At 47.1% G+C, this 57,671-nt stretch carries 50 protein-coding genes; 39 read left to right on the top strand and 11 right to left on the bottom strand.

The features are described 5' to 3' along the window. Positions 1–18: 18 nt before the first annotated feature. From QL234_RS26260 to lpxC, 23 genes are all read left to right on the top strand, one after another. Positions 19–723, top strand: coding sequence for an SCO family protein (locus QL234_RS26260; RefSeq protein WP_281560722.1), 705 nt, complete (start codon positions 19–21; stop codon positions 721–723). A 77-nt stretch (positions 724–800) separates the two neighbouring features. Then, entirely contained in the window at positions 801–1,271 is a 471-nt protein-coding gene (locus QL234_RS26255; RefSeq protein ID WP_281560721.1) for a hypothetical protein, read from the top strand. A gap of 284 nt (positions 1,272–1,555) precedes the next feature. Beyond that, positions 1,556–2,287, top strand: a complete 732-nt coding sequence (locus QL234_RS26250) for a PEP_CTERM-anchored TLD domain-containing protein (RefSeq protein ID WP_281560720.1) — start codon at positions 1,556–1,558, stop codon at positions 2,285–2,287. 228 nt (positions 2,288–2,515) lie between these two features. Continuing rightward, a complete protein-coding gene (locus tag QL234_RS26245; protein WP_281560719.1) occupies positions 2,516–3,022 on the top strand; it encodes a YcxB family protein in 507 nt (168 codons plus the stop codon). 182 nt (positions 3,023–3,204) lie between these two features. Beyond that, positions 3,205–4,167, top strand: coding sequence for a Fe(3+) ABC transporter substrate-binding protein (locus QL234_RS26240; RefSeq protein WP_281560804.1), 963 nt, complete (start codon positions 3,205–3,207; stop codon positions 4,165–4,167). After that, complete coding sequence (locus QL234_RS26235) at positions 4,164–5,789, top strand: iron ABC transporter permease (protein WP_281560718.1); 1,626 nt, start codon at positions 4,164–4,166, stop codon at positions 5,787–5,789. Before QL234_RS26240 ends, QL234_RS26235 begins: the two co-directional genes overlap by 4 nt. Before the next feature lie 21 nt (positions 5,790–5,810). Beyond that, the gene (locus QL234_RS26230) at positions 5,811–6,875 is read left to right on the top strand and encodes an ABC transporter ATP-binding protein (protein WP_281560717.1); all 1,065 of its coding nucleotides are present in this window, start codon (positions 5,811–5,813) and stop codon (positions 6,873–6,875) included. Positions 6,876–7,203: 328 nt separating this feature from the next. Further along, complete coding sequence (gene mraZ / locus QL234_RS26225) at positions 7,204–7,662, top strand: division/cell wall cluster transcriptional repressor MraZ (RefSeq protein ID WP_281560716.1); 459 nt, start codon at positions 7,204–7,206, stop codon at positions 7,660–7,662. 12 nt (positions 7,663–7,674) lie between these two features. Continuing rightward, entirely contained in the window at positions 7,675–8,613 is a 939-nt protein-coding gene (gene rsmH, locus QL234_RS26220; protein WP_281560715.1) for a 16S rRNA (cytosine(1402)-N(4))-methyltransferase RsmH, read from the top strand. Beyond that, positions 8,613–8,927, top strand: coding sequence for a cell division protein FtsL (ftsL, locus tag QL234_RS26215; RefSeq protein ID WP_281560714.1), 315 nt, complete (start codon positions 8,613–8,615; stop codon positions 8,925–8,927). Before rsmH ends, ftsL begins: the two co-directional genes overlap by 1 nt. 43 nt (positions 8,928–8,970) lie before the next feature. Further along, positions 8,971–10,746 carry a penicillin-binding transpeptidase domain-containing protein gene (locus tag QL234_RS26210; protein WP_281560713.1) on the top strand — a complete coding sequence of 592 codons (1,776 nt, stop codon included), beginning with the start codon at positions 8,971–8,973 and terminating at the stop codon, positions 10,744–10,746. Then, positions 10,739–12,277 (top strand): UDP-N-acetylmuramoyl-L-alanyl-D-glutamate--2,6-diaminopimelate ligase, encoded by a 1,539-nt coding sequence (locus QL234_RS26205; protein ID WP_281560712.1) that lies wholly within the window; start codon positions 10,739–10,741, stop codon positions 12,275–12,277. Before QL234_RS26210 ends, QL234_RS26205 begins: the two co-directional genes overlap by 8 nt. A gap of 187 nt (positions 12,278–12,464) precedes the next feature. Next, positions 12,465–13,850, top strand: coding sequence for a UDP-N-acetylmuramoyl-tripeptide--D-alanyl-D-alanine ligase (murF, locus tag QL234_RS26200; RefSeq protein WP_281560711.1), 1,386 nt, complete (start codon positions 12,465–12,467; stop codon positions 13,848–13,850). Next, positions 13,850–14,932 carry a phospho-N-acetylmuramoyl-pentapeptide-transferase gene (gene mraY / locus QL234_RS26195; protein WP_044835923.1) on the top strand — a complete coding sequence of 361 codons (1,083 nt, stop codon included), beginning with the start codon at positions 13,850–13,852 and terminating at the stop codon, positions 14,930–14,932. The genes murF and mraY overlap by 1 nt, the downstream gene beginning before the upstream one ends. Before the next feature lie 24 nt (positions 14,933–14,956). Further along, positions 14,957–16,363, top strand: coding sequence for a UDP-N-acetylmuramoyl-L-alanine--D-glutamate ligase (murD, locus tag QL234_RS26190; protein ID WP_281560710.1), 1,407 nt, complete (start codon positions 14,957–14,959; stop codon positions 16,361–16,363). Then, positions 16,360–17,583, top strand: a complete 1,224-nt coding sequence (gene ftsW, locus QL234_RS26185) for a cell division protein FtsW (protein WP_281560709.1) — start codon at positions 16,360–16,362, stop codon at positions 17,581–17,583. Before murD ends, ftsW begins: the two co-directional genes overlap by 4 nt. 26 nt (positions 17,584–17,609) lie before the next feature. Then, on the top strand, positions 17,610–18,743 hold the full coding sequence (gene murG, locus QL234_RS26180) for an undecaprenyldiphospho-muramoylpentapeptide beta-N-acetylglucosaminyltransferase (RefSeq protein ID WP_281560803.1): 1,134 nt from the start codon (positions 17,610–17,612) through the stop codon (positions 18,741–18,743). 8 nt (positions 18,744–18,751) lie between these two features. Then, positions 18,752–20,200 (top strand): UDP-N-acetylmuramate--L-alanine ligase, encoded by a 1,449-nt coding sequence (murC, locus tag QL234_RS26175; RefSeq protein ID WP_281560708.1) that lies wholly within the window; start codon positions 18,752–18,754, stop codon positions 20,198–20,200. After that, on the top strand, positions 20,197–21,141 hold the full coding sequence (locus tag QL234_RS26170; protein WP_281560707.1) for a D-alanine--D-alanine ligase: 945 nt from the start codon (positions 20,197–20,199) through the stop codon (positions 21,139–21,141). Before murC ends, QL234_RS26170 begins: the two co-directional genes overlap by 4 nt. Positions 21,142–21,144: 3 nt before the next feature. Beyond that, positions 21,145–21,903, top strand: a complete 759-nt coding sequence (locus QL234_RS26165) for a cell division protein FtsQ/DivIB (protein ID WP_281560706.1) — start codon at positions 21,145–21,147, stop codon at positions 21,901–21,903. 5 nt (positions 21,904–21,908) lie between these two features. Continuing rightward, the gene (gene ftsA / locus QL234_RS26160) at positions 21,909–23,147 is read left to right on the top strand and encodes a cell division protein FtsA (RefSeq protein WP_044835928.1); all 1,239 of its coding nucleotides are present in this window, start codon (positions 21,909–21,911) and stop codon (positions 23,145–23,147) included. A 76-nt stretch (positions 23,148–23,223) separates the two neighbouring features. Next, on the top strand, positions 23,224–24,393 hold the full coding sequence (gene ftsZ / locus QL234_RS26155) for a cell division protein FtsZ (protein WP_044835929.1): 1,170 nt from the start codon (positions 23,224–23,226) through the stop codon (positions 24,391–24,393). Between the two features lie 143 nt (positions 24,394–24,536). Continuing rightward, on the top strand, positions 24,537–25,454 hold the full coding sequence (gene lpxC, locus QL234_RS26150; protein ID WP_044835930.1) for a UDP-3-O-acyl-N-acetylglucosamine deacetylase: 918 nt from the start codon (positions 24,537–24,539) through the stop codon (positions 25,452–25,454). A gap of 135 nt (positions 25,455–25,589) precedes the next feature. On the opposite strand, the gene QL234_RS26145 is transcribed toward lpxC, so the two are convergent. Next, the gene (locus QL234_RS26145) at positions 25,590–27,455 is read right to left on the bottom strand and encodes a DUF4365 domain-containing protein (protein ID WP_281560705.1); all 1,866 of its coding nucleotides are present in this window, start codon (positions 27,453–27,455) and stop codon (positions 25,590–25,592) included. A gap of 356 nt (positions 27,456–27,811) precedes the next feature. Here QL234_RS26145 and QL234_RS26140 point away from each other — a divergent pair, with 356 nt between their 5' ends. The 5 genes from QL234_RS26140 (at position 27,812) to dapF (ending at position 31,180) form a co-directional block, all read left to right on the top strand. After that, positions 27,812–28,066, top strand: coding sequence for a SymE family type I addiction module toxin (locus tag QL234_RS26140; RefSeq protein ID WP_281560704.1), 255 nt, complete (start codon positions 27,812–27,814; stop codon positions 28,064–28,066). A 119-nt stretch (positions 28,067–28,185) separates the two neighbouring features. Then, positions 28,186–28,578, top strand: coding sequence for a Rap1a/Tai family immunity protein (locus tag QL234_RS26135; RefSeq protein WP_281560703.1), 393 nt, complete (start codon positions 28,186–28,188; stop codon positions 28,576–28,578). A gap of 141 nt (positions 28,579–28,719) precedes the next feature. Further along, positions 28,720–29,772, top strand: coding sequence for a hypothetical protein (locus tag QL234_RS26130; protein WP_281560702.1), 1,053 nt, complete (start codon positions 28,720–28,722; stop codon positions 29,770–29,772). 214 nt (positions 29,773–29,986) lie between these two features. Further along, entirely contained in the window at positions 29,987–30,355 is a 369-nt protein-coding gene (locus QL234_RS26125; protein ID WP_281560701.1) for a RidA family protein, read from the top strand. Between the two features lie 3 nt (positions 30,356–30,358). Further along, complete coding sequence (gene dapF / locus QL234_RS26120) at positions 30,359–31,180, top strand: diaminopimelate epimerase (protein WP_281560700.1); 822 nt, start codon at positions 30,359–30,361, stop codon at positions 31,178–31,180. 207 nt (positions 31,181–31,387) lie between these two features. On the opposite strand, the gene QL234_RS26115 is transcribed toward dapF, so the two are convergent. Then, positions 31,388–31,825, bottom strand: coding sequence for a DciA family protein (locus QL234_RS26115; RefSeq protein ID WP_281560699.1), 438 nt, complete (start codon positions 31,823–31,825; stop codon positions 31,388–31,390). A gap of 103 nt (positions 31,826–31,928) precedes the next feature. On the opposite strand from QL234_RS26115, the gene QL234_RS26110 reads away from it, so the two are divergent. The 3 genes from QL234_RS26110 to mutT all read left to right on the top strand — a co-directional run bounded on the left by QL234_RS26110 (position 31,929) and on the right by mutT (position 36,149). Continuing rightward, a complete protein-coding gene (locus QL234_RS26110) occupies positions 31,929–32,789 on the top strand; it encodes a M23 family metallopeptidase (RefSeq protein ID WP_281560698.1) in 861 nt (286 codons plus the stop codon). Between the two features lie 90 nt (positions 32,790–32,879). Beyond that, positions 32,880–35,564 (top strand): preprotein translocase subunit SecA, encoded by a 2,685-nt coding sequence (gene secA, locus QL234_RS26105; RefSeq protein ID WP_281560697.1) that lies wholly within the window; start codon positions 32,880–32,882, stop codon positions 35,562–35,564. A 186-nt stretch (positions 35,565–35,750) separates the two neighbouring features. Next, the gene (gene mutT / locus QL234_RS26100; RefSeq protein WP_281560696.1) at positions 35,751–36,149 is read left to right on the top strand and encodes an 8-oxo-dGTP diphosphatase MutT; all 399 of its coding nucleotides are present in this window, start codon (positions 35,751–35,753) and stop codon (positions 36,147–36,149) included. Positions 36,150–36,182: 33 nt separating this feature from the next. Here mutT and yacG read toward each other — a convergent pair whose 3' ends face one another. The 9 genes from yacG to QL234_RS26055 all read right to left on the bottom strand — a co-directional run bounded on the left by yacG (position 36,183) and on the right by QL234_RS26055 (position 44,633). After that, entirely contained in the window at positions 36,183–36,419 is a 237-nt protein-coding gene (gene yacG / locus QL234_RS26095) for a DNA gyrase inhibitor YacG (protein WP_281560695.1), read from the bottom strand. 90 nt (positions 36,420–36,509) lie between these two features. Then, positions 36,510–37,259 (bottom strand): cell division protein ZapD, encoded by a 750-nt coding sequence (zapD, locus tag QL234_RS26090; protein ID WP_281560694.1) that lies wholly within the window; start codon positions 37,257–37,259, stop codon positions 36,510–36,512. Positions 37,260–37,489: 230 nt separating this feature from the next. Beyond that, positions 37,490–38,101 carry a dephospho-CoA kinase gene (coaE, locus tag QL234_RS26085; protein ID WP_281560693.1) on the bottom strand — a complete coding sequence of 204 codons (612 nt, stop codon included), beginning with the start codon at positions 38,099–38,101 and terminating at the stop codon, positions 37,490–37,492. 73 nt (positions 38,102–38,174) lie between these two features. Next, positions 38,175–39,059, bottom strand: a complete 885-nt coding sequence (locus QL234_RS26080) for an A24 family peptidase (RefSeq protein WP_281560692.1) — start codon at positions 39,057–39,059, stop codon at positions 38,175–38,177. A gap of 51 nt (positions 39,060–39,110) precedes the next feature. Continuing rightward, the gene (locus QL234_RS26075) at positions 39,111–40,352 is read right to left on the bottom strand and encodes a type II secretion system F family protein (RefSeq protein ID WP_281560691.1); all 1,242 of its coding nucleotides are present in this window, start codon (positions 40,350–40,352) and stop codon (positions 39,111–39,113) included. Positions 40,353–40,422: 70 nt separating this feature from the next. Then, entirely contained in the window at positions 40,423–42,123 is a 1,701-nt protein-coding gene (gene pilB / locus QL234_RS26070) for a type IV-A pilus assembly ATPase PilB (RefSeq protein ID WP_281560690.1), read from the bottom strand. A 175-nt stretch (positions 42,124–42,298) separates the two neighbouring features. Continuing rightward, positions 42,299–42,727, bottom strand: a complete 429-nt coding sequence (locus QL234_RS26065) for a prepilin-type N-terminal cleavage/methylation domain-containing protein (RefSeq protein WP_044835944.1) — start codon at positions 42,725–42,727, stop codon at positions 42,299–42,301. A gap of 493 nt (positions 42,728–43,220) precedes the next feature. Beyond that, positions 43,221–44,111, bottom strand: coding sequence for a carboxylating nicotinate-nucleotide diphosphorylase (gene nadC / locus QL234_RS26060; RefSeq protein ID WP_281560689.1), 891 nt, complete (start codon positions 44,109–44,111; stop codon positions 43,221–43,223). 3 nt (positions 44,112–44,114) lie between these two features. Beyond that, complete coding sequence (locus tag QL234_RS26055; RefSeq protein WP_281560688.1) at positions 44,115–44,633, bottom strand: TIGR02281 family clan AA aspartic protease; 519 nt, start codon at positions 44,631–44,633, stop codon at positions 44,115–44,117. Between the two features lie 38 nt (positions 44,634–44,671). Here QL234_RS26055 and ampD point away from each other — a divergent pair, with 38 nt between their 5' ends. From ampD to acnB, 8 genes are all read left to right on the top strand, one after another. After that, positions 44,672–45,259, top strand: a complete 588-nt coding sequence (ampD, locus tag QL234_RS26050; protein WP_281560687.1) for a 1,6-anhydro-N-acetylmuramyl-L-alanine amidase AmpD — start codon at positions 44,672–44,674, stop codon at positions 45,257–45,259. 46 nt (positions 45,260–45,305) lie between these two features. Further along, complete coding sequence (ampE, locus tag QL234_RS26045) at positions 45,306–46,304, top strand: beta-lactamase regulator AmpE (protein ID WP_281560686.1); 999 nt, start codon at positions 45,306–45,308, stop codon at positions 46,302–46,304. Positions 46,305–46,610: 306 nt separating this feature from the next. After that, positions 46,611–47,387, top strand: a complete 777-nt coding sequence (gene pdhR / locus QL234_RS26040; protein ID WP_281560685.1) for a pyruvate dehydrogenase complex transcriptional repressor PdhR — start codon at positions 46,611–46,613, stop codon at positions 47,385–47,387. A 125-nt stretch (positions 47,388–47,512) separates the two neighbouring features. Next, entirely contained in the window at positions 47,513–50,188 is a 2,676-nt protein-coding gene (gene aceE / locus QL234_RS26035) for a pyruvate dehydrogenase (acetyl-transferring), homodimeric type (protein WP_281560684.1), read from the top strand. A 26-nt stretch (positions 50,189–50,214) separates the two neighbouring features. Further along, positions 50,215–51,891: a dihydrolipoyllysine-residue acetyltransferase gene (aceF, locus tag QL234_RS26030; RefSeq protein WP_281560683.1), complete on the top strand. Its 1,677-nt coding sequence runs from the start codon at positions 50,215–50,217 to the stop codon at positions 51,889–51,891. Between the two features lie 230 nt (positions 51,892–52,121). Next, positions 52,122–53,552 (top strand): dihydrolipoyl dehydrogenase, encoded by a 1,431-nt coding sequence (gene lpdA, locus QL234_RS26025; protein ID WP_281560682.1) that lies wholly within the window; start codon positions 52,122–52,124, stop codon positions 53,550–53,552. 361 nt (positions 53,553–53,913) lie between these two features. Beyond that, positions 53,914–54,249 carry a hypothetical protein gene (locus QL234_RS26020; RefSeq protein WP_281560681.1) on the top strand — a complete coding sequence of 112 codons (336 nt, stop codon included), beginning with the start codon at positions 53,914–53,916 and terminating at the stop codon, positions 54,247–54,249. A 216-nt stretch (positions 54,250–54,465) separates the two neighbouring features. Next, positions 54,466–57,063 (top strand): bifunctional aconitate hydratase 2/2-methylisocitrate dehydratase, encoded by a 2,598-nt coding sequence (gene acnB / locus QL234_RS26015; RefSeq protein ID WP_281560680.1) that lies wholly within the window; start codon positions 54,466–54,468, stop codon positions 57,061–57,063. Positions 57,064–57,671 lie beyond the last annotated feature (608 nt).

The raw sequence follows: 57,671 nt of genomic DNA, 5'->3' as shown, positions 1-57,671 counted from the left end.
GTCAGGACTAAACTGAACATGAGTTTGGCGATAGTGTGCGGCTTTTTATTTGCCCTGATCTGGTTGTTGTTTTATCTGCCTGAGAGTATCTCTTCTCTTAGCCACTCCTTGCTAAATTATACCCGGCCGCTTGATGACAAGCTGGCAAGTTCGCCGTTGAGTAAGGCCCGGCTCAGCAGAGGCACTAAGTTAACTTCTGGTCTTAACCTTGCCTCTTTTCAATTAAGGGATCACCATAACCGGGTCTTTAACAACCAGGCATTAAAGGGAAGGTGGCATTTGATTTCCTATGGTTATACCTCCTGCCCGGATATTTGTCCCAATACCTTGCTGCTGTTAACCCAGCTGGAAAATAAACTCAAATCAGGCAATAAGCGCCCGGATTTGCATTTTTTGTTTTATACCATAGATCCTGCCCGGGACAGTGCGGAGAAACTGGCGTTATATGTTGCCTATTTCAGTGAAAACTTAACGGGGATAAGGGCAGAAGAAAAAGATAAGGCAAGGGCTTTTGAACAGGACTTAGGTATTAAGGCACAGGTGAATAATAACAGCGACAACGGCGATTATCAGGTCAGTCATGGCGGCGCTTTATATCTGATTAATCCTGACGGGCAATTACAGGCGGTATTTCAGCCGCTCAAGGATCCTTTCGGCAATCTGGCATTTGATATTGATGTCCTGTATCGGGACTATCTCTGGATCCGCGAAAACCTCGGCTAATATTCTTTTACAAAGCGGCTCATCAAAAACCGTCACTTCATGCTATTCTAGCGCTTTATTTTTGTTGGGGTTTTAAGATGACAGAGCCTAGGTTAAGTCGTTGGCAGTTATTACGAGATATAGGCATTTTTCAGGTGAAACTGGCATTTGATGCCATACGGGATCTCTTACTTAGCCCTGTGTCTATCGTCAGCGCCGTGATTGATGTGATAAGAGGGCATCAATATCCACAAAGTTATTTCTACAAGGTGATGAGGCTGGGGAGAAAAACCGATCACTGGCTAAACTTGTTTGGTGCTGCCGATTGGCAAAGTAAAGCCGCAGCAGGGGAGTCGGCAGAAGAAGACAAAGATCCCGGTTTAAAGCAAATACCTGAACAAGGACGAAATCTGGATGATTTATTTTCCCAGGTGGAAACTTTGCTTAAAGAACAGCATGACAAGGGCGGATTAACGGCAACGGCGAAAGCTTCTATCGACCGTTATTTAGATAAAATAATCTCCAGTCAGGAACAAAAACTGACGCCAGATAATAAGCAGGGCGAATGACATTTTTATGACGTTTATTCTATTGCTGTCGACTTAGTTCAGATTTACTGAGGTGTTTTCTCAAGCACCTTGACTCATTTACTTGCTGATTTCTTATTTCGTTAATTTATTTTTAATCACTCCAGCTTAGCACTCTTCCTGTTATTGACGCTGTAGCCCTGTGCTTAACACCCTGACTTATAGTGAAGTGGTGTGACTTTTGCTTTAGGTAAAACAGCGTATAAAAACGCCTTGTATTACATCTTGTTTTATCTCGAGTGAGAATAGATTGAAAGGAATATTATATGAAATTGAAATTTTTAACCCCGGTTGTGGCCGGTATGGCATTGATGGTTAGTAGTTTGGCAAATATTGCCAATGCCGGCTTGGTTGATTCAGGCAGTCATTTATTGGATCAATCCGGGGCTAGCCTGTTAGAGAGCTGGATGGGGCAAGGGGAGTTGGATTGGAACAGTATCTGGTATGGAGAAGCCGGCGCGACCGCTAGCAGCTGGCATAATGCTGTTGATGGCCAGGGCCCTACGGTCTCAATATATAACGTTACCTATAATAATGTAGATTACCTTATCGGTGGTTATACCGATCTTGACTGGAATAAAAGCGGCAGTTACTCCCATGACAGGGACGGTACAGTAGATAGTTTTATTTTTAATCTTTCTTCTGCGGTTATGCATGATACCAGTGCTAACCATTTTGATAATGAAGGTGCCAATATTATCTTGGGTTACCAGGATTACTTTGCAACCTTTGGTGGTGGTCATGATATCTTCGGAGGCAGTTTTACTTTAGGCGGTAGCGGCTACAGCAATGATGTTGGTACTTATAACGGAAAGTTGCCGAATTCTAAAGGCAATATTGTTACAGGTAGCACAGAAAGAGTTAGTTTCACCGTGAATGCCTTGGAAACCTTTAGTGTTGCTAGTGTGCAATCGCCATCAGTCCCTGAACCTTCTACTCTGGCTATTTTCGCTCTGGCTATGCTGGGGTTAGGGGGACGTAGATTTATTAAATCATAGGCAGAGTTGACCGAAAGCATCATTTGATGCTTTCGGTTTTTTGTAACTCTCGTTATTGTAATGCATCAATAGTTTTTGATATTTAGCGAACAGGCAAGCATTACATTTGTCTGCCTGACAACTGGCTTGATAAAAACTTAGGGGGTTTGGTCATTAACCTCTTTTGAAAGATTGCCTTGTCGGCAATATCCGCTACACTAGCGCCACTGTTTATAAATGAATATAGTTATGACCGATTCTTTTTCTTATTCCACCACCTTTAAATTAGATAAAAGCCACTTTAGCGAGTGTTATCAGGAATCCGTTGTGCCTGATTATTCGCTGCGGGCATACAGTAAAGCGATTTTGCTGGTGCTGATGGGATTGGGATTATCACTTTTTACCGAGATAGACCAATATGCTGCCTGGTTTCTGATTGGCCTTGGTGTGGTTGAAGCGCTCAGTGTGAAATATCAAAAGCCCTGGTGGCTGGCGCGGCAGATGCTCAGCCGCAGTGCCAATAGTCAGGTTACGCTAACCATAGGCGGGCAAGGTATAAGATCTAAATCGGTTTATGTCGATGCCCTGATCAGCTGGGGGGATATTAATCAGGTGACCCCTACCGAGCAGGGGTTATTGGTGGTACATAAAGGCGGCCGGAGTTATATTTCCAGCCGCTGTCTGTCTGAAGAGGCAAGCAGCTTTATTCACAGCCAGCTGGATGCCATCGGGCAAAATGATGATACAGATCAGTAAAGTGAGTGAAAGTTTCACTTAAATGAGAATGGTTCTCAAAAACCTTGACAGCTTAGTGGTACTTCATTAGGCTGGCGACTATTATTAAAATCGTTTTATGTACACGATTTTTAACTTTTTTATACAGGTTCCTTATGTTCACAAACACCTTAAAAAAAATAAGTTTATTAGTGGCGGTGGCAATGCCGTTTTTTGCCGGTGCTGCCGACGAAGTCAATGTTTACTCTTACCGCCAGCCATTTTTAGTGAAACCCCTGTTTGATAAATTTACCGAGCAAACCGGGGTTAAAGTGAATGTCGTGTTTGCCAAAAAAGGCATGGCGGAACGCCTGTCCCGTGAAGGCAAACACAGCCCGGCGGATGTACTGCTGACCACAGATATCAGCCGCTTGATTGAACTGCAGGACAAACAACTGCTGCAGCCGGTTGAGTCAAAAGCCCTGGTTGATGCGATTCCTGCCCGCTACCGTGCATCCGATAATACCTGGTACGGGTTAACCACCCGGGTGAGAAACATTTATAGTGCCAAACGTTTAGGTGATACTGACTTTACCTATGAAGAACTGGCGGATCCTAAATGGAAAGGGCGGATTTGTACCCGCAGCGGTAAACATCCTTACAATGTTGCCTTAGTCGCCGCCATGGTGGCCGAGCATGGCGAAGCCGAAACCTTAACCTGGCTTGAAGGGGTCAAATCTAACCTGGCACGTAAACCCCAGGGCAGCGACCGTGCCCAGGTGCAGGCCATCCACCAGGGTTTATGCGATCTTTCTTTAGGTAACAGCTATTACTTTGGCAAGATGCTGAAAGACGACAAGCAAAAAGTCTGGGCCGATGCCGTTAATATCAATTTCCCCAACCAGAAAACCCGCGGCGCCCATGTCAATATCTCGGGTGTTGCTATGGCTAAATATGCGCCTCACACTAAAAATGCCAAGGCATTGATGGAATTTTTGGCCTCCAAGCAAGCCCAGGCCATGTATGCCGAAACCAATATGGAATATCCGGTACGCGTTGGCGTCAAAGTTTCCAAGCTGGTTGCCTCCTGGGGTGACTTTAAAGCAGATCATCTGCCGCTGGAAACCATAGCCGCCAACCGTAAAACCGCTTTGGTGTTATTGGATAAAGTCCAGTTTGATTTGTGATTTCGGGCAATAACAGTAAACCCTGGTTAACCACAACCTGGTTGTCGGCACTGGCGCTTCTGGCGCCGGTGCTGGTGATGTTGCTGGCGGGCATAGGCGCGCCGGCCGATCTGTTTGTCCATCTGTGGCAAACGGTATTACCTGACTATATTATCAATACCTTGCTGCTCGGTGCCCTGGTGGTAGTGCTGTCCCTGTGCTTTGGCGTACCGGCGGCGATTTTTATCGCCCAGACCAATGTTCTGGGGAAAAAATACCTGCGCTGGCTGCTGTTATTACCTCTGGCAATGCCCGCCTACCTGGTGGCTTATCTTTATACCGACTTATTTGATTATGCCGGACCGGTGCAGCGCTTTTTAAGGGCAAGCTTTGGCTGGAGCAGCCCGGCGGACTATTGGTTTTTTGATCTGCGTACCTTACCCGGTGCGGCGGTGATCCTTTCCCTGGTATTGTTTCCTTATGTTTATATGCTGGCACGCACCGCGTTTGAACAGCAAGATCAAAATTTATTGCGCGCCGGCCGCCTGTTGGGACTTTCTACCCGGCAGAGCTTTTTCAAAATAGCCCTGCCGCTGGCGCGGCCTGCGGTTGCCGTGGCTGCCAGTTTAGTCTTGATGGAAACCCTGGCGGACTTTGCCACGGTGCAGTATTTTGCCGTCAATACCCTGACCACGGCCATTTATGATACCTGGCTTGGTTACGGGGACTTAACCTCCGCCAATGCCCTGGCCAGTGTGTTGATGCTGTTTATCCTCTTTACTGTGGTGGCGGAGCAAAAGAGCCGCGCCGGTCAGCGCCATCAGAGCAACCGTCCCAATAAACAAACCGAAGTGATAGTATTAACTCCCTGGCAGCAAGCCGGTGCCGGAATTTTTTGCTGGTTCCTGGTGCTGGCGGGGTTTGTCTTGCCCTTGGGGTTATTGCTGCAGATGGCGTTTGAATACAGTGATGCCGAGCAATTGTCGCAATTAATGAACACCGGCAAAAACAGTTTGGAAGTGGCGGTGTATGCCGCGACCCTGACGGTACTGCTGGCCTTGTTATTTGGCTTATATCGTCGCCTGCACCGGGATAGGTTTGCCCATGTGCCGCAAGTGATTTCCGGTTTTGGCTATGCCATTCCCGGTACCGTGATCGCTATGGCGATGCTGGCGACTTTCGGCCCGCTGGATCACTGGATTAACGATCTGGCGGAAATGCTGGGCTGGCAAAGCCCGGGACTGGTGCTTTCCGGCTCTATTTTTGTCATCGTGTTTGCCTTTATTGTCCGCTTTGCCGCCATTGCCAACGGCACTATTGCCAGCGGTATCGGGCAGATCCCCCATTCCCTGGATCTGGCGCCGGCCAGCCTGGGGGTCGGGCTGAAAAAGATGCTGCTTAAGGTGCATTTACCTTTATTGAAACCTTCGCTCTTGGTGGCCTGGCTGTTGGTGTTTGTTGAAGCCATGAAGGAATTACCCGCGGTATTGCTGCTCAGACCCTTTAATTTTGAAACCCTGAGCACCCAGGTATACCAGCTGATCTCGGATGAAATGTTAGAGCAGGGCGCCTTAGGGGCAATATTAATCGTGTTATTTGGTTTGTTGCCGATTATCTGGCTGAACCGCACTAATTCGCACTGATGTGCACTAAGGGGATATCACGTGAGTGAGATATTAAATTTACAGCAAGTGGCGGTGAACTTTGACGATAAAAGTATTTTAGCCGACATCAGTTTACGGCTTGCTTGTGGGGAAATCCTGGGGTTATTGGGTCCCAGCGGCTGCGGTAAAACCACCTTGCTGAATACCCTGGCAGGTTTTGTCACTTTGGCGGGGGGAGAAATCCAAATTGACGGCGATATGCTGATCAGCCCTGGGCATGATATAGCCCCTGAGCACAGGCACATCGGTATGATCTTCCAGGATTATGCCTTATTTCCGCATCTGACGGTGGCCGAGAATATTGCTTTCGGTATTACGAAATTAAGCAAAAGCGAGCAAAACCTCAGGGTCAACGAACTCCTGGCTTTGTTGAAATTAGCAGAGCATAGCGGGCGTTATCCGCACCAGTTATCCGGCGGCCAGCAGCAAAGGGTAGCGATCGCCCGGGCATTGGCGCCACGGCCTAAGTTATTATTGCTGGACGAGCCGTTCTCCAATATCGATGCCAGGTTGCGTAATGAACTGATGCTGGAAATTCGCCAGCTGTTGAAAAAACTGCAAATGACGGCCATTTTTGTCACCCATAACAAGGATGAGGTGTTTACCTTTGCCGATAAGGTAGCGGTCATGCACGAAGGGAAATTATTACAGCTTGGCAAACCCGCTGAGGTTTGCCTGCAACCCAATTGCTACCAGGTGGCGGATTTCTTACAGTTAGGCAGCTGGATCCCGTATGCTTTATCCGGCAATGAACTCACCACAGCCATAGGCAGACTGACGGATGTTTCAGGTGCCCTGGAAAATGGTGAAAGCAGGTTCTTATTAATAAAACCTCAGGATGTGGAAATCTGTGAAGGGGAGACGGAAGGGCACAATGTGATCGTCAATCATATCAGTGTCACCGAACAGGGTTATCATTACCATCTGGCCAGCAGCAGCGCCCCGGCGCCGCTGGCTTTTGACCAGTTAAGCTTATATTCACCCCAGATACTGGCGTTAGGGCAGAATCTCAAGGTGCAAATAAAGCCCCATAACCTGCTGGTGTTTACAAAAGATCGGCACTAATTCTTTGATAATTCATCCGGCAATAATCTGATAATGGGGGATAGCTGCTTTTTTATCCCCTTTTTTGTGTTTTTTTGCCCCTTTATCAGCGATCAAATCTGACAAGGCTGTCACTATTTTGCCCTAATTCGTCATAATTTGGGACTGAGATCCACAAAGTCCCACAATTTCATCAACTTCGCTAAACCCCTTAATTTTATTGACCTTCAGCGGGATCATTTTCACAAACATTGCTTGACATAGGTTTGCTTTACTCACTAAACTGTAGCAATGTGGGGAAAAGTGGGAAATAGTGGATCTTAAAAGATCACATAATAAAAAAAGGGTTATGTTCAGAGGCGCCAGCGCAATTACGCTAGATACTAAAAATCGCATCACGATGCCAACCAGGTATCGCGAGGAGCTTATTGCCGATTGCGATGGCCAGATGATCTGCACCGTGGACATACAACATCCTTGTTTATTGCTTTATCCCCTGCCCGAATGGGAAGAAATAGAACTTAAATTATGCGAGCTGTCCAGCATGAATCCGCAGGAGCGGTTACTGCAGCAAGTGTTATTAGGCAATGCCTCCGACTGCAGCCTGGATAAAAACGGCCGGATCTTGATCAACGGTCCGCTGCGCCAGCATGCCAATTTAGATAAAAATATCATGTTGGTGGGACAGCTGAAAAAATTTGAGATTTGGAGCGAAGCGGCCTGGCAGGTGCAGATGCAACAAGGCATCAGCCAGATCCAGTCCGGCGAGATTGAATTAACGGAAAGATTAATGGATCTTTCCCTCTAAAAAAAGAAGACAATGGATAATACACATATTTCAGTGCTGTTAGAAGAAGCGGTCTCCGGTTTAGAAATAAACCCGGATGGTTGTTATATCGATTGTACTTTTGGCCGTGGCGGCCATTCCGGGTTGATCCTTTCCAAGCTTTCCGAGAAAGGGCGCTTAATCGCCATCGACCGGGATGTCACCGCGATTGCGGCGGCAGAAAAGTTTGCCGACGATGCCCGCTTTACCATAGAACATGAAGGTTTTGCCGCGCTCGAACAGATAGCGCAAAAGCATGACCTGATCGGAAAAGTAGACGGCGTTTTACTTGATCTTGGCGTGTCTTCACCCCAGCTCGATGATGCCGAGCGTGGTTTCAGCTTTATGCAGGACGGTCCGCTGGACATGCGTATGGATACCACCCGGGGTAAAACGGCGGCACAGTGGCTGGCAGAAGCCGATGTTGAAGATATCAGCTGGGTGTTAAAAACCTTTGGTGAAGAAAAACATGCCTGGCGTATCGCCAATGCCATAGTGGACAGCCGGGAAGAAAACCCCCTGACCCGTACCGGACAACTGGCGAAATTGATCAAAACCACGGCGCCGCAGCGGGAGATTAAAAAACATCCGGCAACCCGGAGTTTCCAGGCGATCCGCATGTATATCAACAGCGAACTGGATCAAATTGAGCAGGCGTTAAATGCTTCGTTATCAGTTTTGAGCCAAGGCGGTCGCTTAGTAGTGATCAGCTTCCATTCCCTTGAGGATCGGCTGGTAAAACAGTTTATGAAAAAACACTCTCAGGGCAAAAAAGTACCGCGGGGTCTGCCTGTGAGTGAAGAAGAATTACAGAAGGGTAAAAAGCTGGCCCTGGTGGGACGTAAGCTAAAACCCAGTAAGCAGGAAGTAGAGGATAATGTCCGCTCCAGAAGCTCAGTGATGCGTGTGGCCGAGAGGTTAGCGGATCAGTAATGGCCAAGCCGGGTAATGTGCTTATTTTTGATATCTGGCAGGATATCAGGCGGCACTTAGTGATTTATTTGCTGTTGTTGTTGGTGGTAATTTCGGCGTTTTCGGTGATTTATTTTACCCATTTAAATCGCCAGACCACCAGCGAGCTTGAACTCTTGCTGACCGACCGGGATGAATTGGATATCGAATGGCGCAACCTGTTGCTCGAGCAAAATGCACTGGCGGAGCACAGCCGGATAGAAACCCAGGCACAAAAGTTATTGGAGATGAGCCGGCCGGATGCCGAAAGCGAAGTGGTAATACGTTTGCCGTAAAAAACGGGCATAAGCTGATATTAAAAACGAACATACGATTGGCATGATAGACAGCGTAAAAAGAAAATCAGAGCAAAACAAGGTGACAGCAATAGCATGGCGTTTTTACGTTGTGCTGGCTGTGATCGTGCTGATTTATCTCGGATTGCTGGCCAGGGCCGCCTATATCCAGGTGGTGGAGCCGGATATGCTGAAAAAGCAGGGTGATCTGCGCTCATTGCGTACCCTGGCCAATACCGTGCAGCGGGGTTCAATTATCGACCGTAACGGCGATCAGTTGGCGGTAAGCGTGCCGGTGGAAACCGTGTGGGCGGATCCTAAGATGATCATGCAAAACAATGCCCTGACCATGACAGAGCACTGGCAGGCACTGGCGGATGTACTCGGCCAGGATGTCGAGCGCCTGACCCGACGGATCTCAAAAAACCCGAAAAAACGTTTTGTCTATGTCGAGCGTAAAGTCTCGCCGGCGATGGCCAATTACATTAAAGAGCTGAAAATTCCCGGCATATTTTTACGCAAAGAGTCAAAACGTTTTTATCCGGCAGGGGAAATAAGCGCCCATGTTGTCGGGGTGACCGATGTTGACGATAAAGGCATTGAGGGCATAGAGCGGGTTTACGATCAGCTGTTAACCGGTGTCGGCGGACAAAAGCGTTTCCGAAAAGATGCCAAAGGCAGAAAAATTGAGATCCTTTCGGTGGAAGAGTCAAGGCCGCCGCAAGATCTGACCTTGAGTATTGACCAGCGCATTCAGGCGCTGGCCTATAAAGAATTAAAAGGGGCGGTCGCGGCCTTTAAAGCCAGATCCGGCTCTGTGGTGGTAACCAATGTCCATACCGGCGAGATCCTGGCCATGGTTAATAACCCCTCCTATAACCCGAATAACCTTGCCAATACCGCCACCCACAGGTTGAGAAACCGGGCCATTACCGATGTTTTTGAACCCGGCTCCACCATGAAGCCGCTGACTGTGCTGACCGCACTTGAATTTGGTGCTGCCGAGCCGGATACCGTGATCGACACCAATCCCGGCTGGATGCGTTTAGGGGGTCGCCGGGTCTCGGATCCGAGAAACCGCGGAGAGCTCAGCCTGACGGATATCCTGGTTACTTCTTCGAATATGGGCACCACCAAACTGGCGCTGTCGGTGCCGAAAGAGTTCCTGCTGGATAAGTTTTTTGAAATGGGTTTTGCCGAAGATACCGGTACCGGTTTGATCGGTGAAAGCCCGGGTATGTTGTCGGACCGCAGCCGCTGGTCGAAATTCGAACTGGCGACCTTATCCTGGGGTCATGGTCTGGCGATCAGTCCGGCGCAGCTGGCAAGATTTTACAGCACACTGGCAAACGGCGGTATCAAGCGGCCGTTAAGCATATTGAAAACCGATAAAATTCCTGAAGGAGAGCGGGTGTTATCAAAACACTATACCGCCGAAGTACTGGATATGCTTGAGCACGTGGTTAATGAAAAGGTGAATAATGCCAAGGTTGACGGCTATCGCGTCGGCGGCAAAACCGGCACCACCATCAAGGCGGTTGCCGGCGGTTATGGTAATGACTATGTCGGTACTTTTGCCGGTATCGCACCGCTGTCACGCCCCGAACTTGCGGTGGTGGTGATGATTAACGAACCCGGCGGCGATCTTTATCACGGCGGTGAAATTGCCGCGCCGGTATTTTCCCGGGTGATGAAAGGGGCATTGCAATTACTTAATATTGCCCCGGATGCCACCACAAGTGCTGCTTTGTCAGACGCTGACGGCGAAAAACAAGTGGCAGCGGGCAGCGGTGTTAGCAGGGGGCAAAGCAATGTCTGATGCTAAATTCGCCATAGACCAGGCCCTGGGCCTGTTTGATATCAGTATTGAGCCCCTGGCGACAGGCAACCTGGTTAACGACAGCCGGGAAATTCAGCCGGGCGATATCTTTTGTGCGGTGCTGGGGACAAACCAGGACGGCCGACAGCATATAGAAAAAGCGGTATTGGCGGGAGCCAATCTGGTGATCGCCCAGTGCCAGCATCACTTACAGCACGGCAATATTATCAAGCGCAGCTTTGGCGAGAAATCTGTGAACTTAGTACAGTTCTATCAGCTCGACAGCAAGCTTTATGATTTGGCCAGGGCCTATTACCGGGAGCCGCAAGCGGCAATGACGATAACAGGTATTACCGGCACTAACGGTAAAACCAGCACCAGCCAGATCATTGCCAAGTTACTGTCGGCATACCGGCAAGAGTGCGCCATTATCGGTACCGTAGGGGCTGGTGCATTAGATGCCTTAAAGCCTATTGCCAATACCACGCCGGGACCAACCCAGCTGCACCAGTTGCTGGCGGAATTTTCCGGGCAAGGCATCAGCGATGTTGCCATGGAAGTCTCTTCGCACGCATTAACCCAGAAGCGGGTTTGCCCCAGTTTGCTGGATATTGCGGTTTTTACCAACCTTAGCCGCGATCATCTTGATTACCATCAAACCATGGAAAATTATGCCGAGGCAAAATTTTCCATCTTTACCGGTGAAGCCGGGCAAATTGCCATCTTAAATGGCGATGATAACTGGGCCCGGGAAAAACTGGCGAACTGGCCACAGGCGCAGCCGGTGATAGTTTTTGGTCGCAACGAGCAGGTGAAAAGTTTTTCGCAATACCTGTATGCGGGCAATATCAAGGCGACCGCTGATGGTACAAGTTTTACCCTGGACACGCATTTGGGCCGCTTTGAAATAAACAGTCCGCTGATGGGAGACTTTAATGTCGATAACCTGCTGGCGGCAATTGCGGTGCTGCTCGCCAAAGATTTGCCCTTGGATGCTTTAGCTGCTGCGGTTAAAACCATTACGCCGATTTTGGGTCGCATGGAAAATATCAGCGCACCGGGAAAAGCTACCGCTGTGGTGGATTATGCCCATACCCCAGATGCCCTGGAAAAAGCCTTGCTGGCATGCCGCCGCCACTGTCAGGGACAGTTATGGCTGGTCTTTGGCTGCGGCGGTGACCGGGATAAAGGCAAACGCCCACAGATGGGAAAAATAGCCGAGCAGTTGGCGGATCATGTGGTGATCACCAATGACAACCCCAGGTTTGAGGCGGCGGAATTGATTGTCGGCGATATTCTCGCCGGCTGTGAAAAAACAGAGAAAATGACGGTGATCCTCGACCGCTCCCAGGCGGTGCTGTCGGCATTATCCCGGGCCAAAGCCGGGGATATGGTGCTGTTGGCGGGCAAAGGCCACGAAGACTATATCATTATCAAAGATGAAAAAATTGAATATAACGAACGTGAACTGGTGCTTGGCTTTTTCCGGCAGCAAAGCGAAAAAGCGCATCAAAGCGAAAGCCGTTCATGAATGAATTAGTGTTACCTTTCCGGTTAAACGGCAAGGGGGATTTAAGGTCGGTATTAATGACCGGCGATAAAGGAAGTACTGTTATTACAAAGCATTACAGTTTAATGAACAATGAAAAAGCAGATGTTAGTATGCGTTATCTGGTACGTGATTACTTTCAACGACTTAGTCTAAGCGAGAGTGAACGATGATCAGTTTACCTTTATCTGAAATAGCAAAGGCAACCGGGGGAACCCTGGTGGGTGCAGATATCAGCGTTGAGCAAATCGGCACCGACAGCCGGGCGCTTAATGCCGGGGATGTTTTCCTGGCATTAAAAGGCCCTAATTTTGACGGCCACCGCTTTATTGAGCAGGTGGTTGCTTTGGGCTGCAGTGCGGTGATTGTCGATCACCGGGTAGACTGTGACATACCGCAGGTGGTGGTGGAAGATACCCGTATTGCCCTGGGCAAGATCGGGGCTTATATCAAAGCCAAGGTCGCACCGAAAACCGTCGGTATTACCGGTAGCAGCGGCAAAACCACGGTAAAAGAAATGGTGGCGGCGATCTTGTCCCGTTTGGGCAAGGTATTGGCCACCAAAGGAAATTTTAACAATGACATCGGTGTGCCGTTAACCTTGCTGCGTCTTGAACCGCAGCATGAATATGCGGTGATTGAAATGGGCGCCAACCATATCGGGGAAATCGCCTATACCACCGCCCTGGTTGCGCCGGATGTGGCGATGATCAACAACATTGCCGCCGCCCATCTGGAAGGTTTTGGCGATTTATGCGGTGTTGCCCGGGCAAAAGGGGAGATCTTTGAAGGTCTGCCGGAGGGCGGTGTCGCCATATATAACCAGGATTGCAAATATGCCCATAAATGGCAGTGGCGTCTGACGGATAAAACCGTGCGCCGTTTTTCCTGTGCCGGTGAGGCCAGCTGTTATAGCTCGGATGTGCGTTTAGATGCCAGCGGTTGTGCCCGGTTTACCCTGAATACCCGGGAAGGTCAGGTGGATATCCAGCTGACGGTGCCGGGTAAGCATAATGTCTGTAATGCGGTGGCAGCAGCTACCGTGACCTTGGAATTGGGGGCAAGCCTGGAAGATATCCGTTTGGGGCTGGCGCAGATGACGCCGGTTAACGGTCGTTTGAATTTGCTTGAGCTTAACGGTAACTGCCGGTTAATCGATGATACCTATAACGCCAATGTTGAATCCATTAAGGCGGGCATCGAATTGCTCTCCGCTTATCCCGGGGTCAGGGTACTGGTACTGGGAGATATGGGAGAGCTGGGCTCTGAAGCACGCAGCTACCATCAGGAAGTCGGGGAATATGCCAAATCCTTGGGGATTGATATTTTATTTACCCTGGGGGTGTTAAGCCAGAGCACCGCGGATGCCTTTAAAGAAAACGGCCGTCATTTCAGTTCGCGCGAGCAGCTGGTGACGACCCTGGCACAAACTTTAGATAACGAATCCCAGCCGATTTCAATTTTGGTGAAAGGTTCACGCAGTGCGCATATGGAACATGTTGTGCAGGAAATAATAGCCTGGCGGAACGGCCAGCCACAACAGGAACATGTCTGATGCTACTTTGGTTAGGGGAGTTTTTAACCCAATATTACTCCGGGTTTAACGTTTTTTCTTATCTGACTTTCAGGGCGATTGTCAGTACCTTGACCGCGTTGGCGATTTCGCTGTATTTCGGTCCCAAATTGATCCGCGCCCTGCAAAAAATGCAAATTGGCCAGACGGTACGCGACGACGGGCCAGAGAGCCATTTATCCAAGTCGGGTACCCCGACCATGGGCGGTATTTTAATTTTAGGGTCGATCATTTTCAGCGTATTGCTGTGGGGAGACTTAAGTAACGCCTATGTTTGGGTGGTGCTGTTTGTGGTGGCCAGCTTCGGCCTGATAGGTTTTGTCGACGATTACCGTAAGGTGATCCGTAAAGACTCGAACGGCTTGATCGCCCGCTGGAAGTATTTCTGGCAGACGGTGATTGGTTTAAGCACGGCGCTTTTCCTGTATTGGTTTGCCCAGGGGCCGGAAGAAACCGCTTTGCTGATCCCTTTTATTAAAGATGTGCTGCCGCAATTGGGGATCTTTTATGTGGTGCTCAGTTATTTTGTTATTGTCGGCACCAGTAATGCGGTCAATCTGACCGATGGCCTTGATGGCCTGGCAATCGTGCCCACGATTATGGTGGCGGGGGCTTTTGCCATTTTTGCCTATATGACGGGGAATGTGAATTTCTCATCATATCTGCATATTCCGCATATCGCCCTGGCCAGTGAACTGGTGGTGGTATGTACCGCCATCGTCGGTGCAGGCTTAGGTTTCCTCTGGTTTAACACCTATCCGGCGCAGGTGTTTATGGGAGATGTTGGCTCCCTGGCTTTAGGGGCGGCGTTAGGTGTGATTGCCGTTTTGGTCCGCCAGGAGCTGGTATTGTTTATTATGGGAGGCGTGTTTGTGATGGAAACCGTTTCCGTGATCCTCCAGGTAGGTTCATATAAATTGCGGGGTGAGCGGATTTTCCGTATGGCACCGATACACCATCATTATGAGTTAAAAGGCTGGCCTGAGCCCAGGGTGATCGTTCGTTTCTGGATCATGTCCCTGGTGTTGGTATTGGTTGGCCTGGCGACGCTTAAGTTAAGATAAGAATTAAGATAAAAACTGATATTCATGACTGACGTTACCGCAAACATTATGCCTGAGCTGTTAAAGCAACTGACAGGCAAGCGTATCCTGATACTGGGTCTGGGACAAACAGGGTTATCCTGTGCCCGTTTCCTGGCATCCCGGGGGCTTGAGTTTGCGGTCAACGATAGCCGGGAACAGGCGATCGATGAAGCTGTTTTTCAGCGGGATTACCCTGGCTGTGAACTGGTGCAAGGCAAATGGGATGCTGATCTTATCGCCTCGGCACAGGTTATCCTGGCAAGTCCGGGTATTGATATGGCAGAAGCGGTTATTGCCGGTGCTATTTCGCCCGGTTGCCAGGTGTGGGGGGATGTTGAACTCTTTTGCCGCTTAACTGATGTACCTGTCATTGCCGTGACCGGCTCTAACGGTAAATCCACTGTAGTTTCTTTGCTGGCACACCTGGCGCAAAGCCTGGGATTAAATGCCGAATTAGGCGGTAATGTCGGGGTGCCGATATTAGATCTTATCGACAAAGCCCCTGAGTTATTAATATTGGAGTTGTCCAGTTTTCAGCTGGAAACCATCTCCAGTATGAAACCGCTGGCGGCCTCGGTATTAAACCTCAGCGATGATCACCTGGATCGCCATCTGACCATGGAAAATTACCGCGACATTAAGCAGAAGATTTATCAACAAGCCGGTGTGGCCGTGGTTAACCGTGACGACAGTGCTACCTGGGTTGATGAAAAAGTCTTTAACGGTAAAGTGCTTTCTTTTGGCAGCGATGCGCCGCAAGATGGCCATTTAGGCTTGACGACTATCAATAATGAGTTGAACTTGATGTACGGGCAGCAGGCGCTGCTCCCGGTACGTGAATTGCCGCTCTCGGGTGTGCATAATGCCCTCAATTGTCTGGCGGTGCTGGCTTTAGGCTTAAGCGCCGGTTGGCCGCTGGAGCAAATGCTGAGCCATTTAAGCAGTTTTACCGGTTTAGCGCACAGGTGCCAGCCGCTGAAAACCAATGACGGCATCTTGTGGATCAATGACTCAAAAGCCACCAATGTCGGCGCTACCATAGCGGCGATTTCCGGTCTGGCGCAAACTAAAAATGCCGGGCAGCAATTAATTTTAATCGCCGGTGGTGATGGCAAAGGGGCAGACTTTGCGCCTTTAAAAGACTTGTTAACCGATGAAGTGAGTTTATTGATCACCCTGGGGAAAGACGGCGAACAGCTGGCTGCATTAGCTGCAAACAGCCACAAGGTTGATAGCCTGGAACAGGCGGTTGCCCTTGCCGGAAAAAGTGCTAAAGCAGGTGATACCGTATTGTTATCTCCTGCCTGTTCTAGCCTGGATATGTTTAAAAACTTTGCCGTACGCGGCCAAGTTTTTGCCGAAGCGGTACAGGCCTTTGTCGGCAAAGCAGCGCCGGGGGCAAGTGCATGATGGCTTCTCTCTCGCAGATGAATTTATTTAAAGGGCTTGGCGGCATGCTGGGAGCATTGAAAATGCCCGACTGGTTAAGTCAAAGTTCGACGCCGACCACCACCTTTGATCGCAGCTATCTGATCCTGGCAATTGCCATGTATATGGTGGGGCTGATTATGGTGGCCAGCTCTTCGATGCCGGTGGCGGAGCGCTTGTTTGATAACCCGTTCCATTTTGTGATCCGCCACATGATTTATATCGTCTTGAGTATCGGTATTGCCGTGGCAAGCTTGCAACTGCCGATGAGCTGGTGGCAAAAATCCAGCGGCGGCTTGTTGCTGCTGGCGATGGTGTTGCTGCTGGTGGTGCTTGTGGTTGGTCGCTCGGTCAACGGCGCTACCCGCTGGATAGTTGTGGGTCCCATTACCATACAGGCGGCAGAGCCCGCCAAGCTGTTTTTCTTTTGTTACCTGTCGGCTTACCTGGTCAGGCGGCGGGATGAGGTGATGGAAAATTTTAAAGGTTTCCTGAAACCCCTGGTGGTATTCTTCCTGCTGGCGCTGATGTTATTGGCGCAGCCTGACTTGGGTACCATTATCGTGATGTTTGTCACTACCTTTGGCTTGCTGTTCCTTGCAGGAGCCAAGTTATGGCAGTTTATCGGTATTGCCAGTGTCGGGGTCACCGCCCTGTCTTTGCTGGCGGTTTTTGAACCTTATCGCTGGCGGCGTATTACCAGTTTCCTCGATCCCTGGCAGGATCCCTTTGGTAGCGGTTATCAGCTGACCCAGTCGCTGATGGCGTACGGTCGTGGTGAAATGTTTGGTCAGGGTCTGGGTAACAGTATCCAGAAGCTGGAATACTTGCCGGAGGCCCATACCGACTTTGTGATGGCGGTATTGGCGGAAGAATTTGGTTTTATCGGTATCAGCGTGATCTTGCTGCTGAGCTTTATCCTGGTGATCAAGGCGCTGTTGCTTGGCCGTAAAGCATTGGCACAGGAGAAGTTTTTTGAAGGTTATTTTGCCTATTCCATCGGTATCTGGATGAGTTTCCAGGCAGCGGTCAATGTCGGCGCCAGCGCCGGTATCGTACCGACTAAAGGGCTGACCATGCCGCTGATAAGTTATGGCGGCAGCTCGATGATCATCATGACCATAGCTGTGGTGGTGTTGATCCGTATCGACCATGAAGTGCGGTTGCAAAACATCCAGGCAACATCTGGAGGAAGAAAATGAGCATATCTTCCGCTAAGCCTTCAGTGATGCCTTCTGGAAAGGTAAATAAAGTGAACGGTGAAAAGCCTACCCTATTGGTGATGGCAGGCGGTACCGGCGGTCACATTTTCCCGGGTATTGCAGTCGCTCAGCACCTTGAGGCCCGGGGCTGGAATATCCACTGGCTGGGTACCTCCGAGCGGATGGAAGCTAAGTTGGTGCCTGAACATGGCTACCCGATATCTTTCATTAATATCAGCGGGCTGAGAAACAAAGGGTTAAAGGGCTGGTTGAAATTACCTTTTAACCTTATCCGCTCACTGTGGCAGTCAATTACCATTATCCGTGCCGTCAAACCGGATGTGGTACTGGGCATGGGTGGTTATGCCAGCGGACCGGGCGGTGTTGCCGCTTGGTTAATGAGAAAACCTTTGGTATTACATGAACAAAATGCCGTGGCGGGCATGAGCAACCGCTTACTGGCAAAAGTGGCCACTAAAGTATTGGCGGCATTTCCCGGCGCTTATGATGCCAAGGTTAACTGCCAGGTGGTGGGTAACCCGGTGCGCCGGACCATAGCGCAAAGCAATGTCGAGCAAGAGTCAGAGGCTGAGCAGGAGCCGTTAGCGCAAGCGGCAACAGGCAAAAAAATCCTGGTGGTCGGCGGCAGCCTGGGGGCAAAAGTGCTCAACGATGTTGTGCCTGTGGCCGTGTCTAAACTGGAACAGCCGGTTCAGGTATGGCACCAGAGCGGGGCCAATAACCAGGAGGTCGTATTATCGGCCTACCGGGAAGCCGGTGTTGATGAACACCAGGTACGGGTAGGAGATTTTATTAAGGATATGGCCGCGGCTTATCGCTGGGCCGATTTAGTGATCTGCCGGGCAGGAGCATTGACGGTTTCCGAACTGGCGATGGCGGGCAAGGCAGCTATTTTTGTGCCTTTACCCCATGCGGTAGATGATCACCAGACAAAAAATGCAATGTATTTAGTGGCGCATGGCGCGGCTAAGTTATTGCCGCAAAATGAATTTAATGCAGCAGCCCTGGCACAGATGCTCAGCGGACTTTTTACTGACGAGAGGGAAGTCGAGGCGATGGCCAAGGCGGCGATAGCCGCGGCCCATAACGATGCCACCGATACTGTCGGCAATATCTGCCAGGGGTTGTTAGCACAATGAGTAATTTAATGACGAGTTTAGAAAATAACAGTGCGCCGATTAAGGTGCCTGAAATGCGCCGGGTGAAGCAAATTCATTTTGTCGGTATCGGCGGCGCCGGTATGGGCGGTATTGCCGAAGTTTTATTAAATGAAGGCTATCAGATCTCCGGCTCTGACATCAGTGAAAATGCCGTGGTCAAACGCTTAACGGCACTGGGGGCGAATATCCATATCGGGCATGATGCCACCAACATAAACGGCGCCAGTGTGATCGTGGTGTCAACGGCAATCGATAGTGAAAACCCTGAATTAGTCGCTGCGGCAACGCAGCGTATTCCCGTGGTGCGCCGGGCAGAAATGCTGGCAGAGCTGATGCGTTTTCGTCACGGGGTGGCAATAGCCGGTACCCATGGCAAGACCACTACTACCAGTTTGATCGCCAGTATTTTTGGCGAAGCGGGATTAGATCCGACTTTTGTTATCGGCGGTTTGCTGAACAGCGCAGGTACCAATGCCAGGCTTGGCAGCAGCCGTTACCTGATTGCCGAAGCCGATGAGAGCGATGCGTCATTTTTACATCTCCAGCCTATGGTGGCGGTAGTAACCAATATCGATCAGGACCATATGGAAACTTACCAGGGAGATTTTGAAAAACTTAAAGACACTTATATCGAGTTCCTGCATAATTTGCCGTTTTATGGTGTCGCCGTGGTTTGTATCGATAATCCTGTGGTACGGGAATTATTGCCGCGGATCTCGCGTCAGGTGATCACTTACGGCTTCAGTGAAGATGCCGATATCCGCGCGGTGGATTATCAGCAAGCTGGCGGCAGCAGTGCCTTTACCGTGCTGATGCCGGGACATGAACCGATGAAGCTCAGCGTTAATTTGCCGGGTGAGCACAATGTGTTAAATGCCCTGGCGGGCATCGCCGTGGCACTGGATGAAGGCCTGGAGCAAAAAGCGATTTGCAAGGCATTAAGTGAATTTGAAGGCATAGGTCGCCGTTTTGAGTTATTGGCGCCATTAACAACCGAAAGCGGTGAAATGCAGCTGGTGGATGATTACGGTCATCACCCGAGTGAAGTGGCGGCAACCATTAAGGCAATGCGCAACGGCTGGCCGGACAAACGCCTGGTGATGGTGTTCCAGCCCCACAGGTACTCACGTACCCGGGACTTATATGAAGACTTTGTTGAAGTATTATCCGAAGTTGATTGTTTGCTGTTGCTTGATGTTTATGCCGCAGGTGAAGCGCCGATAGTCTCGGCAGACAGCAAGAGCCTGACTCGTTCTATTCGTCAGCGGGGCAAGCTGGAGCCTATTTATGTCAGCGACAGCGATAAGTTGCCCGAGCTGCTTGCGGCGCAGTTGCTGGACGGCGATATGGTGATCACCCAGGGCGCGGGCAATATCGGCGCCGTGGCGCGTGAATTGGCCGGGCACCCTCTGTTAACCGCAGGGGAAAGTAAATGACAGTGAATACAAAAGAGATGAACAAAGAAAAAATTGCCGTGCTTTACGGCGGTACCTCGGCAGAGCGGGAAGTTTCCCTTAACTCAGGCCGGGCGGTAGCCAATGGCCTGACGACTTCGGGTTATGAGGTGGTGCTGTTTGATACCAAAGAAAACAAGCTCACCGCATTGCTGGACATGGATATAGATAAAGTGTTTATCGCCCTGCATGGTCGCGGCGGTGAAGACGGTTGTTTACAGGGGGCGCTGGAATATTTGGGGATCCCTTATACCGGCTCAGGTGTTTTGGGGTCGGCCCTGTCGATGGATAAAATTCGCAGCAAGCAGATATGGCAGGCGCTGGATTTACCGACCGCTTCTTTTGCCATCGTCGAAAAGCAGGCGTTTACCGCAGAAGATGCCCCGGTGATCCTGGCAAGCCTGGGGGGCAAGGTGATGGTGAAACCCGCCAATGAAGGTTCCAGCATAGGCATGGCCAAAGCAGCCAATGCTCAGGAACTGGTGGCGGCCTTAACCTCGGCTTTTGCCTTTGATGAACAGATTTTAGTGGAAGAGTGGATTGACGGTCCTGAATATACCGTATCCATCTTAGGGGATAAGGCGTTGCCGGCCATCTCCATGGAAACGCCGCGTGAGTTTTATGACTATGAGGCCAAGTACCAGTCGACCACAACCGTGTATAACTGTCCCTGCGGTTTACCGGCAGAAGAAGAAGCCGAGCTGGGCGAACTGGCATTAAAAGCCTTTAACGCCACCGGTGCCAAAGGCTGGGGCCGGGTGGATTTGATGCGTAACAGCCTGGGTGACTGGCAGCTGTTGGAAGTTAATACCGTACCGGGGATGACGGAAACCTCTCTGGTGCCTAAAGCTGCCAAGGTTGCCGGACTGGACTTTAACCAATTGGTCGATGCCATTGTGCAGCTGGCCGGTAAGGATAAATAGCTGATGGCAAAAGCGGCCGGGCAAATTAAAGACATCAACTGGTCCTTCTGGTCCGGGGTGGTGTTTTTTGTTCTGGTCGTGGTCGGTCTGCTTTACCTCAGCTGGTACATCAGCCAGGAGGTAAATGCCGAGGAAAGTGCGCCGGTGACGACGCTGGCCATTGGCGGTGAGATGCCCTATACCAATCGCCAGGATATTTTGACGGCGATAGACGATATCGATATGGGCAACTTTTTCCAGGTGGATGTCAACCGGGTACAGCAGCAGATCATGACCTTGCCCTGGGTCTATTCGGTGTCGGTGCGTAAGCAGTGGCCGAACGAACTGAAAATTTATGTGGTGGATCAGACGCCGGTGGCGCTGTGGAACGGTGATTTTTTAATTAACCGCGAAGGCAAAGCGTTCCAGGCGGATACCGGGCGGTTAACATCGCCTTTGCCGCAGTTTTACGGGCCGGAAGGCAGTGAAATTGTCGCCTTGGACAATTTTAGAAATTTAAATGCCTTGCTGGAATTTCGTGGCCTGGCGATAGCGGAACTGATGCTGTCGGAGCGTTTTTCCTGGCAGCTGACCTTAAATGACGGCGTGGTTTTAAACCTGGGCCGGGAAGAGCGGGTTGAACGAATTCAGCGTTTTATGGACGTATATCCGCAAATAAAACAGAAAAAAGAAGAAAATCAGCAGGTTGATTACATCGATTTGCGTTATGATACCGGAGTTGCTGTCGGGTGGAAGCCTGCAGCCGATAAACAAAGAGCTTAATCTGAATGTCGAAAGTAGCAGAAAGAAAATTAGTTGTTGGATTAGATATCGGCACATCGAAAATATCGGTCGCGGTGGGCGAGGTTACGCCTGACAATAATTTAAGCATAGTCGGGGTGGGCAACCAGCCGGCACGAGGCATGGATAAGGGCGGCGTCAACGACCTTAACCTGGTGATAGAGTCGGTACAAAAGGCCATTAATGAAGCCGAGCTGATGGCGGATTGCCGCATCAGTTCTATTTACTTAGGCATCTCCGGCAAACATATCCTTTGTCAAAACGAAAACGGCATGGTGCCGATCAATGACAAAGAAGTGAACCAGGAAGACGTGGATAATGTTATCCATACCGCCCGCTCTGTGCCTATTTCAGCCGAGCGCCGTATGCTGCATGTTTTGCCGCAGGAATACAGCATCGACTGTCAGGACGGGATCAAAAGCCCTATCGGCATGTCCGGGGTGCGTATGGAAGCAAAGGTTCATATTGTCACCTGCGCCAACGATATGGCCAAGAATATCGTTAAATGTGTCGAGCGCTGCAACCTTGAAGCGGACCAGCTGATTTTCTCGGCGCTGGCGTCAAGTTATGCGGTACTCACCGATGATGAAAAAGAATTAGGGATCTGCGTGGTGGATATGGGCGCAGGAACCATGGATATTTCGGTCTTTACCGGCGGCGCATTACGTCATACTGCGGTAATACCGGTGGCGGGCAACCAGGTGACCAGTGATATCGCCAAGATATTCCGTACGCCGCTGAGCCACGCCGAAGAAATCAAGGTACAGTATGCCTGCGCGTTAAAAGACATGGTCAGCATGGAAGAGAATATTGAAGTGCCCAGTGTCGGCGGACGTCCGGCGCGCTCTATGTCACGCCATACCTTATCGGAAGTGGTGGAGCCCAGGTACCATGAGTTATTTGAGCTGGTACAGGAAGAATTGCGCAAATGCGGCCTGGATGAACAGATAGCAGCGGGTTATGTCTTTACCGGCGGTACCGCGAAAATGGAAGGTGTGGTGGAGTTTGCCGAAGAGGTATTCCAGATGCCGGTGCGTATCGCCAGCCCGATAGATGTTGAAGGATTAAAAGAATATGTGGATGACCCGGCTTATGCCACGGTTGTCGGCTTATTACGTTACGGCAAGCAGGCCAATGCGGTAGCTAAGCCGCTTAAGAAGAATAATGTAGAAGGGGTGGGGGATCTCTGGTCCCGCATCCATGCCTGGTTTAAAGGCGAGTTTTAGCGTTAATGCCCCTTGGCGTTAACAGTAAATTTTTAGTTTTGGTGGAATACGTTTTAACAAAAACGGAGAGAGAGATATGTTTGAATTGATGGAAGATCACAACGAAGAAGCGGTCATTAAAGTTGTCGGTGTCGGCGGCGGTGGCGGTAACGCGGTAGAGCACATGGTAAGCCAGACCATTGAAGGGGTTGAATTTACCACGGCAAATACCGATTCACAGGCGCTGCGCAACTCGTCTGCGGATGTTACTTTGCAACTAGGTGCCGATGTTACTAAAGGGCTTGGCGCCGGCGCTAACCCTGAAATCGGCCGTAAGGCTGCAGAAGAAGACAGAGAAACTATCCGTCAGACCCTGCAAGGTGCCGATATGGTGTTTATTGCTGCCGGTATGGGCGGTGGTACCGGTACAGGTGCTGCACCTGTGGTTGCCGAAGTGGCCAGAGAAATGGGCATTTTGACCGTAGCCGTAGTGACTAAGCCGTTCCCGTTCGAAGGCAAAAAACGTATGAACTATGCCGATCAGGGCGTAGAGTTTTTGGCGAAAAGTGTTGATTCTTTGATCACCATCCCCAATGAAAAGTTATTGAAGGTATTAGGCCCCGGCACCAGCTTGCTTGACGCCTTTAAAGCCGCCAACAACGTATTGTTAGGTGCGGTACAAGGTATTGCCGAACTTATTACCCGTCCCGGTTTGATTAACGTGGATTTCGCTGACGTGCGCACGGTAATGTCGGAAATGGGTACTGCCATGATGGGCTCGGGCCTGGCCTCAGGTCCGGATCGCGCTGAAGAAGCGGCAGAAGCGGCCATCTCAAGTCCGTTACTGGAAGATGTCGATTTAGCCGGTGCCCGCGGTATCCTGGTAAATATTACTGCCGGTATGGACATCACCATCGATGAATTCGAAACCGTTGGTAACGCGGTTAAGGCGTTTGCCTCTGAAAACGCTACGGTAGTGGTTGGTGCGGTAATCGACCCTGAAATGACTGAAGATCTGCGGGTAACCGTAGTTGCCACCGGTATCGGTGCCGAGCGCAAGCCTGACATTACGTTAGTGAACCCTGCACCTCAGGTTGAGCAACAAGTAGTAGGCGCAGATTACTCTGCCAGCCCTCAGGTTGAAGCGGGTGTTGCAGCTGCTCCTATGCCGGAAGCGAATGCCCAGGCAGCACCGGTGAAGACCACTGCAGCCGACTTGGATAATTATCTGGATATTCCTGCTTTCTTGCGTAAACAGGCAGACTAATTTCCTTACAATTGCGGATCTTTGATATTAGAGGGATTTTTTGGTATATTATGTCGCCACTTAACAGGTGGCTGGATAATATTTGATTTTTGCTTGTCTATACATTTGTGTAAACATGTGAAACTTAAGAAAAAGGCAATTTGATGATTAAACAACGTACAATCAAAGAAAGCGTTTCAGCAATAGGTGTTGGCTTACATAAAGGTGAAAAAGTGCAGGTCACTCTCCGTCCTGCGCAGGCAAACACCGGTATTGTATTCCGCCGGGTCGATCTCGATCCTGTTGTTGATATTCCTGCGACTCCGGAAGCCGTGGGCGAAACAACGCTGTGTACCTGTTTAATCAATGAAGATGGTGTTCAGGTTTCCACCGTTGAACACCTGCTTTCCGCGGTTGCCGGTTTAGGCATAGATAACCTAATTATTGATGTCGATTCTCCTGAAATCCCGATCATGGACGGTAGCGCCTTACCTTTTGTCTACCTGATCCAGTCTGTAGGTATTGAAACCTTGAATGTGTCTAAGCGTTTTATCCGCATTAAAAAGACCATTCGCGTTGAAGAAGGCGATAAATGGGCGGAGCTGAAACCTTATGAAGGTTTCCGCGTGAACTTTGCCATCGAGTTCAACCACCCGGTAATTGCCAATACCTGTCAGCAAATGAGTATGGACTTTTCTACCTGCTCTTTTATCAAAGAAATCAGCCGTGCCAGGACCTTCGGTTTTATGAAGGACATCGAGTTTTTACGCTCCCATAACCTGGCCTTAGGCGGCAGTTTGGAAAACGCCATCGTACTCGACGAGTACCGCATGCTTAATAAAGACGATCTGCGTTATGACGACGAATTCGTTAAACACAAGATCCTCGACGCCATCGGCGACTTGTATATGGGCGGCACCAGCATCTTAGGCGAGTTAAACGCCTTTAAATCGGGCCATGCCCTGAACAACATGCTGCTTCGTGAAGTATTCAAGCAGGTTGACTGCTGGGAATGGGTGACTTACGAAGATGAAGCCAAAGCGCCTATTGCTTATATGGAAACCAGCCCTTCGGCATTTTAAAATTCCACCAAGAATTTGAATAAAAAAGACCGGTCAATTGACCGGTTTTTTTATTCAAGATAGTTCTTTGATTAGGAGAACTATAGCCGTATTGTATGTGAAGATAATTGAAATTGATTTTAGGAGCTAAGAGGATTAATTTTTTACCTTTTTAATGCCCCAAGGTGAATCACCTTCAAAGTATAATTCCCCATGATATTTTAATATGTTCTTTGTTTCAGAATTTTCAAACACGCCTCCCTTTGCTTTATCATGCAAATCAAATAATGCTGAAATATCAATCTTATATTTTTCGATAAAATCATGTGATGAGGTTTCAAGGGAGGGAGAAAATACAGCAGTAATCCCTAAAATAGGCTCTAAACCAGAATTTATAGTGTCTACATGAATATCGCTTTTAGTACAGTCATTGCCTAAGAGTCTTACTAATTTACTTTTTAAATTATTTTCAATATGGGTATAGTTTTTGACTTCCTGATCTTGATTGAAAAATAGCTTATGAAAAAGAACTTCCCGCTTGTTATGGTACAGAGGCATACCCAAGATATAATCACTTTCTAATACACTTAATTCCTGTGAAATACCTCTGTTAAATTCGTTAAAAAAACTTAATATAAATGTGGTGATATCATCACTACCCAGTTTACCATTTAGCTTATCTAAAACATTTTTCTTCTTTAATAGAAACTTAACTTCTCCCTCATCAAACTCTTCCCAACTATCTGTTTGTGGTATTAATCCTATTTCAGGATTAAAGATGGGGACTGTAATGATTCCATTTGTCCAATTTGGACTTTCGGAAACTATTTCAGGAGGGATCTCTTTATAAACTAAGCCAATTTCGTTTAATTTTTGGTGTAGAGATTCAACATCTTTTTTTTGACAAGTCCAAGGAACGAATTTACCTAAGATCTGTTGTTTAAACCTTTTGCTTGATTCTCTAAAAGCAGGTGTTGTAGCCTGCATTGAGTATATTTGCACTGCAATATCGAGAGAGGGGGAGACACAATAGAATCCATCCCAACTTCTGGAGTGTCTAGCTATTTGTTGCTTAAAGTCATTTGGTACAGTAAAGGAAAATTCAGAGTCTAAAATACAGCTCCCTGCTATTATGCTGAAACATTCCCAATCTGTTAACTGCTTACTCCAAGGCGTGTCACCTTTACGATTATTTTCTGATTTTTCTTTAAAACTAACAGGAGAAATTATAAAGGATAACCATTCACCTTTCTTTAAAGGAAGTTCAAGTTTTGCAATGACCTTCTTTAGATTAGCAAAATATTCTTCCACGCTTTCCACAGAGGATGTAGCTTTTAGCCCATAAAGATAATTATCACTAGTGGATTTTATTGCAGTAATCCAAGATGGTAAGTATTCATATGATTGGTGGTGAAAATCAATTGAAATTCCATGTAGGGAGCGTAGATTAACTAATTCACTTATTTCATTGAAACTTATGGTTCTATGCTGAGGCATAACTACGGGAAAAATATTACAAGTAAACTCAGGTTCAACAACAGAAAGAAGTTTAGAGTAAAATCTATTAACGCAACTTTCTAATTGTTTCCTTGTTTTACTTAGCTCATTCTTTTTAATATGAAATGAAGTAGTTTTGGATGTTAACCCTTTAATTTTTTTACGAACTTGCTCTGTTACATCATCCCAGAAAGTAGCATCGTTTGCTTCATCGTAAACGGCTAAAATAACAGGGTAATAGCTATTTGCCCAAGTTAAGCATGTGCTTGCTGCAATAGATACGCTGAGATTTCCATTCTTTAATACTCTGACCTGGCCTTTATGGGAGTGGAAAGATTTTACTTGGCACCTAAAATGAAATGCAGTTCGTTTTCCATTCACGAATATTTCGCATGACAGGTCTTCGCCATAATCAGCTGTGATTATTTCAGAGGTCCACCCCCATTTTTGTAGTTGAAGTGACACAGAGGTCTGTCCCACGTCACCAATAACATGATTCCTTGGTCTTACTGGTGTTGTATTCATTCCTTTCTCATCAATAAATTTAAATACCTAGTAACTAAGTTAGTTAGAAGTGGGTTAAAGTTAATTGCGGTTCAATAGCTTTTTTAATCCGTTTTTGGGGAAATCGCTTTCGGATATAGAGTAAATCATAACTTACAGAAACGTCCGAATTCATTTCAAAAAAAGACCTCTTACCGTTGATTTAACCAACAAAGAGGTCTTTATTAATAGTGCTATCCAGCGAAAGAGGAGAGCACTCATTTCAGTATTTTTTTAATCACTAGCTGCTGATACAAAGGCAGCAATCAAAGTCGCAACCCCTGAGTGCCGAGAACACCCAGAGGTCGCTAACCACAACGAACTTCGAGGAGTACGTCATGGCTGAATATCATCATACGGCAGAGCTGGCCTCTGCAAAAGCAAAATATCCTATTTATCGGCAGTTTACTGTGCTTGAAACGGTATGCGAGTCGCCCTCAAAAGTCCGCGGCATAGGCATTAGCTATGCACCTGTTAGTCTTGAACCTTGTATTGTCCTCAGGGGAAAGTGGCTCAGGCAGGCCGGTTTTCTTATCGGCCAAAAGGTCAGTATTGAGATTAATAAAGAAAGGATGGTTATCACCCCTAAGTAGTTTTGTTTAGGCAGAAAAATTGAGGAATAGCTGTTATAACTAAAACGACTACACCTCTAATGAGTTGTAGTCGTTTTAATTCGTTATTGTTCACTGAAATTTTAAAGGGAGATTAAAATTTGAAAACAGTAAAGAACCTTACCTTAAGTTTCCTTGTATATGTATTTCTTGCTTCCTGTTCTATGGCGGAAGATCGGGGGATCGTGGTGCCTGATGATAATAAGCAGCGCTTAATTATTGATAATATTAATTTGTCAGCTTCAGATTTTTTTGATGCTTACATGAGCAGAGATGTCGCTAAAAGGCGATTAGCGGAGATGTACTTAGCCGGTACTTTGGATGTTACTGAGGGGCAGGCATGGTGTGGCTATGGCCTTGCACTGCCAGGATCTATACAGGAACAAATTTATATCGGCTTTAAAAATAAAAGTGAGAAAGCTTTAAAGGCCAGGGCTTCAACTGTCATCACAGCAATTATGATTGAGATACTGCCATGTAAGGAAAATCACTAAGTATATTTAAAACGTTTTTCTCAGTAATAGTTAGAGTTACAGGCTTTAGTAAATACAAAGCGAAAACATCCTCTAGAATAGATTTCTTCTTTAAGTATAATGTTTTACGGATATTATCTATTTCAGTGAAAAGGAGAGCCAATGCCCAAGAAAATCGTCTTTTTGAATATGTCTGATGATTTAGGTGTTGACGGTCATAAAGCCGTTACCGCGCTAAGAATTAAGAATCCTTCCGTTAGATTTAAAAACTACCACATAAAGAAAACCGAGCAAGTTACTGAAATTGATATGGTGGATTTTTACCGGGCGTTTACCACCGGGGCTCATTATCCTGATTTTGGTACCGACCGGGCTAAAATTAAGAACCTGTGCCAGGGAGCCACTCAAGTCATGCTGTCCATCCATGGCCCTATGACCAGTGTTAACTACGGCTTGATCCGCTCAACTTTAGGGCGGCGGCCAGATGAGCATGTTAGCTATCAGCAGTTAGCTAACTTGCTGCTTACCCTATTTGTTCCCAATGTCGCGTATAACTTTAGTTTGGTGATGTGTTTTGGCGCGCGAAGTTCAAATTACCGTCTTGATCATGAAAATCTGGATTTAATTGATTGGACCGACAGTTTTGCCTATAAGTTATTTCAGCTTATCAGCCCGAACCGTTCGGTTCGTATGACCGCCAGAACCGGGGAGCTCAGCTTTAATACGGTAACCGGTAAGTCTGAAGTGCAGACCGAACTGGCGATTCAGGGCACATTAGATAACCAGGCCATCAGCCAGGAAGCGGGGGTCATACAATCTATCGCCTGGTGGAATCAAAACCGAAACCTGTTTTTAAATGCTGGTGGCGCCAAAGCGAATTTTGTTATTGCTTTAGTGACGGCCGAGCAGCATGCTACGGCGGCTAATAAATTGACGGCGTTACGGGCATTAAGGCGTAACCATGGCTTGCCTCCCCATGATTATGAAAGCCGGGAGCTGTTAAATTACTTGCGTCAGAAAATTCGCTTGGTGGAAGCTTCCGGTCGTCAAAACTCCGGGCCGCAGGGAAAATATGGCAAATTGGTGTATAAGCATATTGGCGGCATGGGCAATGTTATTTTCGCCAAATACCCAAATCCTGTCTGTGTACATCCTAAACACTTAGGCCATGGCATTCCTGTGAGCCCCAGGTTATTAAAAAAGTTTGCTAAATAGTATTAGTATATTGGGCCTCTACTTGCCCGCATAGAGGCCCCGTATTATTTCAAAGCTTTATCTTGTAAGTTGGCATTTACTTTGAGTTAAACATGTTGTAGTGGCACTGCAGCTGGCTTTTGTTTGCTATTGACAGTTTGATACAAATTAAACCACGCCCTTTCATGTAAATGTGATATTTTCCCGCCTCTAGTTAATAAACTGATAACCTCTTATGATCGAAAGAAAACCTGGGATCTATCCCGGCAGAAATAAGTCTTCAGCCTATAAAGATCTGGTATGGACTGTGGCAACCTCACCAGATACGGAGGTTGGGATCGAAGAACAAACCCGGCTGACGCTTGAAACCATTGAACAAAACCTACTGGAAATGGCTTCCGATAAAACCCGCATTGTTTCAGCCCAGGTTTATATCGCCAATATGCAGGACAAAGCAAAAATGGATGCCGTGTGGCGGTCGTGGCTGGGTACAGAGCCACAGCATTGGCCGCAGAGGGCTTGCCTCGGAGTGGCGCTTGAAGGCAAGGTGCTAATAGAGGTGACGGTAACCGCCGTGCGTGATCTGTCTAAAGTCGATAGCTAAAGTATGAAGTTTACTAAATATCATGCTTTAGGTAATGATTACCTGGTTGTTGATCCAAAAGATGTTAACCGGCTTAGTCAAGATGACATCATCACCTTATGCCACCGTCATTACGGCATAGGCTCAGACGGGGTGCTTTATGGACCTTTGCCGGGTAACAACTGCGATTTTGCCTTAAAGATTTTTAACCCCGATGGTAGCGAAGCTGAAAAGAGTGGCAATGGTTTACGGATCTTTTCCCGTTATCTCTGGGATCGTCAATTGGTTTCTGACAAGCCTTTTCTTATTGAAACTCCCGGTGGAGAGGTTTGTGCTTCCGTTTGCCCGTCGGGAAAATCAGTCACGGTCGAAATGGGGCAAGTCTCTTTTAGCCATGACCTTTTGGAGGCGACTAGTGCAGTCCCCGAAGATATGCTTGTCCAGGGTAAGGTATTTACCGGCTATCGGGCTAATGTCGGCAACCCTCATTTTGTTATTTTAGTTGATGAGCTAACGCCAGAGCTGGCGACAACATATGGGCCGCTAATTGAATCTGCCCCCGGTTTTAGTAACAGAACCAATGTCCAGTTTGTTAAAGTTTTGGAGCGGGGGCGAATACAGGTTGAAATATGGGAGCGGGGCGCCGGTTATACTTTGGCATCCGGCAGCAGTAGCGTTGCCGCAGCTGCTGTTGTTTATCGTCTGGGTTTATGCCGGGAAAAAATCTCGGTTGTCATGCCCGGAGGGATTATCCAGATAGTGATGGATTTGCAGTTCAATGCTTCGATGACTGGGGCGGTTGCTAAAATTGCAGAGGGCAGTTTAAGTCAAGAAGCTTTATCTTAATCAGGTGAAGCTGAGGAAGGTTTTCAAGGGAGGCTAAGGCTTAACTGCCTTGAGCAGAATAAGTCAGCATCATAGTTTTTGCCAAGTATTTGATGTGTTTGTGTTGCAGCTGAACTTGGTGACAAAACCGTGGCAATTGCTGATTAAGCCTGCAATAGTTCGCCTGTGCGAGCTCGCTCAGCCAGGTTTCTAACTGGTATTTATCGGCTATTTTTTAACGTGTTTTGCCAATTTTTCCAGTTTTTCTTTTAATCCCTTGGGAGCGTTATCGGCGACAGCGAGCAGTTGCTCGGCAGTTTTTTGCGACAGCACCTGGGACTTGACCGGCTTGTCTTTTTCTTCCCTTGACGGAAAGCGTCTGTGCTGGTGGGGATTGACCATGATCTCAATTTGCTGGAACTGATTATCGGTTTCAATTTGCAATTGCCGGCAAATTTTCATGCGCTCAAATTGCAGTCTTTGTGACCAGACCGGAGATTTAACCTCTATAATCAAAGTATTTGAATGAAAGTTGGCTATTTTCCATACGTCCTCTGGCAGGTCGGGACAAATTTGACGTACAATGTCGGCTAATATTGCCAAAGAGTTGGTTTTTCGTTGAATTTGTGCCAAAGTGCCTGTCGTTGATTGGAACAGAGCTGACATATCTGCAGGTTTTTTTGACTTACGCGCCATGTTCAGACATCGGAAAATATAAATTGATATGAGTTTAACACTACTGTACCGCGGAAAGAATGTAAGATTCTCAATGAAGTTGAATAAATTTCATTGGATCTCTGCTGTTTCGGCGTTTGCTTTGGCCTCAGGTGTTATTTTTCACTTAATGTTTACCGCCGATGAGGTGCCAAGTCAGAATAATTACGCGCTAAATCAAGATTTCGACCAACAGGATTTGGTAAACTCCCATGCCGATGAACAGCAGTTGATGGCGCTGACTTTAAGGTTAGCCGAGCTGCAAAGTCAGGTATTACGATTAAATGCTTTGGGTGACAGGTTGGCCAGTGAAGCCAATATCCCGGAAAAAGAGTTTAATTTTGGCGAGTTGCCTCCCAGCGGCGGCCCGCTGTCTGAGGTGGATAATCCCCAGTTTTTGTCTCTGTCAGATTTGTTATTAAGCATTGGTGATTTGACCGAGCAAATAAATCGTGAAGAAAAACAGCTGCAGTTGCTTGAATCTGTAACATTGGGACACCATATAGAAAACAGCAGTTATTTATCTGGTCGACCAATCAGTAAAGGCTGGTTGTCTTCGTACTTTGGTATGCGTAAGGATCCCTTCAGCGGCCGTCCTGCCATGCATAAAGGGGTTGATTTTGCCGGGAAGGAAGATGCTGATATTATTGCCACGGCCTCAGGTGTGGTAAGCTGGGCCGAACCGCGGTATGGCTATGGTAATTTAATCGAAATTAATCATGGCGCTGGCCTTAAAACCAGATACGGGCATAATAAGACGTTATTGGTAAAAGTGGGTGATGTGGTCAGTAAGGGACAGGTGATTGCCCGGATGGGAAGCACAGGCCGTTCAACCGGTCCTCATGTTCACTATGAAATCTTACGTAACGGTAAGCAGATAAATCCAATTAAGTACGTGTATCGTAAAGCCAAATAAATATTGGTAAAATTCGTTTTTTGTGATCGGCTTTGGCCGATCACTTTATTTTTAGGATGAAGATTTTCTTCAATTACATGGTTTAACAAGATGTTTGTAAAGTTATTAACAAAGCTGTTTGGTAGTCGCAACGACAGACTACTTAAGCAAATGCGAAAAGAAGTCAATAAAATAAATGCCTTAGAGCCAGTGATTGAAGCACTGAGTGATGAAGAGCTAAAAAACAAAACGGCTGAGTTTAAAGAGCGTTTAGAGAAAAATGAAACGCTGGAGCATATCTTACCCGAAGCCTTTGCTGTGGTACGTGAAGCCAGTAAGCGTGTATTCGGTATGCGTCACTTCGACGTACAAATGATCGGCGGCATGGTGCTGCATAACGGCCAAATCGCCGAAATGCGTACCGGTGAAGGTAAAACCTTAACCGCTACCCTGCCGGCTTACCTAAATGCCTTAACCGGCAACGGCGTTCATGTTATTACCGTCAATGACTACCTGGCCCGTCGTGATGCCGACTGGAGCCGTCCGTTATTCTCTTTCCTTGGTTTGACGGTAGGTTGTAACATTCCGGGCATGTCCCCGACCGATAAGCAGGAAGCTTATCAGGCAGATATCACTTACGGTACCAACAACGAATTCGGTTTCGATTACCTGCGCGACAATATGGCTTTTGCGCCGTCAGAGCGTGCACAGAAAAAACTAAATTTTGCCATCATTGATGAAGTCGACTCCATCTTAATTGATGAAGCCCGTACGCCTTTGATTATTTCCGGACAGGCGGAAGACAGCTCTGAGCTGTACCGTATGGTTAACACTATCGTACCTAGCCTGGAGCAGCAGGAAGAAGAAGATAAGGAAGGTGAAGAGAGCACCGGCGACTTTACCGTAGATGAAAAATCCAAGCAGATTTATTTGACCGAACGCGGTCAGGTGCGCATAGAAGAAATTATGCAGGAAAAAGGCCTGATCAAGGACGGCGAATCACTGTTTGCCGCCAGCAATATTTCTTTGCTGCATCACGTGATGGCAGGCCTGCGTGCCCATAAGCTGTTCCAGAAAGACGTTGATTATATCGTTAAAGAAGGCGAGATCGTTATCGTTGACGAACACACCGGCCGTACTATGGAAGGTCGTCGCTGGTCAGAAGGTTTGCACCAGGCGGTAGAGGCGAAGGAAGGGGTTAAGATCCAGAATGAAAATCAGACCCTGGCATCTATTACTTTCCAGAATTACTTCCGTCTTTACGAAAAATTAGCCGGTATGACAGGTACCGCCGATACCGAAGCATTCGAATTCCAGCATATTTATGGCCTGGAAACCGTGATCATCCCAACCAACAGGAAGATGATCCGTGACGACCGTGCCGATTTAATCTACCTGACCGCGGAAGAGAAATTTGAAGCGATTCTTGAAGACATTAAAGATTGTGTTGAGCGTGGCCAACCTGTGCTGGTGGGTACCATCAGTATTGAAACCTCAGAGTTTTTATCCCAGTTCCTGAACAAGGCGAAAATCAAGCACAAGGTGCTTAATGCCAAGTTCCACGCACAGGAAGCAGAAATTGTTGCCGATGCCGGTAAAGAAGGGGCGGTAACTATCGCCACCAATATGGCGGGTCGTGGTACCGATATTGTACTCGGTGGTAACCTTGATGCCATGATCGCCAAGTTAAACAATCCAAGCGAAGAGCAAATTGCCAAGGTGAAAGCCGAGTGGCAGGAAGCACATGAGAAAGTCTTAGGCTTAGGTGGTTTACATATTGTTGCCACCGAGCGCCATGAGTCCCGTCGTATCGATAACCAGTTACGAGGTCGTTCAGGTCGTCAGGGGGATGCCGGTTCAACCCGTTTCTACCTGTCGATGGAAGATGGCCTGATGCGTATTTTCGCCTCAGAGCGTATCGCCAACATGATGCGTAAACTGGGTATGGAGCATGGTGAAGCCATTGAACATCCCTGGGTAACCCGCAGCATCGAAAACGCCCAGCGTAAGGTTGAAGGCCGTAACTTTGATATGCGTAAGCAGTTATTGGAATTCGATGATGTTGCCAATGATCAGCGTAAGGTGATTTATGAGCAGCGTAACGAATTGCTGGATGAAGCCGATGTTAACGATGTGGTGCATGCCATTCGCAGCGATGTTATTAACGGCATTATCGACCAGCATATTCCGCCGCAATCTCTGGAAGAAATGTGGGATGTCCCCGGCCTGGAAGAGCGCTTAAAAGGCGAGCTTAATACGTCTTTACCTGTGGCCAAATGGCTTGAGGAAGATAAAAAGCTACACGAAGAAACCTTGCGTGAGAAAATTGTTGCCGAATTTGAAGGCACTTACCAGGCTAAAGAAGAGCAAGTTGGGCCCGATGTACTGCGTCAGTTTGAAAAAGCGGTTATGCTGCAAAGCCTGGACTCGCACTGGAAAGAGCACTTGTCGGCAATGGATCACTTGCGTCAGGGTATTCACCTGCGCAGTTATGCCCAGAAGAATCCTAAGCAGGAATACAAACGTGAATCTTTTGAGTTATTCTCTGAGATGCTGGAAAACCTTAAATATGACGTGATCGGTATTTTAAGTAAGGTACAAATCCAGGCGGAATCTGATGTTGAAGCGGTAGAAGAGCAGCACAGAAAAGCCGAAGAGGTGCCGAAAGAGTTCAATCATGAGTCGGTGAATAATCCTGCTGCCGCGCAGCCGGAACAGCCAAGAGTGGGGCGTAACGAACCTTGTCCTTGTGGCTCAGGTAAGAAGTATAAGCAATGTCACGGTAAACTGAGTTAACCGCTACTTGCCAAAGTCATTAAATGCCAGTCCAGTGACTGGCATTTTTATATGCAGGGATGTAGTGTCAGCTTACTTGTTCCTGACGTAAGCTAAGTACCTACATCCTGTAGGCAATGCCGGGATCACATGGAGGTGAAAAAACGGCGATTTTTAAGAGAAAAAATAAGTTGTAAGGAAGATTTTATGAGTAAGCTGGTACATGTCGCGGTTGGGGTTATTTGCCGTGAGCAAGAAACTTTCCTTACCAGGCGCCTTGAAGGCACCCATATGGCCGGTAAATGGGAGTTTCCCGGGGGGAAGGTGGAAAGTGATGAAACAGTCGCACAGGCGCTTTCACGTGAACTTAAAGAGGAAGTGGGGATTGATGTGCTCGCCTGCAGTCCGTTAATCAATATTGAACATGATTACGGGGTGAAAAAAGTCTTGCTGGAAGTGTTTCTTGTTGATCAGTTTCAGGGGGAACCTGAGGCACAGGAAGGGCAAGAGCAGCAATGGTTGGATGTCAGTGCGTTATCTGACGTTGACTTTCCCGATGCTAACCTGGAGATTGTTGAAAAGGTAAAACAATACTTTTTTGGCTAAGCAGCCTAAAGCGATGAAAGGCTGAGAGCCGGTTTATTCCGGCTCGACAAAAAATTTGTTGTGTAGTAGGAATTCGCTTTCCAGCGCATCGAGCATATCTTCGGTCATTACTTCCGGCCCCTGGATCGGTTGTGAAATCTTGTTGCTTTCTTCGGCCCAGTCGCCTAAATCAATCAATTGGCAACGTTTCGAGCAAAAAGGCCGGTAGGTGCTTTCATTCTGCCAGGGAACTTCTTTTTTGCAGGTCGGGCAAGGAACTTTTAGGGTCATAACAATAATGCAAAGAGGGTTTGTGTTAAGTATAAATAAATCTCTAAATGAAGGCTATGTTAACCGAAAAAATTAACTCTGAGTTAGTCGCTAACAACGGGCTAATTGAAAGGCTGTATTTTGATTGGAATAACGTCGTCCGGCTTCTTCGCAGGGCAACATAAAGCGGATGGAGTAACGGAATTTATTGCCGCTGACGGTGGGAAAGTAATCCGCGCTTTGCGGGACTTTTATCCGCAGTAGCAATAACCCTTCACCGTTGGCCTGGTAAAAACCGTTTTCCGAGATAATTTCTTCGAAAGCCGCTCTTTGGCGGATAAACTTCAAGACTAAATCCAGGGCGCTGATAATCTGCGTTAACAGCGATAGCCAATACTCGGTATCCAATTGGATCCTTTCAATCGGTTGATGCAGCCAGAACTGCAATTGGGGTAAATCAAAACTTGAACTCCCCCCTTGGATAGCAAACCTTTGTTTGATACTCGACAGCAGCTTGTCGTCTTTTAACTGGCACCACAGCGGAGGAGTCACTTTTAACTGGCTGATCAAACCTTTTGTTTGTTGCAGGTTTACTTCAATGGCGCTGACATCTATGTTGGGGGCATCTATCCACTTGCCCAAGTTGTGCTCCAGTTTTTCTAGGTCTTTGATCAGGTCGCCGCGAATATCGTTGCGCTCTAAAGTATCGATAATGGCAAATAACGCATTGAAAAAAACCTGGTGGCCGGTTTGAATATTGTTTTGCAGATGAGAGAGATTAGTTTGAGCAAATAGCTGCTCTAACTTTAAATAGTTGCGAATGCGCTCATTAAGTGGATGTTCGTATAAAACCGTTGTCATAACAAGACTTTGTCAATACCAATATGCTTATATTAACCAGAGATAGTGAAAATGGCGAATTTTTTTCCAGATAACTGGCTTTTTACCGTATTTTTGCTTCGATTATTTGCAAGTAAATGTGTTTAAGCCGCCCAATCGTTAACTTACCACTAACAGACAGGTTTGGCAAAATACCTCGGTTGCTGATTGTCAATAATCGTTTTTACCGATATCAGTTAGACATTTGAAACTTATGTCTGTTCTCGGGATATTTGTAAATACTTTTCATGTATCTCAGCCACTTGCTTTCGGGCTTGCGCTAAATTTTCCGACTCATTTAACAGCACGTCATCAGCAACTTCGAGCCTTTGCTGACGTGATGCCTGGCTGTTGATGATTAACTTTATCTCCTGCGCCGAGCTGGTATCTCGTTTTAAGGTGCGCTCGAGTTGTGTTTTCTCACTGACATCGACAACCAATACCCTGTTTACCAGGCTGTGAAGCTTATTTTCGATAAGTAATGGCGCTACCAGCAAGCAATAAGCCCCGGGGGCCTGTTTGGCCTGCGCCAATAAGTTTTGACGAATTAGCGGGTGCAATAACTGATTAAGCCAGGCCTTATCTTGCGGGTGATTAAAGATGCGGGTACGCAATAAGGCGCGGTTAAGTGCGCCGTTATCATCGATAAACTCAGGGCCGAAGTGCTGCGCTATTTTTTCCAGGCTTGGGCTACCCGGGGCGACAACTTCCCGGGCGACAATATCGGCATCAACGATTGTCACGTTTAAATCAGCAAACATATTGGCAATAGTGGTTTTGCCGCTGCCAATGCCGCCGGTCAGGCCGATGATATAATCAGACATAAATTTCCATGTAAATTTTTTTAACGATAAAGCGGCTGTTTGTGCCGCATAAAGTGCTTAAGCCCAGCAAGGGCTAACCGAGTTGTCCCAGGTACCATTGCCACATCGGCATGCCCCATAACATAGTGATCCAGCCGGCAACTGCCAGATAGGGGCCGAACGGAATGGCCTGATCTCTTTGATGGTTTTTAAATACAATCAAGGCAATGCCGATAATGGCGCCGACGGCGGATGCCATTAAGATCAACAAAGGCAACAACTGCCAGCCGGCCCAGGCGCCAAAAACCGCCAATAGCTTAAAGTCACCCTGGCCCATGCCTTCTTTACCCGTTAATAGTTTAAACAGCCAAAAGACAGTGAACAAACTGAGATAACCGGCGGTGGCACCAATAACGGCATCGGCTAACGGAACAAAAGTGCCGTTGATATTGATTAATAATCCCAGCCAAACCAGGGGCAGGGTGATTTGATCCGGTAAGATCATATGGTCGAGATCTATCATGGTCAGGCAAATCAGGCACCAGGTCAGTACCAACATCAACAGGGTTTGTAATGAAGCACCATAATGCATGGCAATAACTAAGCTAAGCAGGGCAGTCGCGGTTTCTACCAGGGGATAGCGCCAGGAAATCGCCTTTTGGCATTGGCTGCATTTTCCCCGCAGCCATAACCAGCTGATGACAGGAATATTTTCATAAAAACGGATTGCATGGCCACAGTGAGGGCAGGTAGAAGCCGGGGATGACAGTGTGATTGCCTGGGTTGTTTTTGCCGGACTGTTCTTCAGTTCATCGGCCAGGTACTCCCTGCACTCATGATACCATTCGTGTTCCAACATTTTAGGCAGACGGTAGATAACGACATTTAAAAAGCTGCCTACCATCAGGGAAAACACTGCTACGGTCAGGTACAGGTATAAGGGGGAGGATGTTAACAGGAACGTGAATTCATCAAACACGGGATTACCTTTATATGATTATTATTTTCCTGCCCTTTGTCAGCGACAGCTTTATACTATCATGCCGATTTGGAAAATAGGCAGATACATGGCGATGATCAGTCCGCCAATCACCACCCCTAAAACCGCCATTATCATAGGCTCAAGTAAACTAGTCAATGAATCTACCGCGTTATCGACTTCCTGTTCGTATACTGTGGCCACTTTTGCCAGCATGTCATCCACTGCCCCGGATTCCTCGCCTATGGCCACCATCTGGATCACCATATCGGGAAAAATGCTGCAATTGCGCATGGCCAAATTCATTTGCATACCGGAAGAAACTTCGGTGCGGATTTCCAAGATGGCATCTCTGAAAACGGCATTACCGGAAGCGCCGGCAGCAGATGCCAGGGCGTCGATTAACGGTACCCCGGCAGCAAAGGTGGTGGACAGGGTTCTGGCATAGCGGGCGATGGCGGCTTTTTGTAATAACTCTCCGACCACAGGCAGTTTTAAAATATTTTTATCGACATTATCACGCAGTTTGGGGCTGTTTCTATGGGCGCGCTTAAACAGGAAGCCGCCGATAAATATTGCGGCTAACATCATATACCAGTAACTTTGCATAAACTCAGAGATACCGATGACAAAAAGGGTAAAACCGGGGAGCTCGGCACCAAAACCGGCAAAAATATCCTGAAAAACCGGCACCACAAAGATCAATAGTATCGAGGTTACAATAGTGGCAATCACCAGCACGGCAATGGGGTAGGTCATGGCTTTTTTGATTTTTGCCTTGAGGGCTTCCGCCTTTTCTTTGTAGGTGGCAATGCGGTCGTAGATGGTTTCCAATGCCCCGGATTGTTCGCCGGAATGGACCAGGTCACAGTAGAGTTCATCAAAAAAAAGTGGATGTTCACGCAAACATTCTGAAAGCGGGATACCGGACTGGAGTTTATTGCCAATTTCCCCCAGCAGCTTTTGCATATTGCCGTTATTGTGGCCTTTGCCGATCATTTCTATGGTTTGCACTAAAGGCACGCCGGCGCCGAGCATGGTTGCTATTTGCCGGGTCATGACCGCGATATCGGCAGCTACGATAGGCTTATCGCCGCCAAGGCCGAACAGGGGTTTAGGTTTCTTTTTAATGCGTCCGGGGGTGATACCCTGCTTTCTCAGCTGGCTTTTCAGCTCCAGGACACTGGCGGCAGATAATTCACCTTTTACCTTTTTGCCTTTGCGGTTGACCCCTTGCCAGGTAAAACTATCAAGCGCTTTCGGGGCTGGGACTTTTGCATTACTCACCGCCATATGATCACCTCAATATCCTGTTTTTGGTTAAGTGAAGACGGGTAAAGCAAATGATCTTTTAGCTAGCTGCTTAAGCGCTTGTTACCCGGTTAACTTCTTCTAAGCTGGTCACGCCCTGTACGGCCTTGATCAGGCCTGACTGGCGTAAGTTATTAAACCCTTCAGTCTGGCATTGGGCGGCAATGTCCAGGCTGTTACCTCCTGCCATAATGATATTAGCGGTTTCCTGGCTGATTCTGATGACTTCGTAAATGCCAACCCTGCCCCGGTAGCCCCCGGTACATTGCTCGCAGCCGACCGCCTTATATAATTTAATATCTTTTATTTGCTCCAGGGTAAAACCTTGTTTGAGCAGGGCTTCTTCCGGAATCACTTCTTCGGTTTTACATTGGCCGCATAAACGCCGGGCCAGGCGCTGGGCAATAATAATGCTGACCGAACTGGCGACATTATAAGAAGGTACCCCCATATTCAGCAGCCGGGTGAGGGTTTCTGCCGCAGAGTTGGTATGCAGGGTCGATAGCACTAAATGCCCGGTTTGCGCGGCCTTGATGGCAATTTCAGCGGTTTCCAAGTCCCGGATCTCACCTACCATGACAATATCCGGGTCTTGCCTTAAAAAAGAGCGCAGGGCGCTGGGGAAAGTTAATCCGGCCTTGTTATTGATTTGGACCTGGTTGATGCCTTCGAGGTTGATCTCAACCGGGTCTTCTGCGGTGGAGATATTGCGCTCCTGGGTATTTAAAATATTTAACCCTGTGTATAAAGAAACGGTTTTCCCCGAGCCGGTGGGGCCGGTGACCAAAATCATGCCCTGCGGCCGGGCGAGGGCTTCCAGGTAGATTTCTTTCTGATCGGCTTCATAGCCCAACATCTCTATGCCCAGCATGGCACTGGATGAGTCGAGGATACGCATCACGATTTTCTCCCCCCACATGGTGGGCAGGGTGCTGACACGAAAATCGATTGATTTCTTTTTGGATAAGGCGAGTTTGATGCGGCCATCCTGCGGGATGCGGCGCTCGGCAATATCGAGTTTTGACATGACTTTTAACCGTGCCGCCATGCGTGAAGCAAGGGTTACCGGGGGTTTAGCCACTTCGTTTAAGATACCGTCAATACGGAAGCGAATACGGTAAGACTTCTCATAGGGCTCGAAATGTAAATCGGACGCTCCCTTTCTGATGGCATCCAATAGAATTTTATTGATGTAAACGACAATAGGGGCGTCATCCTTGTCTTCGCCGGCATCGTCTTCTTTGCGTTCTTCCTGGACATCGATATCGGAGAGTTCTTCCGCATCAATATCGGTAATACCCAGGGCTTCGCTGTCTTCCTCCAACACCTTGTCTATACAAGTTTGCAGGCTGTTTTCATCGGTTAGCACCAGCTCGGTGGCAAAGCCGGTATTAAACTGTATTTCCTCCAAGGCATCCAAATTGGTGGGATCAGACATGGCCACATACAATACTTTGCCGCGTAAAAAAAGCGGCAGGGCATTATGTTTGTGGATCAGCTTTTCGTTGCGGATACCTTCGGGTACCAGAGAGGTATCAAAGTTCTTTAAGTCTATATGGGGGTAACCAAAACTGCGGGATAAGATACTGACAATACTGACGGCATTATAGTTTTTATCTTCAACTAAATAGCGGATAAACGGCTTTTTTTGCTGTAAAAAAGTCGCGCTGATTTCATCAACCAGTTCTTCGGGCACTAAGTTGTGCTTGGACAGGGCGCTGAGTAAGCTTGACTGTTGATGGTGTCCTTTCATAAAACTTTGGTTCAATTCGAATAATTTTCTTTAACTTGAGTGTAACGTATTTTTATTGGAATAAACAAAAATGCGTCAAATATGCTAAGGCTCGATCGATAACTTGAAATACAGAGCGGGAAAACAATAAAAGCTCCTTGCGGAGCTTTTATTGAGTGAGCGGTTGTTAACTCAGTTAACAGACACCGCTGGCTATACAGGTTCCTGTTTGCGCCCAGGTCAGAGAATTTGAGCTGATGGTTGGCGTCAGGATATAAGTTGATGAGCCGCTGTCTGAGCCGGTTGCGGTTACCACAGCCGTTGTTGCTGTGATCACAACAGAGGCAACTTCACCACCCGCTTCGGCATCTGCCTTAACTGCGCCAATTTTTGCGTAAGTATCGCAGTTGGCTAAATTACCGTTGCCACGAGTCTGGAAACAGACGTCGATGGCGCTCCTAACTGAAGATGCTGCTAACACCACTTCTGAGAATCTGGCTTTTTCTGTATAGCTCTGATAAGCCGGTAGAGCAACAGCAGCCAGAATGCCGATTATGGCGACAACGATCATTAATTCAATTAAGGTAAATCCTTTTGATTTCTTCCGAGTCATAATTTTTCTCATAATAGGCAGTCCTAATTTTATTACGGGGGCTGATTTAATACTGCGCTATAAATTTCAATATGTAAAATTATGTTGCGGCTTTTTTTTAATATCGCTAGAAAAATGAGTGATTTAACTAGGGGTTAACTTTTTTTTATTGGCTTATTAAGAACTTAGAGATGTTTTTTACAAGGAAAGGTCGGGCATAAAATCGCATTTTTCTTTGCATAAAAGATAAAGATTAGTTAACTAGTACTGAGCAGAAGACTTTTTTGGATAGGACTGGACGAGTTTTTCTTATATAAGAGAAGAAGCGTTATTCTATCCTGAATGAATGGTAGGTCACGTCTTATTTACAAGGAAAGGGAAGAACAGGAGTTATATTCAGGATGAATGGTAGGTCACGTGTTCATGGAAGAACAGGAGTTATATTCAGGATGAATGGTAGGTCACGTGTTCATGGAAGAACAGGAGTGACCATCTCCATTGCTTTGATTGCCTTATTATAGAAAGGTTATGAAAAACGCATCGATAAATCTATGGCATGCACATGTTTGGTTAAGGCGCCGGAAGAAATATAATCGACACCTGCTTTTGCATATTCCCTGAGGGTGGCCAAGGTCATATTGCCCGAAACTTCCAGCTTGCTCCGGCCATTGTTTAAGGCAACGGCCTGCTCAATCATTTCTGTGGTGAAATTGTCGAGCATAATAATGTCAGCTCCGGCCGTTAACGCTTGTGTTAACTCATCCAGGCTTTCTACTTCAACTTCCACCTTTTTATCCGGGTGGTTGCGCTTGGCCGTAGTCACCGCATTATTAATACCACCGCACGCGGCGATATGATTTTCTTTAATTAGGAACGCATCAAACAAACCAATTCTGTGGTTGACGCCACCGCCGCAGGTTACGGCATATTTTTGTGCGCTGCGCAGACCGGGTAAGGTTTTACGGGTATCAAGCAATTTAGTGTTTGATTCGGCTAATTCCCGCACATAAGTGCTGGTGACCGTTGCTGTGCCGGATAAGGTTTGCAGAAAATTTAGGGCGGTGCGCTCACCTGTGAGCAGGGTTCTGGCGCTGCCGGATAGCTCACATAAAACACTGTTGGCTTTGATCAATTGGCCGTCATTGGCAAACCAGGTGATATTTGTCGTCTCTCCCGTGTGCTGATCCAATTGGTTAAAAACTTCATTCAGCCACTCTACGCCGCAAAGGATGCAGTCTTCCCGGGTGATAATGGTCGCGACAGCTTTATTTTCTTGCGGGATCAGGGCTGCGGTGATATCCAGGCCGTTATGCCATTGAGTATCAGTACCCGTTTGGCTGAGATCCTGGCCAAGATCTTCGCTTAATGCCCAGGAAACCGTGTTTTTGATGTCGTGTTGCAGCTCAGGTGAAAGCATGTGTTATTGTTCTCGTAAAATTAATTGTTTACCGGTTTGCAGGAATTCTACTTTTTTTAAGGCGCTCATGCCTAATAGAATTTCATCCCCTTCCATCCCCGGGTTGATGTGCGCCCTTACATTATAAAGAAAAATATTGCCGATACTAAGCAGTTCTATCTTGGTTTGATAAACTTTTACAGTGCCGTTGGCGGTTTGTACCGGGTAACTGCCAAAAGTCGGTAAATTTAACTGCTCGGCGACAGTCGCCGGGATCGAGACTTCGGTGGCGCCGGTGTCGAGCAGAAAAGTGACCGGGTGCTCGTTAATCTCTCCCCGGGTCAGGTAATGGCCATAACGGTTTTGCTTCAGGTATACCTCGGCTTTCCCTTGGGCGCTTAACGCATATTCGGGATTGCTGTTGGGGTTGATTTGCTCGTCGAGGATATCCTGGAAAACAAACACTAAAATAGCCAGGGCAATCAACCAGGCGAGCCAGACAAAGTATTTGCCTATTTTGTTTGTCGCATCAACTTCAGTCATAATAGCCTTACCACTTTTAACTAACTTGTTGTTATTGTATGACGTCTGACGCCAATAACCTATTTGAAATTAACAATGGCTGGCTGAATTTTGCCGAGCAGCAAAAATCTCCGCATTTTACCCCGAGAGAAGATGTGACCGACATCAGTTTATTGGTGGTGCACAACATCTCTTTACCGCCCGGTCAGTTTGGCGGTCCTTATATTACCGACTTATTCTTAGGACGGCTGGACGGGGATGCCGATCCTTACTTTCAGGAGATATACCAGCTCAGGGTCTCTGCCCATTGCCTGATCCGCCGGGACGGCAGCATAGTGCAATATGTTTCCTTTAACGATAAGGCCTGGCATGCCGGAGTTTCTTCGTTTGAGCAAAGGGAAAAATGTAATGACTTTTCTATTGGTATCGAGCTGGAAGGAACTGACGAGCTGCCCTATACCCGGGAGCAATATCAGCAGCTGGTCTGCTTAGTGGCAAAACTGCAAGAAACCTACCCGTTAATTAGTCATAATAACCTGGTGGGACATTGTGATATTGCTCCCGGGCGAAAAACCGATCCCGGCCCCGCTTTTGACTGGGATTATTTTCGTAACTGCTTGCAATCAATGAAAGAAAGTTCACAATGAACTTAAGGCTGTCTCAGCTTTACAATAATAACAGACAGGAATTCAGATGAGCTTAATTAGTTTATTAATCGCATTAGCCGCCGAGCGCTATTTATCGTCGTCATTCTGGCAGTTCAATTCTTATTACCAGCGTTATACGCAGTTTATCCGCCGTACCCGGTTGCTGGAATCCGGCCTGCTCAGCGCTCTGGGAACTTTGGGGCTGATTTTCCTGCCTGTTGCTGCGGTATATGGCCTGCTTTGGCTGATAGATGACAGTTTATTGCATTTGATTTTTTCTACCGTCATTTTGATCATCTGTTTTGGTTGTATCAAGACCAGGAGCAGCTATAAAAAGTATTTAATGGCGGCATACCGGGGAGAGATGAGCAGCTGTGAATTGATGCATGCGCAATTACGCAGCGACAAGAATTTACCTGAGATGGGCTTTGGCCAGACCCTGGTTTGGCTTAACTATCGTTATTATATTGCTATTATGCTTTTTTTCATTTTCCTGGGGGCTCCTGGAGTGGTGTTTTACCGCTTAGTGTCGACCCTGGCTGAAAATCCCGGTGATGATCAGAGCAAGCCCGGCACCGACGATGATATGAGTGAAGAACAGCAAACGGCTCAGCAAGAAGGGCAGGCTGCGAATCTTGAAGCCGGAGCCGAAGAAAGTATCGCTACAATAGCTGAAGAAACAGCCGAAGCCGAGATGGAAAAAGCGGATATTGAGATACAGCAAGGGCTTATCAGTGATGCCGTCAGTCCTTGCCAACAGTTTTTATTCTGGCTTGACTGGATACCGGTACGTTTAACCTCCTTTGGTTATATGCTGGTAGGGCACTTTTCCAAAGCCTTGCCGGTGTGGCTGGAAAGCTTGTTTGATTTTAGTAAGCAGCCCAGTGCCATTTTGGTGGATGTTGCACAAAAATCTGAAGACTTAATGGTCGACAGTGAAGATTGCACTGCAGAGCCTTGTTTGCTGGTAAGGTTGGCAAAGCGTAATCTGTTATTGTTACTGGCAATTATCTCTGTATTAACCTTGTCGGGTGTGATCAGTTAACCTTAAAACCCGCTGTTAGTGCTGAAATCCCCTTAGTCTTTTCTTTTTAGCTGATTGGTCTGACCAATCAGCTTTTCGAACATTTGTTTAAAGTTATTGCTCTAATATAGTTGTTGGCAAAATAAGCTTTTTAGTCTAAATTTCTAAGATTCGCTTTTTTACTGTGGCAGTAATAGCGCTATTTTTTTGTCTTGAATGATATTGGTAAGACCAATTTACCATGGTTTGAGTTGTTCTGGTAAATCCCCTATAATGGCTGGCGTTAAGGGAAATTATTCGTGCTTCACCTTGTTGAGAAGAGTATAAATGACAACAACCAGGCTTAAACAACCGCTGAAACAGGCAAAGTTATCGGATGTGATCCAGTCGCAACTGGAAACAATGATTTTAGAAGGTAGCTTGTCACCGGGTGAGAAGTTACCGCCGGAGCGGGAATTGGCAAAACAGTTTGATGTTTCACGCCCGTCGTTGCGTGAAGCGATCCAAAAGCTGGAAACAAAAAACTTAGTTGTCCGCAAGCAGGGAGGCGGCACCTTTGTCAGCAATAATATTTTATCGGGCTTATCCGATCCCCTGTTTGAGTTGATGTCGAAAAATAATGAATCTCAGTTTGATTTATTGGAATTTCGTCACGGTATTGAAGGCATGTCGGCTTATTACGCTGCGATGCGCGGCACAGAAGCTGACTTTACCGAAATTCAAAATAAACATGACAACATAGGTAATGCCCAGTTAGAGGACGATTACCATCTGGAAGCCAAAGCGGTATTTGAGTTTTATCTGGCGATTTGCGCCGCTTCGCATAATGCCATTATTTTGCATTTGGCCCGCAGTATGTCGTCATTATTGATCGATAACATAGAGCAAAATTTAACGATCCTGGCAAAACGACCGGATATATTTGCCAGAATTACCGATTACCGAAAACGCTTGCTTGATGCCATTATTAGTGGTCAGCCACAAAGAGCCTGGGGCGCCAGCCACCGGCACTTGGCTTTTATCGAAGAAGTATTATTGAAGTTATCACAAGAGAACAGCCGCATGGAAAGATCCATGCGCAGAATGCAAAGAACTGAACTTTAGTCCCGTTTATCCGGAGATTTAATTCAGAAAAAATATTCGTTGGTTAGAGTTAAAAGGAAAGTTAACTCGTTTTAATCAATACAATTTTAATTATTAACATAACAATCGGAGACTAAGTAATTACTATGTCTGAACTCCCAAATATTGATATTGATTCGTTGGAAACCCAGGAGTGGTTAGAGTCAATGGAGTCTGTGCTGGAAAATGAAGGTCCGGAACGCGCTCATTACTTATTAGAAAGATTAATCGACAGCGCCCGCAGAAGCGGCACCCATTTACCTTTTGACGCCACCACTGCGTATGTTAATACCATACCTCCCGGACAAGAGCCTCATATGCCGGGTGATCAAACGATTGAAGCCCGTATCCGTGCGGCAATCCGCTGGAATGCCCTGGTACTGGTATTAAGAGCATCGAAAAAGAATTTAGAGCTGGGCGGCCATATCGGCAGTTTCGCTTCTTCTGCCATGTTATACGATGTCGGTTTTAACCACTTCTTTAAAGCGGCGTCTGAAAAAGACGGCGGCGATTTTATCTTCTCTCAGGGGCATATTTCCCCGGGTATCTACAGCCGTGCCTTCCTTGAAGGACGTTTGACTGAAGAGCAAATGGATAACTTCCGCCAGGAATGTGACGGTAAAGGTTTATCTTCTTACCCGCATCCGCACCTGATGCCGGACTTCTGGCAATTCCCGACGGTTTCTATGGGTTTAGGTCCGTTGCAGGCGATTTATACCGCCCGTTTCCTTAAGTACCTGACCGACCGCGGTATCAAAGATTGCTCTGGCCAGCGTGTATACTGCTTCCTGGGCGACGGTGAAACCGATGAGCCTGAATCCTTAGGTGCTATCGGTCTGGCTTCCCGTGAAGGTCTGGATAACCTGACTTTTGTGATCAACTGTAACCTGCAGCGTCTTGACGGCCCTGTACGTGGTAACGGCAAAATTATCCAGGAGCTTGAAGGTACCTTCCGCGGCGCAGGCTGGGAAGTGGTGAAAGTGATCTGGGGGAGTTATTGGGATGCGTTACTTGCCCGTGATACTTCAGGTAAGTTACTGCAGCTGATGAATGAAACCGTTGACGGTGAATACCAGAACTGTAAAGCCAAAGGCGGCAAATATACCCGTGAAAACTTCTTTAACAAGTATCCGGAAACTGCGGAAATGGTTGCGAACATGTCCGATGAAGACATCTACCGCTTAAACCGTGGCGGTCACGACCCGGTAAAAGTTTACGCTGCCTATAAAAAAGCGATGGAAACTAAAGGTCGTCCTACCGTTATCCTGGCAAAAACCGTTAAAGGTTTTGGTTTAGGAGCCGCCGGTGAAGGTTTGAATATCGCCCATAACGTCAAGAAAATGGATGTTGAGTCGATCAAGTACTACCGCGACCGCTTTAATATGCCGGTATCTGACGATCAAATCGAAGACTTGCCTTTCTACCGCTTCCCGGAAGACAGTGCCGAATACAAGTACATGAAAGAGCGCCGTGAAGCCCTTGGCGGTGACCTGCCGGCACGTCGTGAGCAGGCAGAAGAACATCTGGAAGTGCCGCCGCTGAAAGCCTTTGATGCCATCTTAAAAGGCTCGGGTGAGCGTGAAGTCTCTTCTACCATGACTTTTGTCCGGGTATTAAACAGCCTGTTAAAAGATAAGAAAATTGGTAAGCGTATAGTGCCTATTATCCCTGATGAAGCCCGTACCTTTGGTATGGAAGGTTTATTCCGTCAGGTAGGTATTTATGCTAACGAAGGGCAAAAATACGTGCCGCAAGATGCCGATCAGGTGGCTTATTATCGTGAAGATAAGCAAGGCCAGGTATTGCAGGAAGGTATTAACGAATTAGGCGCCATGGCATCTTGGGTGGCTTCAGGTACGTCATACTCTACCTGTAATGCGACCACGATTCCGTTTTATATCTATTACTCCATGTTTGGCTTCCAGCGTGTCGGCGATTTAGCCTGGGCCGCCGGTGACAGTCAGGCGCGTGGCTTCTTATTAGGTGCTACCGCCGGCCGAACCACCTTAAACGGTGAAGGATTGCAGCATCAGGATGGTCACTCTCATGTTCAGGCGGGTCTGATCCCTAACTGTGTGACTTATGACCCGACCTACGGTTATGAAGTTGCTGTGATTGTGCGTGAAGGTTTACGCCGCATGTATGAAGAAAATGAAAATATCTTCTTCTACCTGACATTGATGAATGAAAACTACCAGCATCCGGCCCTGCCGGAAGACGGTGATGTTGCAGAGCAAATCATCAAAGGTATTTATCAGTTAGAGCGTGTTGAAGCGAAAGCTGCCAAAGCCAATGTTCAGCTGATGGGCTCAGGTACCATCCTGCAGCAGGTACGTGAAGCTGCGCAGATTCTGGCCAATGATTTCAACATTTCCAGTGATGTTTACTCGGTAACCTCCTTTAACGAACTGGCCCGTGACGGTCAGGAAGTGACCCGCTGGAACATGCTGCACCCGGAAAGCGAGCAAAAAACGGCATATATCTCTAACGTGATCACCGCAGATAAAGGCCCGGCCATTGCTGCGACTGACTACGTGAAAAACTACTCGGATCAGGTACGTGCCTATATTGATACCGAATACCGGGTATTAGGTACCGACGGTTTCGGCCGCAGTGACAGCCGCGCCAACCTGCGTCAGCATTTTGAAGTAGATCAGAGCTATATCGTGGTTGCTGCCTTGTTTGAGCTGGCAAACCGCGGTGAAGTTGAGCGCTCTGTGGTAGCCGACGCTATCAAGCGTTTCAATATCGATACCGATAAACTTAACCCGCTTTATGCTTAATCAGTGGCTAGATAAGGAATAAAAATATGTCTGATATTCAACAAATTCTAGTCCCTGATGTCGGGGGCGACGAAGTCGAAGTGATCGAGATTTGTGTTGCCGTAGGTGATGCCATCGAAGCGGAAGACGCGATTGTCACCGTAGAAACCGATAAGGCGTCTATGGATATTCCGGCCCCTATGGCAGGTGAAATCTCGGCGTTAACGGTACAGGTTGGCGATAAAATAAAACAAGGCGATGTCCTTGGCGAAATCAAAGCCGCCGGTGCAAGCCCGGCTGCTGAGCCTGCCGCTGAAGCGCCAGCTGCCAGTGCACCTGCTCCGGTAGAAGCTCCGGCACCAGCGACCGAAGCGCCAGCTGCTGCCGCCGCTCCGGCCGCAACCGCCAGTGAAGTTATTGATGTACATGTGCCGGATATCGGTGAAGACGGTGAAGTTGATGTTATCGAAATCCTGGTTTCTGTCGGTGATGTTATTGCTGAAGAAGACGGCCTGATCACGTTAGAAACCGATAAGGCGACCATGGATGTACCTACACCGCATGCAGGTACGGTAAAAGAGATCTTTGTTGCCAACGGCGACAAGGTTAAGCAGGGCTCTTTGGTGATCAAGCTGGAAACTTCTGGCGGTGCACCTGCGCCGATTGAAGAACCGGTTGCGGCAGCGCCTGCTCCGGCGCCTGCTCCTGCGGCCCCTGCACCTGTTGCTGCGCCGGCGGAAAAGAAAGCCGCGCCTGTGCCGCATCATCCTCAGGCGGGTGAAATCGTCAACAAAGGGTCTATTTATACTTCACCTTCGATTCGCCGCTTAGCCCGCGAATTTGGTGTTGATTTGGCTTTAGTAAAAGGTACCGGCCGTAAGGGACGTATTTTAAAAGAAGATGTTCAGTCTTATGTCAAATACGAGCTTTCCCGTCCGAAAGCCACCGCCAGCAGCTCAGTGAGCGGCGGCGCCGGTGGTTTGCAGGTAATTGCCCAGCCGAAAGTCGATTTTGCCAAATTTGGTGAAATTGAAAGTGTGCCGTTAACCCGTATTCAGAAAATCTCCGGACCTAACCTGCATCGCAACTGGGTGACGATTCCTCATGTCACTCAGTTTGATGAAGCAGATATCACAGACGTGGAAGCTTTCCGTAAAGAGCAAAATGTCGTTTGTGAGAAGCAAAAACTTGGCTTTAAGATCACGCCTTTAGTGTTTATCTTAAAAGCGGCTGCCGATGCCTTAAGAGCTTACCCGGTGTTTAACTCAAGTTTGAGTGAAGACGGTGAGCACCTGATTATGAAGAAATACTGTCATATCGGTGTCGCTGTTGATACGCCAAACGGTTTGGTAGTACCTGTGGTACGTGATGTTGACCAAAAAGGTATTCATCAGTTATCGAAGGAATTACTGGAAATCAGTAAAAAAGCCCGTGAAGGTAAGCTTAAAGCCGCCGATATGCAAGGCAGCTGTTTTACCATCTCCAGCCTGGGCGGCATTGGCGGTACAGCTTTTACTCCTATCGTGAACGCACCTGATGTTGCTATTTTAGGGGTATCCAAGTCGGATATGAAACCTAAATGGAATGGCAGCGAGTTTGTGCCGCGGTTAATGTTGCCGCTGTCTTTATCTTATGATCACAGGGTAATTGACGGTGCACTGGCAGCGCGCTTTAGCGTGCATTTATCCGGTGTGATGTCCGATATCAGAAAACTGGTATTGTAATCAGTTAATTGATGAAAATGTTTGGCAAAATGAAAGCTAGAGCGTTAGTTTTCATTTTCGCCAACATAAATTGATTAAAAGATAGCGATTATTGTCGACATTCAGTAAACTTGCCACCCAGAAAACAAGACTTTGAACTGGTCTGCATTGGGTCAGTAACTGGATGAATTTTGTGAACTGCCTGCCAAAGTGAAGTTCACTATAAAAAGTAAATTAATTTTGAGGTTAGCATGAGTAACGATATCAAAACTCAGGTAGTAGTGTTAGGTGCGGGTCCCGGTGGTTATTCTGCAGCATTTCGTGCCGCAGATTTAGGTTTAGATGTAGTATTGGTAGAAAGCCGTAAAACATTAGGCGGTGTATGTTTAAACGTAGGTTGTATCCCGTCTAAAGCATTATTACATGTTGCGAAAGTTATTGATGATGCAAAAGCAATGGCAGACCACGGGGTAACCTTTGGCGCGCCACAAATTGATTTAGATAAAATCCGTAGCTGGAAAGACAGCGTTATTGCCCAGTTGACCGGTGGTCTGTCTGGCATGTCCAAGCAACGTAAAGTAAAAGTAGTTGAAGGTTACGGTAAATTCACCGGTAGCAACACTTTAGCCGTTGAAGGTGCTGACGGTACTACCAACATCACTTTTGATAATGCCATTATCGCTGCCGGCTCTTCGGTAGTAGATCTGCCTTTTATTCCAAAAGACGACGAGCGTGTAATCGACTCTACCGGCGCATTGGAATTAAAAGATGTTCCGGGTGAAATGCTGGTATTAGGCGGTGGTATTATCGGTCTGGAAATGGGTACCGTATATAACGCTTTAGGCTCTAATGTATCTGTAGTTGAGTTTGCCGACCAGTTAGTGCCTGCAGCCGATAACGATATTGTTAAGATCTATACCAAGTACAACAAGAAAAACTTCAACATCATGTTATCTACCAAGGTAGTTGCCGTTGATGCTAAAGACGATGGTCTGTACGTAACCTTCGAAGGTAAAAACGCACCGGAAGGTCAGGTACGTTACGACAAGATCTTGGTTGCCGTTGGTCGTAAGCCGAATGGCCACTTAGTTGCCGCCGATAAAGCCGGTGTTAATGTTGATGAGCGTGGTTTCATCAATGTGACTAACGAGTTGCGTACTAACGTTAATCATATCTTCGCCATCGGTGATGTTGTTGGTCAACCTATGCTGGCGCATAAAGCGGTACATGAAGCCCATGTTGCTGCTGAAGTTATTGCCGGTAAGAAACACGTTTTCGACCCGCGTTGTATTCCGTCAATCGCTTATACCGATCCGGAAATGGCTTGGGTAGGTGTTACCGAGCGTGAAGCAAAAGAGCAAGGTTTGAATATTGAAACAGCTAACTTCCCATGGGCTGCTTCTGGTCGTGCTATTGCTTCTGCCCGTACCGAAGGTAAAACTAAGCTGATTTTTGAAAAAGAAACTGGTCGTGTTTTAGGTGGTGCTATTGTTGGTATCAATGCCGGTGAAATGTTAGGTGAGATTTGTCTTGCAGTAGAAATGGGTGCCGATGCGGAAGATGTTGGTTTAACTATTCACGCACACCCAACCTTAAATGAATCAATCGGCTTAGCGGCTGAGATCTTTGAAGGTTCAATTACGGACTTGCCAAATGCCAAGGCCGTAAAGAAGAAAAAGTAAAATAACCCGGTTATTTTAACTTAAAACAAAAGCCAGCAACTTGCTGGCTTTTTTGTACATGGAAGTATTTCAGTTTATTTGCTCCAGGCATAAGCTAAGTACCGACATCCTGTCAGTAATCCTGCGGTTTCATGGATGAAGAAGAGCAAGGGTTGTACATGGAAGTATTTCAGTTTACTTGCTCCAGGCATAAGCTAAGTACTGACATCCTGTCAGTAATCCTGCAGCTTCATGGGTGAAGAGGAGTAGGGATTGTATATGGGCGTAAGTATCCAGCGATTTCATGGATGAAAAATAGCTGGGTTGCTTTCTGGAAGAAATGTTAATATGCCTTAAGTGGTTTTGATTTAAAGGACAAGGTATGCGTCTAGTTGCAATAGTTTGTATGGTGTTTTTGCTGGCAGCCTGCAGTAATACTGCTAAAAACAATGGGCAACCGCAATGGGACTTTGATCATCATGTGCAATTTCAGCAAAAAGACCTGGGTGATAACCGCTATCACATCAAGGTAGTGTCCACCTCTAAAACCCGCTTTAGCCAGCTGGCCACTTTTTTAATGCGTAAGTCGTTAAACATCTGTCAAAGCTACGGCTTTAAAATAGAAGTGCTCAAAGGGGTGGAAGGGTTTAATGATCGCCGTTCGTTTCCCAACCTGATCATGGATTCGCTTGCGGCGAATGTCGAGTGCAAATCTTAATCTGAGATTTATCCTGTCGAACTTAAGTTTGATGATAATCATTATCATTTGTATTTATTGGTTTTATATCTACTATAACTCTTATTTATAATAGCTATAAGTCTTGTGATTATCTTCGCCATTCAATTTCCTGGCTGGATCGCGTATAATCTTGCCGAAATTTTCTTATAAAATAGATACCTCTTAAGTGTATCTCATATCATAAAGGTGAACGCCGTGCTTCAAGATTATCGTAAACATGTTGAAGAGCGTGCGGCTGAAGGAATTGTACCTAAGCCGTTAGACGCTGAACAAGTAGCTCAGTTAGTAGAGCTCATCAAGAATCCACCAGCAGGTGAAGAAGCGTTTCTATTAGAATTACTAGCCGATCGTATTCCTCCGGGAGTTGACGACGCCGCTTATGTGAAAGCAGGGTTTTTAGCCGCTATTGCTAAAGGTGAAGCAAGCTCACCTATTTTAGATGCTGCCCGTGCCACTGAATTATTAGGCACTATGTTAGGTGGTTATAACATCCAACCTATGATTGACCTGTTAGACGATGCAGCCAATGCTGAAATCGCCGTTAAAGGTTTATCTAAAACTTTATTAATGTTTGATGCTTTCCATGATGTTAAAGAGAAAGCCGATGCCGGTAATGCACACGCCAAAGCTGTTATGCAGTCATGGGCCAATGCTGAGTGGTTCCTGAACAAGCCAGCCGTTGCTGAAAAAATTACTGTTAAAGTCTTTAAAGTGACCGGTGAAACTAACACCGATGACTTATCTCCGGCACCTGATGCCTGGTCACGTCCGGATATCCCACTTCATGCTAAAGCCATGCTGAAGATTGGCCGTGACGGTATCAACCCTGACGACGACGGCACTATCGGTCCTATTGCTCAAATCGAAGAGTTACAAAAAGACGGTATCCCACTAGCCTATGTTGGTGACGTTGTTGGTACCGGTTCATCACGTAAGTCGGCAACCAACTCAGTGTTGTGGTTTATGGGGGATGATATTCCTCATGTACCGAACAAGCGTGGTGGTGGTGTTTGTTTAGGTGGTAAAATTGCTCCTATCTTCTTCAACACCATGGAAGACTCTGGCGCCTTACCTATCGAATTAGATGTGCAAGCCATGAACATGGGCGATGTTATTGATATCTTCCCATACGAAGGTGTGGTTAAGCGCTCTGGCACCGATGAAGTGATTTCTACTTTTGAATTAAATTCAAATGTATTACTTGATGAAGTACGTGCCGGTGGCCGTATTCCACTGATCATTGGTCGTGGCTTGACTGGTCGTGCCCGTGAAGCTTTAGGCCTGGAAGAGTCAGACATTTTCCAGAAGCCTGTTGATGTTGCCGATACCGGTAAAGGTTATACCTTAGCGCAGAAAATGGTAGGTAAAGCTTGTGGTGTTACCGGTATTCGTCCGGGCCAATATTGTGAGCCGAAAATGACTACTGTTGGTTCTCAAGATACTACAGGTCCTATGACCCGTGACGAACTTAAAGACTTAGCTTGTTTAGGTTTCTCTGCTGATTTAACCATGCAGTCATTCTGTCACACTTCCGCTTATCCTAAGCCGGTAGATGTACACACGCACCACACGCTGCCTGATTTCATCATGAACCGTGGCGGTGTTTCACTTCGCCCTGGTGACGGTGTTATCCACTCCTGGTTAAACCGTATGTTATTACCTGATACTGTTGGTACCGGTGGTGATTCTCACACCCGTTTCCCATTAGGTATCTCTTTCCCGGCGGGTTCTGGTTTGGTTGCTTTCGCTGCAGCTACCGGTGTTATGCCTCTTGATATGCCTGAATCAGTACTGGTTCGTTTTAAAGGTGAAATGCAGGAAGGTATCACTTTACGTGATTTAGTACATGCCATCCCTTACTACGGTATCAAGCAAGGTCTGTTAACGGTAGAAAAAGCAGGTAAGATCAACGAGTTCTCTGGTCGTGTATTAGAGATTGAAGGTCTGGAAAGCTTAACGGTGGAGCAGGCATTTGAATTATCTGACGCCTCTGCTGAACGTTCGGCTGCCGGTTGTTCAATTAAGTTATCTGAAGATTCAGTTGCAGAATACCTGAATTCTAACATCGTGATGTTGAAGTGGATGATCAGCGAAGGTTACGGTGATGTGCGCACTATCGAACGTCGTATCCAGGCGATGGAAGCCTGGTTGGCCGATCCTAAGCTGATGACGGCTGACAGTGATGCAGAATACGCCCACGTCATTGAAATCGATCTGGCTGATATCAAAGAGCCTATCGTTTGTTGTCCAAATGACCCGGATGATGCCAAGCTGCTTTCTGAAGTTGCCGGTGATCAGGTTGATGAAGTCTTCATCGGTTCTTGTATGACTAACATCGGTCACTTCCGTGCCGCTGGTAAGTTATTAGAGAAGTTTGGTGGTGTTTTATCAACCCGTATGTGGGTTGCTCCGCCGACTAAAATGGACCGCGACCAGTTAACCGAAGAAGGTTATTACTCTACTTACGGCAAAGCCGGTGTTCGTATTGAAACTCCGGGTTGTTCATTATGTATGGGTAACCAGGCACGTGTTGCGGAGAAATCTACGGTATTGTCTACTTCAACCCGTAACTTCCCGAACCGCTTAGGTAATGGCGCCAATGTTTACCTGGCATCGGCTGAGCTGAGTGCGGTAGGTGCTATCTTAGGTCGCATCCCAACGCCGGCTGAGTATCAGGAATATGCTAAGCAAATCGATGCAACCGCTGCTGATACTTATCGTTACCTGAACTTCCATAAAATGGAACAGTACACGAAAAAAGCTGATAATGTGATCATGCAGGTTGAAGCTTAATTATTATTTTCTTTTAAAAGAGAATAATTGATAAAAACGCCGCTTTTTAGCGGCGTTTTTTTATGGTTTATTTTTATAGATTCTTTTTCAGCAGAGGTTAAAGAAGCTGAATTATTGCAACTCAAACTGAAAATTAAATGAGCTGAAAGCGGCATATCAAGGGTTTATAGAGAGTTTTGTCTGAATTTTGAGCGGTCAAACAATTAAATGAAAATAAAGCTTGATCTAAAAGTAAAACTGTCTAAAATGCGCATCCACTTCCACGGGGCAGCCCAACGAAGTGTTTTGATAAGTTTAGTTGATGGAAACCTTAACTAAACGGTCAACAAAACTTTGAAAAAAGATGTTGACATCAAAACTGAGAAGCGTATCATGCGCATCTCGCTTGAGACAAGGTCTTAAGCAACAACGGTTAACGAATGCGATTAATCGTTTCATCTTCTTTCGAAGATAAGTTCTTTAAAAATTAGTTATCATGCAATTTGTGTGGGCACTCACGTTAATGTTGATTTTACATAGTCCTTCGGGACAAAAAATAAACTTAATGATGAATGACACACAAAACTATTATTCATAGTTTTACGTTTATTTTCACTTTTTAAAAGTGA

Source organism: Thalassomonas sp. RHCl1, from assembly GCF_947387555.1.
Classification (GTDB): Bacteria; Pseudomonadota; Gammaproteobacteria; order Enterobacterales; family Alteromonadaceae; genus Thalassomonas.
The sequence above is the reverse complement of the archived record's forward strand: the minus strand, read 5'-3'. Positions and strand labels throughout refer to the sequence as shown.

Bases quoted from the DNA above. Each gene is read 5' to 3' on its own strand.
- QL234_RS26260 (WP_281560722.1), top strand. From the start codon at position 19: ATGAGTTTGGCGATAGTGTGCGGCTTTTTATTTGCCCTGATCTGGTTG.
- QL234_RS26255 (WP_281560721.1), top strand. From the start codon at position 801: ATGACAGAGCCTAGGTTAAGTCGTTGGCAGTTATTACGAGATATAGGC.
- QL234_RS26250 (WP_281560720.1), top strand. From the start codon at position 1,556: ATGAAATTGAAATTTTTAACCCCGGTTGTGGCCGGTATGGCATTGATG.
- QL234_RS26245 (WP_281560719.1), top strand. From the start codon at position 2,516: ATGACCGATTCTTTTTCTTATTCCACCACCTTTAAATTAGATAAAAGC.
- QL234_RS26240 (WP_281560804.1), top strand. From the start codon at position 3,205: ATGCCGTTTTTTGCCGGTGCTGCCGACGAAGTCAATGTTTACTCTTAC.
- mraZ (WP_281560716.1), top strand. From the start codon at position 7,204: ATGTTCAGAGGCGCCAGCGCAATTACGCTAGATACTAAAAATCGCATC.
- rsmH (WP_281560715.1), top strand. From the start codon at position 7,675: ATGGATAATACACATATTTCAGTGCTGTTAGAAGAAGCGGTCTCCGGT.
- ftsL (WP_281560714.1), top strand. From the start codon at position 8,613: ATGGCCAAGCCGGGTAATGTGCTTATTTTTGATATCTGGCAGGATATC.
- QL234_RS26210 (WP_281560713.1), top strand. From the start codon at position 8,971: ATGATAGACAGCGTAAAAAGAAAATCAGAGCAAAACAAGGTGACAGCA.
- QL234_RS26205 (WP_281560712.1), top strand. From the start codon at position 10,739: ATGTCTGATGCTAAATTCGCCATAGACCAGGCCCTGGGCCTGTTTGAT.
- murF (WP_281560711.1), top strand. From the start codon at position 12,465: ATGATCAGTTTACCTTTATCTGAAATAGCAAAGGCAACCGGGGGAACC.
- mraY (WP_044835923.1), top strand. From the start codon at position 13,850: ATGCTACTTTGGTTAGGGGAGTTTTTAACCCAATATTACTCCGGGTTT.
- murD (WP_281560710.1), top strand. From the start codon at position 14,957: ATGACTGACGTTACCGCAAACATTATGCCTGAGCTGTTAAAGCAACTG.
- ftsW (WP_281560709.1), top strand. From the start codon at position 16,360: ATGATGGCTTCTCTCTCGCAGATGAATTTATTTAAAGGGCTTGGCGGC.
- murG (WP_281560803.1), top strand. From the start codon at position 17,610: ATGCCTTCTGGAAAGGTAAATAAAGTGAACGGTGAAAAGCCTACCCTA.
- murC (WP_281560708.1), top strand. From the start codon at position 18,752: ATGACGAGTTTAGAAAATAACAGTGCGCCGATTAAGGTGCCTGAAATG.
- QL234_RS26170 (WP_281560707.1), top strand. From the start codon at position 20,197: ATGACAGTGAATACAAAAGAGATGAACAAAGAAAAAATTGCCGTGCTT.
- QL234_RS26165 (WP_281560706.1), top strand. From the start codon at position 21,145: ATGGCAAAAGCGGCCGGGCAAATTAAAGACATCAACTGGTCCTTCTGG.
- ftsA (WP_044835928.1), top strand. From the start codon at position 21,909: ATGTCGAAAGTAGCAGAAAGAAAATTAGTTGTTGGATTAGATATCGGC.
- ftsZ (WP_044835929.1), top strand. From the start codon at position 23,224: ATGTTTGAATTGATGGAAGATCACAACGAAGAAGCGGTCATTAAAGTT.
- lpxC (WP_044835930.1), top strand. From the start codon at position 24,537: ATGATTAAACAACGTACAATCAAAGAAAGCGTTTCAGCAATAGGTGTT.
- QL234_RS26145 (WP_281560705.1), bottom strand. From the start codon at position 27,455: ATGAATACAACACCAGTAAGACCAAGGAATCATGTTATTGGTGACGTG.
- QL234_RS26140 (WP_281560704.1), top strand. From the start codon at position 27,812: ATGGCTGAATATCATCATACGGCAGAGCTGGCCTCTGCAAAAGCAAAA.
- QL234_RS26130 (WP_281560702.1), top strand. From the start codon at position 28,720: ATGCCCAAGAAAATCGTCTTTTTGAATATGTCTGATGATTTAGGTGTT.
- QL234_RS26125 (WP_281560701.1), top strand. From the start codon at position 29,987: ATGATCGAAAGAAAACCTGGGATCTATCCCGGCAGAAATAAGTCTTCA.
- dapF (WP_281560700.1), top strand. From the start codon at position 30,359: ATGAAGTTTACTAAATATCATGCTTTAGGTAATGATTACCTGGTTGTT.
- QL234_RS26115 (WP_281560699.1), bottom strand. From the start codon at position 31,825: ATGTCAGCTCTGTTCCAATCAACGACAGGCACTTTGGCACAAATTCAA.
- QL234_RS26110 (WP_281560698.1), top strand. From the start codon at position 31,929: ATGAAGTTGAATAAATTTCATTGGATCTCTGCTGTTTCGGCGTTTGCT.
- secA (WP_281560697.1), top strand. From the start codon at position 32,880: ATGTTTGTAAAGTTATTAACAAAGCTGTTTGGTAGTCGCAACGACAGA.
- mutT (WP_281560696.1), top strand. From the start codon at position 35,751: ATGAGTAAGCTGGTACATGTCGCGGTTGGGGTTATTTGCCGTGAGCAA.
- yacG (WP_281560695.1), bottom strand. From the start codon at position 36,419: ATGACCCTAAAAGTTCCTTGCCCGACCTGCAAAAAAGAAGTTCCCTGG.
- zapD (WP_281560694.1), bottom strand. From the start codon at position 37,259: ATGACAACGGTTTTATACGAACATCCACTTAATGAGCGCATTCGCAAC.
- coaE (WP_281560693.1), bottom strand. From the start codon at position 38,101: ATGTCTGATTATATCATCGGCCTGACCGGCGGCATTGGCAGCGGCAAA.
- QL234_RS26075 (WP_281560691.1), bottom strand. From the start codon at position 40,352: ATGGCGGTGAGTAATGCAAAAGTCCCAGCCCCGAAAGCGCTTGATAGT.
- pilB (WP_281560690.1), bottom strand. From the start codon at position 42,123: ATGAAAGGACACCATCAACAGTCAAGCTTACTCAGCGCCCTGTCCAAG.
- QL234_RS26065 (WP_044835944.1), bottom strand. From the start codon at position 42,727: ATGAGAAAAATTATGACTCGGAAGAAATCAAAAGGATTTACCTTAATT.
- nadC (WP_281560689.1), bottom strand. From the start codon at position 44,111: ATGCTTTCACCTGAGCTGCAACACGACATCAAAAACACGGTTTCCTGG.
- QL234_RS26055 (WP_281560688.1), bottom strand. From the start codon at position 44,633: ATGACTGAAGTTGATGCGACAAACAAAATAGGCAAATACTTTGTCTGG.
- ampD (WP_281560687.1), top strand. From the start codon at position 44,672: ATGACGTCTGACGCCAATAACCTATTTGAAATTAACAATGGCTGGCTG.
- ampE (WP_281560686.1), top strand. From the start codon at position 45,306: ATGAGCTTAATTAGTTTATTAATCGCATTAGCCGCCGAGCGCTATTTA.
- pdhR (WP_281560685.1), top strand. From the start codon at position 46,611: ATGACAACAACCAGGCTTAAACAACCGCTGAAACAGGCAAAGTTATCG.
- aceE (WP_281560684.1), top strand. From the start codon at position 47,513: ATGTCTGAACTCCCAAATATTGATATTGATTCGTTGGAAACCCAGGAG.
- aceF (WP_281560683.1), top strand. From the start codon at position 50,215: ATGTCTGATATTCAACAAATTCTAGTCCCTGATGTCGGGGGCGACGAA.
- lpdA (WP_281560682.1), top strand. From the start codon at position 52,122: ATGAGTAACGATATCAAAACTCAGGTAGTAGTGTTAGGTGCGGGTCCC.
- QL234_RS26020 (WP_281560681.1), top strand. From the start codon at position 53,914: ATGCGTCTAGTTGCAATAGTTTGTATGGTGTTTTTGCTGGCAGCCTGC.